Source organism: Granulicatella sp. WM01, assembly GCF_004570605.1.
Classification (GTDB): domain Bacteria; phylum Bacillota; class Bacilli; order Lactobacillales; family Aerococcaceae; genus WM01.
This window is the reverse complement of record NZ_SPPB01000001.1, coordinates 57,672-103,322: the sequence shown is the minus strand read 5'-3', so window position 1 is coordinate 103,322 and position 45,651 is coordinate 57,672. Positions and strand designations below refer to the sequence as shown.

The window sequence follows — 45,651 nt, the reverse complement described above, 5'->3', positions numbered from 1 at the left end:
TTCTACAATAAAAGTTTTAGTAGATTCAGGTAGACTATGCTTTGGAGAGCGTTTTTTATTTTTATGAGAAAAAGCTGACTTACCCAATTGAACATAATTGTGAAGTAGTCGGTTAATTTGTCTTAATGATAATGTTAATTCAACACAGGCACGTTGTTTTGTTTTTTTGCCATGATGAACGGCTTTGATGACGTTATATTTTTTTATTTCATTCACTGTTAATTCTATCCTTTTCATATCTCTAGTTTATCATTTTGGGACATTTTGTCATTCGATTACTTTAAGACATTATCACATTCGATTGATATTCGCTAATGTTTTTCAAAAAATAGCATTGTTTTTTTGCTAAATGTATTGTATAATGAACGTGCTAGAAAATTTATTCCAGTACTTTTGTGAATATGGAAGTTTGGTGAAATTCCAACACGGTCCCGCCACTGTGAAAAGCATTGCTTTAAGTCAGGTCTTTATTCTCAAATTTAGTAGATTTCATGCCTCGATGTAAGGTTATGACGTCATTTTGGACTACTCTTAATAAGTAGTAGCTACCATTATTGGCTCTACAATTTTTTCGGTATGTGCTGAATTATTTTTTCTAAAGGCAATAGTACATTGTCTTTCTGCAATGACGCGGAGCCAATAAAACGGAAAGCTACTACTAATCGACGATGCTTAGTTCTCTTTGTACAGGTACAAAGGTGTATCTAGCTTTCTTTTAATAATTGACCACCCAAACATTGTTTGGGTGTTTTTTTATTTTTATCAAACTATGTCGGATAAAAAAATTTACTTCTTCCAATTATATACACTCAATCGTATTGATGAACGAGAAAATTTCACTAATCTATTTGTACACTCTTTCTATATCTAGTTGAAATTAAACTTTTCTCTTTACTGCGACGTCAAATTTTTTATGCTTTTTTTTAGAATATTTTAATCTTCAGTTCATACAGATAAAGGTTCACATTGGCACACTTTTCACGCTAAGGGAAAATAGGGAAATCTAGTTAAGCTATTCTCCTGTTCCTACAAGAGATTTATAATAATTTAGAATTGATGTTGATGATCATCAATTTAACGGAAACAACAAAACTATCTTACTTTTTATGTTCTTTTGGTAAAAAATGCAGAGTCATTATCAACTTTTCTATCAAGTTGATAATGACTCTATGTTTAGATTTTTCCCAATTTTTATTTGTTTGAGATATTTAAACAGTGCATTTTTTCTCCAAGTTTGCTAGTTATATCTTAGTAACGGTTAGATTTTTTTTGATTTATTAGTATTATGCCCAAAGAAACGATACATAACCCAATACCTATTATCAATAGATTGCTATTTATTCCCTCATTTGTAAATGGTAACACCGCATTTCCTTTGTTTTTGTTTTGCATGCTACTTTGAGAGTTTTGATGCGAACTATGACTTGACGCTTGAGTAGTTCCTGTCATATTTTCTGATTTTCTTGTCGTTTCTTTCTGCAAGGTGCTAGACGTTTCTGTTGTGTCATGTGAAGTTGTTGATGTGTCATCTTTTTTATCGTCTACATTATTTGTTGTTCCTGAATCTTCATCAGACGGTTTTGATGTTTGTATATCTTCAACACTTTCTTTGTACACAATACTATATTCTCCTAGCTCTCTATCTTCCGTTTTTATCCTTACAGCAACATTATTTTCATCATAAATGATGTCATGTTTGTACTCTATCCATTCTCCATTTATACGTTTCATAAATTGTTTAAACGTTAGTTTTGGATTAAGTGGAAATTCCATTTGCACTACCTGATTTAGTTGTATAGGATGATTTTTGGATACTAGTGTCAATAGATAAGCCTCGTAGCGTGTTTTTAAGTCTGGCAATGTTAACGGATTAACACGTAATGTAGCCTCTGCTAACTCTGGAGTATCTACTGTTTTTACATGAATATGCTGCTCATCAAATCGTTTATACGGTACTAATGCACGGCGTTTTTCAAGGATTTGGTTAATTGCCTTATCTCTATCCTCTACTGTTAATGCATCAGCAGTCAATAGTTCCTCGGCAGTATCTAGGATTTTTTTCAACTCATCAAATCCGTGTGCATAGTCAGTTTCTACTAATGCTTTAGCTTGTTGAATAGCTTCTTGTAGTGGATAGCGATTAATTCCCGCTTGAGCATACATGTCATAAATGACTGGTGCATTGTCTTGCGTCCATTCAACTTTAATACTCACAATATCTCGTAACAATTTTAAATCAAATGTTTTTAGACTTTGATCTAATAAACCAATTTCTTCCCATGTATTGTCTTGATGTTTCACACTAACTTTAGCGTTTGATGTGTTTTCGCTCTGTAAAATCGTAAATGTATTATAATAAGCAGTTTCTGATAGGTTGTAAATGAGTGATCCTCCCTCATTTGCCCCTCTAAATGCTGTGTTTAAATTACCGTCTATAGCAAGTTCTGCACGGTTTGCATTGCTGACACTCGGATTGACAATAAACGTTGGATTATGCTCACTTGGTAGCTCAGACAAATCATTCAACACGATTTCATTAAATCTCACCCATTTATCATCACCACTTTTATTTTTTGTGATTTCCACTTTAATGTAACGTGTTGGAATATGATTAACTTGAGCAGACTTACTAAGTAATTGAACATTACGATCTGGATATACTCCAGAAATTTCCAAATCTTGAGTGTCATCGCCTAAAGTCAGTACATCTATATAGTCACGGTCATTTTCAGATACCGAAATTTTTCCGTGTCTAATGTAATCATGTTCTGAGTCTGCTACAATTTGCGAAATCTTATCAAGTGTTATTGTTTGCCCTAAATCATATACAATATATTTTCCAGCATGTTGGCTATTTTTCAACCATGCTTGAGAAGTCGTATTCCCGTCAAAAGCAGCTAATGGATTTTCTACACTTGAATAATTGGTGTGTGCCACACGTAATGGCAAAATATCGTGCGTTTGAATATCAAATTGAGAAATATCAACTGTCTGTTCTTGATTACTTGTATTTTTTAAAACAATATAGCGTGCTGTAGCTGGGATTGTTCCTGTAACTTCCGTTAAAAAGTCTTGGTTATCTCCTGCAAATAAGGTTAGCTTGTCATTTTGTTGAATGCCAATCTCTTTAATTGAACGAATACGCTGTAAATCTAGCCCAATATATTGTTGAGGTTTTACACTAACTTGATGTAAAGAATTCAAGTGGAATGTATTGTCTTGTCGACTTGTTGGTGTTTCTTTTAATTCTTCTATATTCGTGTATAAATATGGTGTTTTTTCAATAGTTTGCACACTAATTTCACGCATTGCTGCCCATTTATTTGTTGCACGTCCATTTCTTAGACGAATATAACGAGCAGATATATTGTCCTGTGTAGCATTGTATATAACATCTTTTGTATTAAAGACAGATGATGTGACTGGCATATATGTTATGCCATCAAGTGAATACTCCAAAACGGCATCTTCAAAAATGTCTGAAACGCTTGGTGTCCCTTGTAAGAAGGAAATCTCACCAATTTTAAATACATTTCCTAAATCTAGTCCTATATATGCATTTGGCTGCAATGAATTGCCTGCAATATTATACCAAACATAAGTATCCGAATTTCCATCCACTAAACTATCTTCTTGACCTTGATACAAACTGCTAAAATCATTTGATTTAATTAAACGTTTTAATGGAATAGGTTGTTCATTTTCTTTTTGTGGCAATATTAAACGTGTTATTTTTTCAGATATTTTTTCTTTCAGCTGTTCTGTAAATGGAATAATGTGTTTAGCCCCTGCCTCAACAAGTGCTGTATTGTTTAAATTTTGTACACGATGTGTTTTAGAGGATTCATAATAAGCTAGTGCTTTAGAATAATTTACCCAAGCAGCATCTTTATCTTCCAATTCTAAATGACGTGCAGCATGGATAAAGTATTCATTAGCTTTTGACAAGTCAGCTAATTGCTTACGCCAAGGGTTTATTTCTGATTTTAATAATGCATTAGAACCTTTTTCTTCATAATCTTGTGTTGCCTGGTATAATATCTGAAATTCTTTACTCATTTCTTCAGCAACATTCAAAATTGTTTCTTCATTATTCAGTTTTTCTATAAATTGTTGTAGTTTTGGTGCCAATTCCACAGATTCCGGTACATTTAACCCATGCCCATTTGGTGAAGCATCTTGTAAATGTTTTGCCAGTTCTTTTAGACTGCTTGCACCAGTCTCATCAATATAGGAAAATGCTCTTTCCCAATTTTGTTGTGCATTAAAATCTCTTGTGTTCCACGCATAATCTATTGTGGCAAAAATACCTACTTTACTTGCTTGTGCTTGCTGCATAGGATTGGTCACAATTCCGGAAACATGCTCTACTCCAGGTTGTAATAATACTCCAGGTCCCATTAATAAGCGACTTCCTTTATAATCATTAACGGGCCAGTTAAACCAAAAATACGGTTTACGTGTGTTATTTGTTGCAATGGCACTACCTTGTCTGAAACGATCTACTGCACCTTGAGAAATTCCACTCACAACTGTATCTCCTGTCCAGAAGAATTGCACATTGTCAGGTGCTTCATTCAATTTTTTCATTTCAGCATAATTGCCTTGCCAAGCATGATTATATCCTGCTGGACAAAATAGAATATCTTCAACATCACCTTTTTGTTTTGCCCATGCACTAATGTCATTTAATAAACGGAGTAAATGTTCACGATTAATGCTCCCAACATCATCAGCCAAAATACCAAATTGACGCACACCCTCAGCATAAAGTTGTTCAAACTTATTCACTAAAGAGGCATAATTTTCGGCATAATTATTAAAATCAAATCTCGCACTACTCATAAAAGGATGAATAGTCCAAACGAAACGAATTTTATTTTCTTTCCCTTTTGCAATTAATTCTTTAATTTTTGTTAATTCTTCTTGTGGATATAATTCTTTCCAACGGCTGCTATGATAAGGATCGTCTTTTGGTGCAAAAATGTACGTATTTGCCTTAAATTTCCCACCAAAGTCCATTAAAGACATTCTGTTTTCATGCGACCAAGGAATTCCATAATATCCTTCAATAAATCCTCGATATTTTACATCAGCATAATCGGCAATCGTTAATTGATGAATTAATCCTTGGGAAGATTGTTCCATAATCTGTTCTAATGTTGCTAGAGCATAGAACAATGCATCTGTCTGTTTTCCTATCAGCTCAATTTTTTTCTCAGTAACACTTAATGTATATGCATCGTTGTGAGCAAAGTGTTCTTGTTGCGTATCTGTAGGTAAGAGCGTTCTCACAACGATAACTCGCTCTTCAGGTTGATATGCACTTGCTTCATCATAAGCTATGCCATAAGTGTTTAGTAATGCTTTTGCACGGTTTTTAGTAATATCATCAACTTCTCCGTCAAAAATCAGTTTTACTTTTTCATTATTCAGAGCAAACGTACCTGTTTGATAGGTTACCTGATGAATATTTGGACTGAATTGATACTCTGTCTCATTTGCATGTGTACGAGATGACACGCCCAATATACTTACTATCAGTAAAAATACATAAATCATTTTCTTCATTTAATTTTCCTCACTCATCTATTCATTCGTAAGCAATCTTAATTATATTTTCTTCTACTATACCTTACGATGTATCCTGCACAAAGGCATGCTAACAAACCGTATTCAAAATACTGTCTAAAACTTTCGCCCGTATAAGGAAGCGTACGTTTTTTAGTTAAAGAGGACTGTTCTGTTTGTGCATGACGATTTGTTGAAAGCACTGTGTCTGTTGTTTGAACTAGACTGGTTGTTTCATCTGACGTTTCTTCTACAATGTTACTGGTAGATGTATTAGATGATTGTGTTTCCTCTTTTGGTTGGATTGGACGTGACAAAATAAATGCATATTGTCCTAACTGTTCGGCACGCACAACCACTCCTAAATCTTGCTCTTTTTCATGAAGAAAGGCAAATTTAAGCGAGCTCATGCTTTTTTCGTCTTTAATAAATTCAACAGATTTTAATTCCTCTTTCTTAAAGGCATTGAACGGAACGGTAATAATAACCGGTTTATCGTATAATACCGAGTGAGCTTTTTCGTCGACTAAATAGATATGATATGTCACATGCGATTTTTCTTTTAAGGATGGGACATATTTAATCTCATCTACTTTCAAACGTGTACCAATTTGACGTTCTCCTTTTTTCAGCTTAACGGTAATATACGTTTTGGCATCAATCAAGATTTCTGCCTCTTCTAATTCTTTTTCTACCTTGATTAAACGATCCAACTGTTGATTTAATTCATCTTGTGCCACATCAGATTTTTGCAACAACATCTCTGTTTCAATAAGTTGTTCACGTAAAGTCTCAAAACCACTCCAATAATTTTCTGCTTCCAATTTAGATAATGCGTTAAATATATCAAGCAATGGTTTCTTGTCGATGTTTACTGGTCTAGTCACAATAGTAAACTCTTTTTCTACTCTTCCTGTATAATTGCCTTTTCCTTCTACAATTACTTTAGCTTTGCCCACATCTGTATTATGCTCATACGTAATCGTGTAATCCGTATCTTTTGTCAACGTTTTGCCATTTATGGTTACTACTGGCTCATTTTCTATTGCTTGTCCAGTATATTCTTTCAGCATTTCAGATATTTTGACATGCTCTGGGGTTAGTGTTTGAGCAGATATAGTAAACTCTTTTTCTACTCTTCCTGTATAATTGCCTCTTCCTTCTACAATTACTTTAGCTTTGCCCACATCTGTATTATGCTCGTACGTAATCGTGTAATCTGTATCTTTTGTCAACGTTTTGCCGTTTATGGCTACTACTGGCTCATTTTCTATTGCTTGTCCAGTATATTCTTTCAACATTTCAGATATTTTGACATGCTCTGGGGCTAGTGTTTGAGTAGATATAGTAAACTCTTTTTCTACTCTTCCTGTATAATTGCCTTTTCCTTCTACAATTACTTTAGCTTTGCCCACATCTGTATTATGCTCATACGTAATCGTGTAATCTGTATCTTTTATCAACGTCTTGCCATTTATGGTTACTACTGGCTCATTTTCTATTGCTTGTCCAGTATATTCTTTCAGCATTTCAGATATTTTGACATGCTCTGGGGTTAGTGTTTGAGCAGATATAGTAAACTCTTTTTCTACTCTTCCTGTATAATTGCCTTTTCCTTCTACAATTACTTTTGCTTTGCCCACATCTGTATTATGCTCATAAGTAACAGTATAATCTGTATCTTTTATCAACGTTTTGCCGTTTATGGTTACTGTCTGCTCATTTTCTATTGCTTGTCCAGTATATTCTTTCAGCATTTCAGATATTTTGACATGCTCTGGGGCTAGTGTTTGAGTAGATATAGTAAACTCTTTTTCTACTCTTCCTGTATAATTGCCTTTTCCTTCTACAATTACTTTGGCTTTGCCCACATCTGTATTATGCTCATACGTAATCGTGTAATCCGTATCTTTTGTCAACGTTTTGCCGTTTATGGTTACTACTGGCTCATTTTCTATTGCTTGTCCAGTATATTCTTTCAGCATTTCAGATACTTTGACATGCTCTGGAATTAGTGTTTGAGCAGATATAGTAAACTCTTTTTCTACTCTTCCTGTATAATTGCCTTTTCCTTCTACAATTACTTTAGCTTTGCCTACATCTGTATTATGCTCATACGTAACAGTATAATCTGTATCTTTTGTCAACGTTTTGCCATTTATGGTTACTACTGGCTCATTTTCTATTGCTTGTCCAGTATAAATAACCACGTCTTTTTCAAATGTCACATGGGTGTCTACTATTTGCTCAGTTGGTTGTTCTGGCAAAGCTCTTGCACGTCGGACACGAACTTCTGCAGCAGACATGAATGTATTTTCACGCCCACCATCTCCGACTGTTTGAACACCTTGTAAGCGAACATATCTAGCATGTACTGCTTTATCAAATTGTGCAATTTTCCATTCGGCATTATTGTCCCAATTCCCATGGGCTACTTCTTCCCATGTCTGTCCGTCTTGACTAACAACTACCCTATATTCTAATACTTTCCCATTGTCACCACCAGTTTGTCTAGGTAAGTAACGTAAGGCTTCTATAGCTTGAGTAGTTCCTAAATCAAGAGAAAGCCATAAATTTTCAAGTGTATCTCCACTCCATTTTGTATGCCAAATTGTATTAGGATTTTTATCTATTGCATTACCCGCTTTATCTGATTCTCCCGGTTGTACAGAACCTACATTAATGGTTGTCTGTTCTGCTGGAATATCCAATGAGTCATCATCACTTTCTAAAGTATTCAACAATACTTGATACGTTAATGTTTTTGTCTTATCTTCTGATTTCGTGAAAATATTTATAACATTATCTCTTGCTGGCAGCACGGTTACTGCAACATTTTCGGATTCATTATTGGCAACAATATCAGCAACCAAATCGGATATTTTTATTTGTCGATTATTCAATTGATATTGAGTTGCCTCTTTTCCATTAACACTCCAATTTGCTAAAGTGGCACTTGATTTTAGTGGGAATTCTTCCAAGGCAGTATGCAATTCAACTTCCGAAAATACAATACAAGCTTGTCGGTTCCCTAAATCTTCATCAGAATTTTCCACATGAATACTAAATACAACTGCCGGTACGGGTTTAGCTAAGCGATATACGGTTTTTGTAACACTCCCTATTTCTGTTGGGCTACCTACAATTTGAGCAGATATTGATTCTTCTTGACTTGTTGGACTAGCTTTCCATGTAAATTGAACAGATTTTGGTGCTCTAGCTGACCAACTATCTCGATTATGATATAGTGTCACTTGCGTAATGTTTTGTGCTGTATCATATTCAAAGTTTAAAGTTGATGTTTTAATCCCCGCTTGAGCAGCCTTATAATTAGACCATACGCTAGGATTATCTCCACCACCATCATTTGAAGACACCGTAATAGAACGATTGTTTATAGCAAGTAAATTATCTGAACGTAAATGTTCTGGTGTATCTTCTGTTAAACGGACAACAACAGGTGCAACATTTTGTGCTATAGTAATTGTTTTTTCTGCAACTCGTATTGTTGCTTGTATAGGTAATTTTTCTCCTAAAACATCTGCTTGACCTCTAATTATCACTACTCCTGTATCGTTGAACATCTCATTAGGCGTATTTTCCCATGTTACTGGGAATTGTGCATTGATTAATGTACCTTGTGCTGTATATGCTGAAGCAGTTTCTGGTAAAACAGGACGCACACCTCTCTCGGTAGCAGTACTATAATTTTCCATAGCTACAACTTCATCAATAACATTAACATACACACTTACTGGAACACCTGTCCCTTCAATAGTCCCCTCAATCATACTAGATTCTCCGTTAGAGAGCTTTTGTGTGACATCTGAACTCATATTCCAACTTACTGCCTTATCCTCTTCTTGTCCATCAGCATAACGAACACGTATTGTGTGTGGTAACTGCACATCATTTCCACGTTTCAAATAAATGATTTTAGACAACACATAACTTTCTATTGGATTGGACTGTTCACTACTTTCTTTTTCAGTAACTTGAATAGTAGACGTGCTACTTGCTAAGTGACTTGCAGACGCTGTCAAGCTCACTTGTCCACTTTCACCTGTCATTTTCACAATAGCCACAAGTTTTCCATTGAACGCTTTTCGGTTATTTTCTTGATAAGACTGATGATCTACAGCATTTCCATTATCTAGTCCTATCAACTTGGCTGGTCCGGTTACTTGAACAGTAATAGCCGTATCGGCATTTGCCACTAGGTTGCCTTCAGCATCCTGTACATCAATTTCAACATAGGCTAAACTTTGTTCATCTGCTTGAATCACATCTTTATTCACCTTAGTAACTAGCTTACTCGCTTGAGCAAACGTACTCACTTGGTTTGTTCCTTTTGTATCTGTTATTTCTTGATTGTTTTCATCGTATGCAATAGCTTTAATTGTGCCATCACGATAGGGAACTTTCCACGTTAAATATAAATTTTTATGTTCTTCTCTTTGTTTATCTGCACCTTGATATAATTGGTATGCAAATCCAGTTGGTGTAGTGTATTTTGTAAATGTTTTCTCCCCTAAATCACTTTGCGTTCCGTCTGGTGCAATATACACCAATTTCACTTTATGTGCATTAGAATAAACGACTACTTCAACTTGATTGTCATTATCTTTGGCTACGACTTCATGATGCCAAGCTGGTAGAACATGTAAAGTGGTTTGCTTAGTATTCCATTGACTTTGATAAAAATAGTAACTGTCTTTAGGCACACCTGACGTGTCAACAATTCCAAAATACGAACTTTTTGGCGACGGCCAGCTTCCTACAGCACCAGACCCTACACCATTCCAAGGAGTTGGTTCTCCTAAATAATCAAATCCTGTCCACACAAATTCTCCTGCCACAAAATCTCGTGTAACGGTATCATACCATGCTTGACTTGCCACATGTCCCCAACCTACAGTGCTTTGATCGTATGAGGTTAACTGCTTATCTGAACGTTGTGCATTTCCCTTAACATTATATACACCACGGCTATTAATTGCAGAAGCTGTTTCAGATCCGTAAATAATCCAATTTGGGTGTTGTTGATGTGCTGCATCATAGGCTCTTCCCCCGGCATAGTTGTATCCAACAACCCCTTGTAATCCTGATTTATTGGTCAAACTTTCCGCCATGCCGATAGCTTCTGTCCAATTGTCTTTCAATTTATTATCACCTAACGTGACTGGACGAGTTCCATCAAGAGCATCAATCCATGTTCCTATTTGTGCAATCACTTGAGGATAGGCAGACACATTTCCAGAAAAACCCTCCATTACCTCATTTCCAGTTGACCACATAATGATAGACGGATCGTTAATACCGTGTCTTACCATCTGTTTCGTATCATATTCAGCCCACGTTTGCTCACTAAGAGCATGCTCTAACAATTTACCATCTTCACCTAAGCTACGGGTAAACCACTTAGCATAATCATTTGTATTTCCATTTTTTGCATAGTGCCACGTGTCAAATGCTTCTTCAATTAAAAGCATACCTACCCTATTAGCAACATCTTTCATAGCACGTGCTGAAGGATTATGTGTCACACGAACGGCGTTTACTCCCATTTGTTTCAAAATGAGAAACTGGCGTTCAATGGCATCATAGTAAGCTGCTGATCCTAAAGCTCCTTGATCATGGTGCATACTCACACCTTTCAATTTAACTGGCGAACCATTTAATGAGAAACCTGTATTGGCATCAAATTGAATGTATCTAAATCCCATTTCTTGATTAACTTCTTGAATTTTTTCGCCCTGTTTAAATAATTCCGTGCGTAAAACATATAAATTGGGATGCTCTGGACTCCACAATTTAGGTTGTGTCACCACAAAATTAGAATTGACTGTTATATCTTGTTTGGCAGAAACCTCTTGTAACACATCTTGAGCACTAGCAACTTGCGCCCCTAGCATTCCATTGCTATCCCGTTCAAAAAGTGTCTGTTTCACAACGATTTGAGCGTCTGTTTCAGTTGTATTGACAACAGTTGTACTTACCTCAACCTTACTGTTGCCTTCTTGTCCGAATGTACGATTCAAATCCGGTGTTCTTATGACAATTCCATGTGTTTTTACATGAACATTTGGTTTCACAATTAAATTTACACTGCGATATAACCCACTCCCAGAATACCAACGTGAACTAGGAATTGGATTATCTGTTTTTATTGCCAATACATTCTGTTTTCCAAATCGAACGTAAGGGGTTATATCAAATGAAAAGCCTGTATACCCATAAGGATGCATGCCAAGTTTCTGTCCATTCACATACACTTCAGCATTCATGTAAGCTCCGTCAATATTTAAAATAAGTCGTTCCTGATCTAAATTCTCGCCAAGAGTAAATGTTTTACGATACCAGCCAATCCCTCCGGGTTTGTATCCACTTTCTGCTTCTCCACGAGATGTATAGTCTTGCGTTATACTATAATCATGTGGGATTTGAATAGTTTCCCACGATGAATCATCAAAATTAGCTTGTTCAGCATAACTTACTTGTCCCAACTTGAATTTCCAATCTGTATGTAGAGGAATAGTCACATTTTTTTGAGTATATTGACTGACTTTAATACGTGTCGGTTCAGATGATGATTGACTAACTTTTTGATTCGCCAATACGCTACTCTCCTTTCCTATTCCTAATCCTAAACATAAACCAACAATTGCTATATGGTATGTCCATTTTCTTATTTTCATAATACACCTCTTATTACTCCTATTTACGAGTTACTCTTTTCTTTTGTAGTATAGCTACCCCTATTCCAATACTGACTCCCCCTATTATAATCATTGGCATACTACTTCCAGTGAATGGTAAAAATTTATTTTTATGGCTTTGTGCAGAACTACTTTCTTGAGAACTGCCACTCACTTGTGATGAGTCTGAAACAGTCCTTTGTGTTATGCTACTATCTTGTGACGTGGATTTTTGTGTTGTGCTACTTTCATACAATGTGGACTTTTGCGTTATGCCACTTTCATGCAATGTGACTTTTTGCATTGTACTATTTTCATACGGCACATCTTGCTCCACACTACTTTCATGGGGTGCCTCTTCTTGTTTTGCACTAGTTTCTTTTGATGTTTCTTCTTGTGGTACAACATCTTCTTTCACAACTAATTGACGTAATGCTTGTTTTAATTGCGCAATCTTCTCAATAAATGGTTGTAGAGAATCGGACGGACTGTTCAATAACTCTTCTGCTTGAGAAACACTCTGTTTTAATTGTTCAACAGATTGTTCTGTGTAGGAAGATAATATATCTCTGTATCCTTTTGCTTCCACGACTAAATCTTTTAGTTGTTGTGTTAAATCCACTTCATAAATATCAAACTCAGCTGCTGAACCAAAACCATGTTTGCCTGAAACAACCACTAATTTCAAGTATTGTAGCAATTTTGGCTCGTCGAATGTTATATATTTTCTCTGTTTTCCTTCTGTAAATGTACCCTCTTTCAATAGAGTATACGAATCTTGTTCAGATAATTTCCCATATAGTTGGTACTCTAAAATATCTCCATTTTCATAATCGCCCCTTGGCAAATATGCCATTCCACTTATAAGGCGTGGATTTTGCATATCAATCAAAATGTTAGCAGGCAATTCTTGTTTATTTGGGAACCATTTTGTATGCCAAATAGTCGCAGGATTTTTATCAAATGCATTCGCTATACTTCCATTTTCTCCGTCTAGTTCCTCATTATCACTACTGACGACTAATTCATTTGATGGCACACTACCCAGTTGACTATTTTGATGGGAGGTAACTACTAAATCATCTAATAATCCTTTCATTGCTTTAGTCTGACTACCAATTCGTTCTGTTGGTAAAACAAATGTTGAAAGTTTATTTCCCGTTCTTCCCAAACCTAGAGTATCTACTAACTGATTATTCACATACAGCTCACTGTAATTCTGATGCCCTTTAATACTTAAATGCACCCATTCATTTTTAGGTAACGTATAGTTGAATGAATAATCATATCCCTCACGTGAAAATCCTACTTGCCCTGTTTCTTTTTGAACAGCTTTCAAACTTCCTTTTTGAGATTCCAAAATAATTTGCTCTCCAGTAGCATCATCATCTAGTTTAATCCAAAATGATACAGTATACTCTGGACCTATATTTTGAATAGGTAACTGAACAAAACTTTTCTCTCCTGCTAAATGTAATGCTTTCCCATTTTTTCCTTGAGAATAAATTACATTCTCCGCATGTATGCCATGATAATGATTACCAGATACATCACTAGGTGTACTTGTATCAAAATGATACTTCAAGACTGTGTCAGTAAGCGTTTTAGCTCTATCATACGGATTAATTATTGGAGGTAAATTGATTGTTGCAGAACGACTTATCAGATCATTGTAATGCTCAATATCAGAATTTCCCCACATTTTAGTAGATAGAGTAGGTAAAGCACGTTCAAATCGTTTATAAATATCATATTCTGAAATGCCATTGCCTTTTTTATCAATCATATCATTCCAAATGGCAAATGCTGAACCTAACATTTGTGTAGAGCCTGCTGGAATAGTCACATGATCGAATTTATTTGGTTCCCAAGATTGATATAAATAGGCATTATTCAAATAATCATTGTAATAATTTGCTCCTGGCACGATATATAAAGGTCCATCTACCGTGTTAATTAATTGGTATCCTTGTTTGTACATGTCACTCGGATTAGCCCAAGCTGTATTCCAAATATTCATTTGAACACCTTCGGACTGAACAGGCGTACTTCCCGGTTTCATAGATAAACTTCCCCATACACGTGGTGTTTTGTGATTTTCTTTAGCAAATGTCAACAGTTCATCTGTGAAACGTCTAAAGCCTTCATTATTTCCCTCAAATTCATCTGCTCCAATATGCATAACTGATGTATTAGCAAAAGGTGCACTTTCTCCGTTCAACTGTTCACTCCACACATCTTTAATAAATTGGATTGCTTGAGGATTGCCAACTTCTAGATGATCTACCCATCTTCTAACTTGTCTATTTGTCATTGTTAAATCTGGTCGTACTTTTGTAAAAGCAAGAGCATGCGCTGGAGCATCAATTTCAGGAACGACTTGAATTCCCATTTCCTTAGCCTCATCAATCAAGTCTTTAAATTCTTGTTTCGTATAATACAAATCTTTACTCGTCAGATCTGCTTTATTTAATCCGCCATTGCCCCCCTCTTTTATCTCCGATTCCAAACGAAAAGCGGAGTAAGCACCATAAGGGTTCTCACTTGTTTGGTATTCTTCTACCCAAATGTAATTATCATTTAAATGCAATTGAATATCATTATACTTATACCACGCTAATGTTCTAATCATTTCACGTAAAGTGCTTAATTTTACAGGTTTTCTGCCCACATCTAATACAAAGCCTCTAAGTGCATATTTAGGATAATCACGAGCTAAACCTTTTGGAAAGTGGTCTTTTTGTGCCACTAACATTTGTAACAATGTCTGTGTTGCCCAATAAGCACCTTTTTTGTGAGTTGCCTCTACTGCCACATGGTTATCTATTGCAATACGATACCCTTCATCTTTTAATCCTTTATCTGATGAATCTAAAGTGAAATAAATATCTGTATCCGTTGGTACGGTACCCTCAACAATATCAAGTGCCACTCCTGTTATTGCTTGATAATCTTTTCTAAAGGATGTCAACACATGCATTAACTCCTGCATGCTAGAAGGATTGACAACTATTCGTGTTAATTGACGGATTGGTAACTGCCCAGTATGTCCTTTCCACTCTGCAATAGATGGCAAAATAGCTGGCTTAACATTATCACTTGCTTCTATCGTATATTGACCTGGAACAATAATATCAAAAGCAGGAGTTTCAAATACTTCCTCTCCCCGTCTTAAACGATAATTCACAGAAACTTTAGTGTCTACTAAAGGACGATATATCGTTAAATCTCTATCAATAATTTGCTCAAAATCCGCTCCAATAAATTCTATCTCAACATCTTTTGGAACATCAGGTAATTGCCATTTTTGCATATCAGCTGAAATAGCTGGAATAGTTAATCCTTGAGCAATCTCTTGTAATGTTTGCGTGTTTGTATCTTCTTGATAATCCTTAGCATAAGCAGCAAGTTCATACAAAGATACAGTTTCCCACGTCACAGATTTTCCTTCTTTTGTTTCCCCAGAAGCATCAAAATGATTGATTTCTACTTTAATATAACGTGTTTGATAAGGTCTATCCAAAAGAATAATGTCTTTAAATTGAGCTGGTTTTTGAGTAAGATGCTTCATTTCAGTCCAATCTGTTCCGTTTTCAGAGATTAATATCCGATAATCTGTTACATTTTTTCTCTCCCAATCTAATACAACAGATTTTACAGTTTGTAAGGATCCTAAATCTACGCTTATCCATTTTTGATTAATTCCCACATCACTAGCCCATCTCGTGTTTTCATTTCCATCAGTAGCTAAACTAGCATTTAAAAATGATGCCTCATTTGCACTACTTCTTGCTGGCTTACGAAACGCTAAATTAATTGGTGCATCAATCGTTTCAGTATAAACACCAAATTCATATAGCGATACTGTCGCCCACGTTACAGAACGTCCGTCTTCTTTTTCTCCTGTTGGATTAAAATTATTCACTTCTAGTTTCACATAGCGAGCTTGATATGCAGTATCAAAATTAATAATGTCACGAAATGCATTCGGTTGTGTCGTTAAAACTTTTGCTTCAGTCCAATCTGTTCCATTTTCAGATACTAAAATTCGGTAATCCGTTACATTTTTTCTCTCCCAATCTAATACCACAGATCTTACACTTTGTATTGACCCTAAGTCTACACTTATCCATTTTTGATTAACCCCAACATCACTAGCCCACCTTGTATCTAAGCGTCCATCTGTGACTTGGCTAGCATTGAATACGTCTGCTTCATCTGCACTTGAACTAGCCTGTTTATGTAAGGCTAAATTAACATGATTTGTCTGTGCAAACACATTTGTAAACGTTGTCATTTTTGTTATACTTATTCCTGCTAAACACACTAGTACAGTTTTTACCCATTTTTTATTCATATTTTCCTCCTAAGTACATGTTTTACTCTATATATCATTTATATACCTATACAAATACGCCTCCTCACCCATGATAATCAAACAGAGATTATCTTTTCCTAACCCATATTGACACACTTTTTGTCAGCTCTATATACCTCCCTACTAGATTAAACACTCTCTAATAATCTTTTAATATATAAATTGTATAGGCTTACAAGTGTTTTGTCAAACGTTTTCTATTTGAAAAATAAATTTCATTATATAACACAGTATATGTATTTTTTTCACTCATCACATCAATTGAAAACAGATAAATATCTGCTACATGGGACAGTATTTCTCCTACGTATATTCCACCTTATCTCATGTGAACTAACAATTGATAAGCAGAATTAAATACAACTTTTACCCTTCCTAATCAAATTTTTTGTGACTATCCACAATTTAACCCCTACTTAGAAATATCTCACCTCCTATTATATACTCTTTTCAGAATCCGTATCGTTTGGATGTGCAATAAATCACATAAGTAAGCGTTTTTATTGTATGACACGATTGTTTTTATACCACTAAGAAAAGAGCATTCATCAACACCCTTTAATAAACACTTAAAAAAATTTTAGTAATATGTACTATATGCCCGATAGTTCATAATAAACTATTATAAATAAAAGGACTACCTAGACAATATGTCTAGGTAGTCCCTATTCTGTAAAATCTATTATTATTTATGTATTAACGAGCATCTCTTTCTTTTGCCCAACGTTCTACATCTGTTTTTGTAATATTGTTATGGAATACTTTTCCACTACGTTCATAGGGAATATCTTTAACCCCGTGTTGATAGTTTAAAACACGTGCTAAAGCAAAAAAGTAGTCTGATAAACGATTGACAAAAACAAGCACTTGATTATTAATTTCTGTTGTCCACATTGTGCCTACGATATGACGTTCTGCACGACGTGCAATCGTACGTGCCACATGAATCATACTTGCAATAGGATGACCACCTTGTAAAATAAATGATTCTAACGCTGGTGGAATTTCTGCGTACACATCAATCCGTTTCTCAATCCAATCTACTAAAGATTGATCTACTTTATATGGGTATACACCATGTGGTGTGGATAAATCCGAACCACAGTCAAATAAATAATGTTGTAATTGCAATAATTCATCAGCAATAGGATCTTGTTTGTCCATTTGACTAATTGTATACCCTACCCATGAATTTAATTCATCTAAAGTACCATAGGCACATACACGTTCAGAATCTTTAGCAACGCTTTGTCCACCTACTAATTTCGTTAACCCTTTATCCCCTGTCTTTGTGTATAATTGCATGTTTATTCCTCCAGTTTTTTGTTTCTTATGTCTACATAATCATCTTTATTTAAATGTGCCGTTTTAAAACTTGGCATAGTTTCCATAGTTTGCTTTGCCATATCCATTAAAAAGAACAATAATGGACACCCCGTTCCCTCACCTAGACGCATATCTAATTGCAACATTGGCGAAAGGTTCAAAAACTCACTAACCACTTGATACCCCGGTTCTGTTGAACAATGCGAAGCAAAGGCATAATCTAAAACACTCTCGTTTAAGGCGTGTGCAACCAACAAAGCAGCTATAGAGATGACTCCGTCAATAACAAAAGGCAATTGGTGTTTTGCACATGCTAGATAGGTACCAACCATTCCCAAAATATCAAGTCCACCTACTTTTCGTGCGACATCTAAAGCATCTTCGTATGGTGCATTATGCTCAATCATTCGTTTAATAATTTGCGCTTTGTGTGCTAACGTTTCTTGATTAATTCCTGCACCAAATCCTACAATTTCTTGAGCATCTTTACTTAGTAACTGACTAATCACAGCCACAGACGTTGTTGTGTTCCCTACACCCATTTCTCCTGTACCAAAAACGGTATAGCCTTGCTCAATCAATTGAAGCGTATGCTCATATCCAACTTGAATAGCTCGTAAGGCTTCTTTTTTAGTCAAGGCAGGTCTTTTTAAAGCATTTTCCGTTCCATAGCGTACTTTCTGATTTGAAAACGAGCTTAAATCTTGTAAACATCCAATATCTACTATTGAAACATCTGCACCAACTTGTTTAGTCATAATATTGATACCAGCATTTCCTTCCAGCATATTTTTGCCGACTTGGTATGTGGTCACTTGCGGATTCGCCGATATGCCCTCTTGACAAATGCCATTATCTGCAACATAGACAATAACAATTTTTTTGTCTATAATGATTTTACCACAAAACATGGCATACAATCTACAATAAATGTCTTCTAATTTCCCAAGAGCTCCCAACGGTTTAGCAAGATTATCACAATATTTTCTCGCTTGTTGTATATATACGTGATCAATTTTCTGTATATTCTCTAGCACATGATTTATTTCCATACATTTACTTCCATTCCTCGATATACAATTTGATATAATGCTCTTTTTTGATAATATTTTGCAAAAGATTGCCGTGCTATCTTGGCTTCCAATTCATCTACTCTACTGACATCTTTTTCTCTCAATAATAATCCTACTACCGTTCCACTATGTGCAATATTTAGCCCTAATAATTTCTCCAGATGTACAAAACGAATTAATTCAAACAAATATGCTTTAGGTAGTCGTACTTGGTTCAATAATGCACATTGTGTGCTTACATCACCTAAATAAGCTAAATCTTTTGTTTTTATTGCCTGTTGCAAATGCTGATACAATTGCTGGGAAGCGACTTTATCATAATAGGCACTTTCACTCATTCTTGGTAAAGTCAGCGTATCTATCGTATCAAGTGGCTCAAGCATGTATACATACAATCTCGGTTCCCAATCAAAATGTTCCTTTACTTCTCCATTTAGCGGATTAATAGCTGTCCATTGTGAAAAAGCAATAGAATCTGTTGGTTCAATTTTAGCACATAATCGTGTAGTATCTTCTGCTGAAAGGTGTGCTTGTTTTAACTGTGCCATAATTTGCAATGTTGAAATAATATCTGCTGTACTACTAGCACATCCTTTTCCAACTGGAAGGTTGCAAAAACGTTTTAAATTCAAAGGTTCATGGTTAGAAAAAAATTGCTTTGCCTCTATCATTTTGCTTAATGATTGATCAGTTGAGTTGTCAACTTGCCATATCACACTATTTTTTTGATTAATATGATAAGAAATGAGTAGTTCTTGACCGTCTACAATTCCTTGAAATAACTCTCCACAAGAGCCATAACAACTGCTAATAATTTTTTGCATATTAATCTCCTAGAAAAATACTTTTTAAGGCGTTAATGAGTAGTTCGTTATGCTCTCTTGACTTAACTGCTACTCGATAATGGTGTGCTGTTAAACTGGTATAATTTTGACACGAGCGAATGAGAATACCTTTTTGCAATAATGCCTGCACCAAATTAAGCGACGCTGCACATTCGAAAAATATATAATTCACACGAGGATAAAACACCCGACACTGCTTAAACTGACTTAATTGCTCATATAACCACTCTTTTTCTTGTGCTAACCATTGATGTGTTTGATGATGATAATGTGTATCTTCTAATAAAATAGGAATGGCTGCTGATGCCAATCCATTCACACTCCAAGGCACTCGTGTATTCATAATCGTTTGTAACAAGTGCGTATCTCCACTAAGTGCATATCCTAGACGTAAACCTGGAATAGCAAAAAATTTTGTCAACGATTTAAAAAGAATAACACGAGGATACTTATGTAAATACCCTACAAAAGAATGTGCTTGTCTTGGATAAACAAAATCAATAAATGCTTCATCAATTAAAAGACGAAAATGTTTTTGACTTGCATACTGTGCCAATTTTTCTAATTCGATTATGTCTACCAATTGTCCAGTTGGATTATTCGGATTACAAATTAAGACAACATCATCTTTTTCAAGAATATCCACACTTGGACAAATCTCCTCAAAAGTCCACATGTACTCATTATCTGCATGTAACACATACTCTATAATTTCCGTTCCCACTTGAGAAAATGCTTGTCTATATTCTGAAAATGTAGGAGCTAAAATCAGTAAACGTTTAGGGTTTAACGCTTGTGCTACTTCAAAAAAGGCTTGTGCCGCTCCATTTGATAATAATACATGCTCTAAAGATACCTGTTCATATCGTGCAATATATTCTCTAGGTACTGTATACTCAATATCTGGATAATGTTGAGTCAATGCCAATAATTCTCCAAATTTTTGTTTCAATGATTTAGGCATTCCTAAAGGATTAATATTGGCACTAAAATCTACTAATTGCGTTGCATCTATCCCTAATTGTCTAGCGATTTTGTCAACATTGCCACCATGCTCAATCATATCCACTTACTCCACGTCATCTGCACCCAAGTATTGACGTAATGCTTGAATACCTTGGTTTTCAACAGATGAAATTTTAAAAATTTCTTTTGCACCTGCGCTTCTTAACTGATTTTCTAACATGGCTAAACGTCTTTCGCCACCCTCTTCTAATAAATCCATTTTCGTAATAACACCAATAACTGGTTTATTGAATAGTGACACAAATCCAGCCGGAAAAATTTGTTGTTTTTCAGTTGCTGCTAACAATAGCCCCACTACATCTGCTTCTGCACTCGTAACCATTAAGGCTTGATAAAACTCTCGATGTTGTAAAAATTCTCCAGGGGTATCTATAATTTCTTGATGAAACTGAATGGCTTGAGTCTTATGGTAGCTAATATCTACACCTTTCAATCGTTGTGTCAAAGTGGTTTTTCCAACTCCAACAGCTCCAACAAACATCACTTTTTTCATATCATTCTCCTATTTCTAAACTACTGTTCTTCTCATTATAAGGAACGTTTTTTTTTATGTCAATGTTTAGTGTTTTAGCACATCTTTGTTTCTCTTATGGAATGTACGTATTAATATACTGTGAGTGAATAGGTAAAGTAAAATCTGTTATTTCTTCAACTATTTTCCCTTTATCCATAACTAACACACGGTGACACAAGGCATAACATAATGTAAAATCATGTGCAATAAATATATACGTTTGTTGATACTTTTGTTTCAAGCCATGCAATAAACGAATAATTTTTCCTTGAATGAGTGGATCTAACCCGCTCAATGCTTCATCAAATATAATAACTTTCGCCTTAGCTAATAATGCTCGTGCAATACATACACGTTGTAGTTGCCCTCCACTTAATTGATATGGATATTTTTTTAAGCATGTTTTATCCAACTCAACATCTTCTAATACACGTTGAATCACATCTTTGTTTTTTTCTTTACGCTGTGCTTCTTGTAAAATCTTCTCAATCGTCCACTTTGAATGCACCGCTTGATAGGCATCTTGGAATACTAATTGAATAGACGGGAGATTTTGATGAATGGAATAAGCTCTTCCATCATAAAACACTTGTCCACTTGTTGCCTGCTCTACGCCAGCAATAATTTTTGCCAACGTACTTTTTCCAGAACCACTTTTGCCCATAATGCCAATAATTTCACCAGATTGAATGGTGAGATGACAATCTTCTAAAACGCTTTGTTTTCCATAACGTTTGTAGATATGTTCTACTTGTAGCATAATTTTCTCCTTTTGTTTCTATTTACACAACCCTTTATACTATACCAATCTTTGATATGGATTTTGCGTTAATGACTGGATATAAGTGTCCTTAGAAGATAAAATGTTATCCACTGTATCGTGTGCAATATGTTTCCCTTTTTTCATCACAAGCATTGTATTGCCTACTTGTTTTGCAAATGTGTAATCATGCGTTGTTAAAATGACCGTTTTGCCTTCTGATTTTAATGTCTGTATCATGTGAACAATAAACTGACTAGTATAATAATCTAATGCACTAGTTGGCTCGTCTAAAATATACACTTGAGCATTTAAACTTAACGACATGGCAAACATAATTCTTTGGAGCATACCTCCACTTAATTCAAACGGATAATATTGGAGTACCTGCTCTTCCAAACTCACTTGAGCTAGGTTTTCTTTTGCCAATTGAAGTACTTCTTTTTTTGAGAGATGTTCATGGGATTGCACCATTTCAATAAAATGGCTCTCTATTTTTTGAAATGGATTAAACATACTCATTGGATTTTGAACCATATACGTGATTTTGCTTTTTGCAAGAGTATTGCCTGATAAGCTTTGCTCTTTATTATCATACAAAAGTTGCCCTGAAAATGATGTACTAGCAGGCAAATTTCCCATTAGAGCCCGTAACAACATGGTTTTACCTGCACCACTTTCTCCAATAATAACGACACATTGTGCCTTAGGAATAGTCAAATTGATATGATGTAATAATACTTTTTTCCCGTGTAGAACGTCTAATTGTTTTAGTTGTATACTCATCTACTCTCTCCCTTGCAATTCTTCGCCTAATACATTGAATGACACGACTGTACACAAAATCGCTAAACTTGGGTATGCCATAAGGAGCATATGTGTTCTAAAGAAATTCTTAGCATCGTGTAACATCATTCCCCATTCAGCTAGACTAGGCTGCACACCAATACCTAAAAACGAGAATCCTGAAATCATCAGTACAATACTTCCTACATTCATTAACACTAAGGTTAAAATTGGCTTATAAATAAATGGTAAAATATGATGCACCATAATATACGTTCTTGAATATCCAAGAGTTTTAGCAACAATAGCATGTGGAGCATGTTTATGTGTTTTCACTAAACTGACAACAATTTTAGCATAGTATATCCATTCAATAACCACAATAGATACAATCAAATTATTTGTTCCTTGTCCTAAAACACCGGCTATTGCAATGGCTAAAAGAAAACTAGGAAAAGCAGAAATAATATTTGTTATCCACAAAAATGAACGTTCTACTTTTTTCCCATACCAGCCCACAACAATACCAATGACACTACCAATAATAATTTCTAGTACACTAATAATAACCGCTAGTAAAATGGAAAATTGTGCACCATATATTAAACGTGAAAACACATCTCGTCCTAAATTATCTGTTCCTAACCAATGCGTTGCACTAGGTGGCATCATTTTTCGTGATACATCTACATAATAAGGATCATGTGGTGCTATTAGTGGAGCAAAGCAGACGCATAATAATAGCAATGCAATAAAACTAAGTGCTAAAATCACTCTGAATGGGATTTTTCTCTTTTTTGGACTAGCACATTTCCCCACAATAGTCACCTTCTTTCCTTAATAATGGATTGCTTTTTTTCATAGCGTATTGCATAAGTGCATTAATAGATAAAAATAGCACTCCGAACAGTAGCATACACGCTTGAATAACAGGTACATCTCCTGCTTGAACAGCACTGACAAATAAATGTCCAATCCCTCGCCATGAAAAGACTTCTTCTATAATTAATGATCCTGTAATTAAATAGGCAAATGTCATCATATAACTAGATACCATAACTGGCATCATGTTTTTTAACACATGATTTTTGATTAAATACATTGAGTTTACCCCTCGTAATATGGCATTTTTAGCATGATCGCTACTTAACTGTTCAATAGCATGACGTCTAATTAATGCAATATATTGTCCTAATAGTGGTATACTCATGGTTACACTTGGTAACACAATGCTTAATGGAGATTCTTTTCCTGAAACAGGTAAAATTTTCAAATAAACACCAAATACAATCATCAATAAGTACCCTAGCCAAAAAGTTGGCATAGATACACTAATATAGGTAAAAACTCGAATGAATTTATCTATCCACTTTCCACGATACCATGCACTCAATAATCCAAGTCCAAGTGAACCAATCAACACAAGACAGAATGTCACAATGCCTAGATGTAATGTTGACAGAAAACCAGTAACAACTAGCGTTAATACATCACTTTTATATAAATAGGATATACCAAAGTTACCTTGCATAATCTGTCCTAACCACATCACGTATTGTTCAGGCAAACTAAGGTTTAACCCCAAATCTTCTCTAGCTTTTGCAACGGCTTCAGGTGTAATCGGAATATGAGAAACACGTAGAAAATTTTCTGCTGGATCTGATGAAGAGGCTTTAATTAATAAAAATGTCATGAGGGACACTACACCTAAAGCAGCTAAAATAGATGCTATTTTTTTTATGCCTTTTATAAACATATCAATATCCTTTCTTTTTAAAACGCACTCACCCATCATCAACACATAAACGATTAGGTTTGTTTACACGTTATGTACACATAAACTGATACATAATTAGCTAATAACCTATCTCTATATAAAGTGCAAAACAAACGTAATCGTTTATTTTTAAATAAATGGCACATGAAAATCATCTCTTCATCTGATTATCATGTGCCTTTATTTTATATTAAAGTTATCCATTTATTGTGCAAGCCTTTATGTTGTTAGGCTGTTTATTGGGTTAACTTTTCCTACACAACATCTAAATGGCACTTGATGTGATGACGGCTGAATACTTGAGATTATTTCAATTTGTTAATATAGCGAAGTGGTAATTCGTTTTCTTGTGGCATAAATCTCACTCCGTCCAATTCACCTGTACGATAAACTGATATTAAAGATTGATATGTTAGAGGAATATAGATAGCTTCCTCATGTAAAATTTGCAATGCTTTTTTGTATCCTGCTGCTGTTTCTTCTTTTGTTTTAGCGACTAAAGTTTTCTTGATTAATTCATCTAGTTCTGGTTTTACCGCTAAAGATTCTAAACTCACATTTTCTGGGTGTCCATGTGCAGATTGCTCTGTTAAGGCAGTCATCCAAGCATGTGGGTCCCATGGTGCCCCCCATGAATAAGTTAACATCACATCAAAATTACCTGTCTTGGCATTTGACCAATAATCATCTTCTTCATAGGCTTGTAGCATCACGTCTAAACCTAATTTTTTCCATTCACCTTGTAAATATTCGCCAATTTCTTTATCTTGCACTTTTGTTGCAATATATGGCATATAAACAACTAGTTTTTGACCGTCTTTAACACGAATACCGTCTGAACCTTTTACCCAACCAGCTTCATCTAATAACTTTTCAGCTTTTGCTAGGTCGTATTGGTAAGGTTCTACTCCAGCATCAGAGTAAGGTGTTGATTTTGAAAAGATTGTTGAAGCTGGTGTTTCAGCACCTTTAAAAATACCGTTTGAAATTTCTTGTTTATTCATAGCATAGTTTAATGCTTTACGTACATTTTTATCTGAAAATTGGGTTTTAGATGCATTTAATAATAACAGACGTGATGACATTGGTTGAGATACAGCTGTTGTGTAAGCTGGATTATTTTTATATGTTTCAAATGTATCCAAGCTAATTAAGCCATTTCCATAAATCATATCTAATTTACCTGCTTCAAATTCCAATGCACGTGTTTGTCCGTCTGGAATAATACGGATTGTTACTTCTTTTAACTTAGGTTTTTCACCCCAATAATTTTCATTACGTATGAATGTTGCATATTCATTAGCTTTTTTCTCTTTTAAAACCCATGCTCCTGTTCCAATAGGCGCTTTAATTCCCTTGCTTGTGTCATCTCCTTCTGGGAAACCAGCATTTCCTAAAAAGCGAATTGGACGTATCATGGCTAAATCATATAAAGTCGCACTGTATGCTTTATCCAATGTAATTTCAAATGTATACTCATCTACCACACGATAAGATACCATACGGTTTGTAAAGTCAAACCACTTATGTTCTGCTTTTGTTTTCTCTGAAAAAATCACATCAAAATTACGCTTAACATTTTCTGCGTTAAATGGTGTACCGTCTGAAAAGTTTGTTTTACGTAATTTGAATGTATAAACTGTTCCATCTTCTGATAATGTCCAAGATTCTGCTAAAGCAGGCTCAATAACACCATTATCGCCATAACGAACAAGTCCTTCGTATACCATATCTTGTGTAATGAATTGATCTGGGTTATATAAATGTGGGTTGATTTCTGCTACATCTTCTCCCCAAGCCATAACTAAGCGTTCTTTGGCATCACTTTGACTTGTTGATTTTTCTGATGTGTTTTGTGGAGCTTGGCAACTTGCTAAAACAAACAATGCACTTAATGCTCCTAGTAATAATTTTTTCGTTTTCATGATAAATAACTCCTTCGTTAAACTGACATCTTTGTGTCTTTTCTATGCTTTTCTCATTATATTTTCTTCGCTGAAAATATGTGCTAAATGAGAATTAATAGTCCCCTTCTAAATACCCTCGTAAATCTTGAACAAAACGACTTGGTAAAGCTAAATGATGTTGCAATTCGTCACGGTATATTGTGATAATCTCATCTTGTCTATCATTTGCAATTTTAACAGGCCATTCTGGATCTAATAATAATGCTTTCCCTAAAGCAAATAATGGTATATTGGCATCCATTATGCGATTAACATCATCTTTTGTATGAATATCGCCTACGGCAATAAGTGGAACACGCTGATTGATTTTTTGCACTATTTTCTCAATAATCGGCTCGTTATTATCTGTATATCGAATTGAACTACGCCACACGTGAGATGAAGAGATATGTAAATAATCAATTCCATGAATAATGAGTTGCTCTAATAGCTGTAACGTGTCATGTAACGTAATTCCTGGCTCCTCAATTTCTTCCGGAGAAAAACGATACCCTAAAATAAACGGCTTAGTTGCTTCATCTGCAATTAGTTTTTTAGCTTTTTTCACTAATGTTTTGCTAAAACGCATGCGATTGTTTGCACTGCCTCCCCATTTATCTCGACGTCTATTAGAATGAGGCGAAACAAATTGTTGCAATAAATATGTATTTGCTCCATGTAATTCAACACCGTCAAATCCTGCTTGAATAGCGTAATGAATTGCATTTAAAAATTTCTGCATTAAATCATCTACTTCTTTTGCACTTAAAGCACGGGGCTGAGCAGTAAAATTTCTCGGAGCTTTTATTGCACTTGGTGCAACAGGAGTACTTTTAATCACATCAGGAAAAACCATTCTTCCACCGTGATAAATTTGTAAAATTGCTTTAGCACCTTTGTGTTGAATAGTTTGAGCAAGTTGGCTCAAGCCTGGAATACAGCTTTCATCAAATACACGGTAACTATTTTCAAAAGCCTCTCCTAATGGATCAATACATGCACACCCTGTAATAATCATGCCAACATGTTCAGCCCGTTTGGCATAATAAGAAATATCGTCTTGCGATACTTTTCCGTCCGCTTTGCATGCACCTATTGTCATAGGTGCCATAACAACACGATTTTTTAATGTTAATCCATTATCAAAAGTAAATGCGTCTGTTAATTTCATGTATTCACTCCTTTTTTATGTGCCATTGTTCCTCATACCAGCTAAATATCCTCACCTCCCCCTGAGGAAAATCAATGGACCAAAAATCTGCTTGTTTATCAATTAATTGTTGATATATAATCCGTAACACACCTAAGTGTGCCACAATAGCTATCCGTTTATCTTGCTGAGTTTGCTTTAAAATTGTATTCAAACCAGACAAGACACGTTGTTCAAATAGTTTAAACTGTTCAGCTTGTGGTGGGGTATACGCAAACGGATCATTTAACCATGCTTGCCACTCAATCGGAAAAGCCTCTTGAATAGCATTGGCATCTAATCCTTCCCACAATCCAAACCCTTTTTCATTTAATTGGGGTAGTGGGTGACTAAAAAAATTGGGAAAAACAATTTTTGCCGTTTGCTTTGCACGTAATAAGTCACTCGTATAAACTGTATCTATTTTAATTGAAGATAGTGCAATTTGTATTGTGCGAGCTTGTTGTATGCCTGTTTCATTAAGTGGAACATCGCTCGAACCGTAAAAAGCACGTTTCACATTATAATCTGTTTGCCCATGCCTAAATAAGTAAAGCTCTTTCATATTATATCATCAGCCCTAACATAAAGACAATATGTGCAATTTCTACAAATGCCCCTAGTGTATCCCCAGTATGTCCTTGTATTTTGCTATATACAAACTTCCGATAACCTAATGCACTGATACACACTAATCCATATGCTAATAATCCTTTCCACCCAAAACATGCTCCACTTACACAGATTGGAAGAATTTGTGCATACATAATGTCCTGTGTTTTCGTGCCACAAAATACATGACCCAACCCCGATTGACTTCTTGCATAAACCATATTAACTAATTGCAAAGCTAATGCACCTTTACCAATCATGCTTAATACTGCAACTAAAGCAATATATTGCCAGTCGCTTAACGCCACATAGTGAATACTCATCACATACACTACAATATACAAAATAAGTGCGATTACTCCATTACTTCCAACACGACTATCTTTCATAATCTCCAACATTTTCTCTTTGGTACGTGATGAAAATAAGCCGTCTGCCATATCCGCCAAGGCGTCTAAATGAAATCCAGAGGTTAACAAAATATCTGTTATCAAAGCTACCACCCATGCTATTGGCAGTGGAAAAAAGACACGCACTAACATAAAAACTCCAGCGGATATGCCCCCTAATAATAACCCAAATAAAGAAATCCAACGAATACCTTTTGATAAATAGTGATAGTCAACTTCTTTGTGAATAGGAATGCGACTGAAAAATTGCGTAAAAATTATTAATGAAGAAATCATTTTAAGCGTTGACTCAGTCCACAAATAACTAAGTAAACTTCGTCTGCCTCCTTTGCTATTAGTTGATTAATTTTGCCTTGCAAATCTCTATAAAAACGTCCTAGTCGTGTTTCTGGGACAATGCCCATTCCAACTTCATTTGTAACCATCCACACTGTTGCACTACTTGCCTTGATAGATCTAAGAATAGCCTGCCACTCCACTAAAAGTTGATCTATTAACCCACTTTGCTGCTCCCTAGTTAAAAAGTCGTCATCTGCCATAGCCATTTTATCAGGATACTGTGTTGCTACTTTGTCAAATAAAATATTAGTCGTCAACATCGTTACACAATCTAACAAATACGTTTTATGCTGCTGATGTGCAAAACACTGTGCTAGGTCATAATACTGCTCCAGAGTTGCCCAAGATGATGGTCGGCGTTCTTGGTGCTGTTTAATCCGTTCTGAAAATTCCTCATCTTTTTGATGCATGACTCCTGTTGCAATGTAACACACATCTTGTTCATGCCAAATTTGTTGTTCTGCAAAGTCAGACTTTCCACTGCGCACTCCACCTGTAACTAAACATATTTTTCCCATAACGCCTCCTCTTAAATTATTGCAAAGACTTCCTCAAACGCATTTAAGGTTTGTTGAATATCAGTAGAAGTATGTGCACTCGACATGAAGTTAGCTTCATACTGTGACGGTGCGACATAAACACCTCTTTCTAATAATAATTGATGTACTTTCGCAAAAAGTTCATGGTCAGCTTGAGTTGAATCCTCAAAATTTCTAACTGGCTTAGGGCTAAAGAAAAATCCAAACATCGTCCCAACAGAAACCACCTGCATTGGAACAGCATATTTTTTAGCCAATGTTTTAAGTCCGTTACATAGTGTTTCAACTTGTTGTTCAATAGTAGTAAAGACTTGAGGGGTTAAACGTATCAACGTTTCATAGCCTGCCGTCATAGCTACTGGATTACCAGACAATGTTCCTGCTTGATAGACAGATCCAAGAGGTGCCACACAATCCATATATTCAGCTTTCCCTCCAAACACCGCAACTGGAAAACCGCCTCCAACCACTTTTCCTAAACAGATTAAATCTGGCTCAATCTCATATACACCCATGCTCCCTGTATAACTGGCACGAAATCCTGCCATAACATCATCAACAATCATCAATGCTCCACTCTCTTTAGTTAAACATCGTATTGCCTGAATAAATTCTACGTCACCTTTAACTAACCCCATATTCCCAGCGACTGCTTCTACAATAACAGCTGCTATATGCTCTCCATGCTCTTCAAAATATGTGGTTAATGCTTGTGTATCATTATAAGGAAGTGTAACGGTATTCTGAACAACACTTTCTGGGACTCCTGGAGAGTTAGGCAATGATAATGTTGCAATCCCCGAACCTGCCTGAACAAGAAAACTGTCACTATGACCATGATAACACCCAATAAATTTAACGATTTTATCTCGTTTTGTATACCCACGTGCCACTCTGATAGCACTCATCGTTGCCTCTGTCCCAGAATTTACCATACGTAATTTCTCTAAATACGGAACACGTTCTTGGAGTAATGCTCCCAACATTGTTTCAGACACACTTGGAGCACCATAACTAGTTCCACGTGTGATAGCTTTTTGTACACTAGACACAACCTCATCATGTGCATGCCCTAAAATCATAGGCCCCCATGACAATACATAATCAATATATTTGTGTTGATCAACATCGTATAAATACGCTCCTTTTGCACAATCAATAAATAAAGGTGTGCCACCCACTGCTTTAAATGCTCTAACAGGACTATTTACACCCCCAGGGAAAATACGTTGTGCCTTTGCAAATTCCTCTTGTGAACGATTCATTTTTCTCCCTCCTCTGTCAAATATTTCGCCATATCTTTAGCAAAATACGTAATAATTAAATCTGCACCTGCTCGTTTCATACTCATTAACAATTCTTGTACAACCGATTTTTCATCAATCCAACCGTTTTGTGCTGCTGCCTTAACCATAGCATACTCGCCACTCACATTATAAGCTACAAGCGGTAATAAGCAGGTATTTTTCACCTCGCGAATAATATCTAAGAAAGCAAGGGCAGGCTTAACCATAACAAAATCAGCGCCTTCTTGTACATCACTCTCAATTTCACGCAGTGCCTCCAATCGATTAGCTGGATCCATTTGATAAGTTTTCCTATCTCCAAAAGCTGGAGCACTTTCTCCTGCATCTCTAAAAGGCCCATAAAAACTTGAGGCAAATTTCACCGCATAAGACATGATCGGAACATATTCAAATCCTGCTTTATTTAACCCTTGACGAATAGCATATACATAACCATCCATAGCATTAGACGGTGCTATAATATCTGCACCTGCTCTAGCTTGTGAAATAGCTACATCAACTAATCTCTCTAGGGAAGCATCATTACATACATGGTGTCCGTCTAATACTCCACAATGTCCATGATTGGTAAATTCACATAAGCATGTATCTGCAATGACAATTAACTCTGGAAAATGTGCCTTAATATGACGAATAGTGCGTTGCACAATGCCTTCTTGACTAGAGGCTTGGGTACCTACTTCATCTTTATCTTTTGGAATACCAAATACAATAATCGCTTTAATACCTAAATGTACAATATTTTTCACTTCGTCTAAAACATGTGCGTATGCCAACTGATAAACTCCCGGCATAGATGAAATAGGCTGATTGTCTGTTATCCCCTCTTTAACGAAAATAGGCTGAATAAAATCATTGATTGATAAGGTTGTTTCTCTGACAAGATGACGTAATGCAGCGTTTTGTCTTAGTCTACGATGTCTTTTAAAGCTCTCCATAATATTCCTCCTATTATAATATATAATCACTTAGTGTTTACTATCCTTTTGACGTATTCTTTTTCTAATGGACATAGTATACTTATAAGAAATACTCATATTAACCCCATTCTACTGACAATATGTACCGCTTATCTTGCTTGGAGTTATTTATCTATACATACCTAGTTATAGGCTAATACGTACTCCTAATTTAATCCATATCACTTATAGAAAGTTAAATTGCTCATTATCCAATTTAAACTAGCTATTCTGCCCATGTTCAAAAATCACTTGTACCATATCTTCAATTTGTGGTTCTAAAGGCATGTATGATGCCTGATGCCCATTTCTTTCGACACACCCTCGTGTTGTCGTACCAATTACTGCAATTTCATGACTAGCAGGTAGCTCTTTTTGTACATCATAAAAACTATCCCATGCTGAGCCACTAGCAAAAGCCCAGATTGTAGGCACATCATCTATATACTGTGCAATCTTTTTTTGTCCTTCAGGATGATAAATAGTTTCATACATCACCCACGCCAATACATCATGACCCAAATTGTTAAGAGAAATTTCTAAATGCTTAGCAGCTAAACTACTTTGCGGAATAAAAATACGTTTAGGCGTTGTATACACTTTACACCAATCACTAACTAAGTCTTTAGCGTAAAATTTATCGGATTCAAATGTTACAGAGTACCCCCATGCTTGTACTGTTTCTGATGTTTGTGGACCGATTGTTGCAATATGGAATGCACGATTATCAAATGCGCCTTGTGCTTTTTCAAAGAAAAAATTCGCCGCTACTTGACTTGTAAAAAACACCCAATCATCTTCTTGAAGTTCATCATATACTCTAGTTGGAATAGCATTAATTTGACATTTTATTAATGGAACATGCTCTACTTGATAGCCAACTTGTTGCAATTTATCTACCCACTCCATTTGTAGCGGATGTTCTCTTGTAAAAATAACACGTTTCATGCTTTTCTCCTTTTATTTGACTATTTTTTCATGCCAAAGCACCCTAATTGTTCTAAATCATGTTTAGCCAGATGTGCTAGTTTTTTATCATTTTGACCTATGTAACGAAGTTGATGACACGTTTCCATATCTTCAGTAGCGAGCATAACATCAAAATGAAAAACATTATTTTCAAGACGAGCATACGCTCCAATCGGAAACGTACAATCTCCGTTCATTAAACTTAAAAAATAACGTTCTAAGTCAACACATCTTGCCGTTTCCTCATCATGTACAGTCAATAGGATTTGACGTAATTCAGCATCTTCCTTCCGACACTCTAGACCTAAAGCACCTTGTGCAACTGCTGGAATACTAATATGAACAGGCAAAAGCTCATAGTTTAACTGTTCAAGAGATAATGTGTCAATTCTTGAAAGTCCTGCCATTGCTAGAACAATTGCATCATACTCACCTGCCATCACTTTTTGTACTCTAGTGTCAATATTGCCACGTAACGCTTCAATAATGACATCTTTTCGTTTATGCAGTAATTGCACTTGACGTCTTAAACTACTTGTTCCAATCCTTGCTCCAGTAGGCAAGCTATCAAAACTCATCTGTTTATCTTTAAAAAGCATACAATCTCTAACATCTTCTCGCTTAGGTATAGCGCCCAACACACACGCATCAGGCAACACAGACGGTACATCTTTTAGACTATGTACTGCTAAATCAATCGTTCCATTCAATAACTGTGCTTCAATTTCTTTCACAAAGACGCCTTTCCCACCAATTTCTTGTAAGCTCACATGTGTCAGGCGATCTCCTTTTGTCACAAATGGAACAATTTCAAAACTTACATGAGGATTTTTTTCCTGTAGCAGCTGTACAATTTGATTAGTTTGTGCCAAAGCTAGTTGACTTTGTCGTGTTCCTACTTTAACAACTCTCATCTTTTTCCTCCTTATCTTTATCTAATCCAAACAATTTCTTAACCAATGCAATATCATAAGCCGACGTTTGTCCTACCGACATTTCTTTTAATTGTAAAATAGGCTCTTTCAATATCTGATTAACAATACTTTTCATGTGCTTTTGCACATGTTTTTGCTCTTTTGGAGTAAGATGTGGAATTTTACGCAACAAACTGCTTAAGGCACTTTCTTGTGCATGCAATGCATGCTCTCGTAATTCTTTAATTAGAGGAACAATTCCTAACTGTTGTCGCCATTCATAAAATTTATCAATTTCTAAAGCAATATCTTGCTCGATAGATTGTGCAATATGTTGCCGTTCATCATTATACTGATCTAAAGTATTCGTCAAATGATCAATATCAAAAATGGTAGCATGCTCTACTGGATGGACAGTTCGTGGCACACCTAAATCAAAAATGATAGCACCTTTCTTAATCATTTTGGGCATAACGATAAAACTTTCTGTAGACAATGCCGAAAATACAATATCTGCTTGTTGAACAACTGCTGCAAGCTCACTTAGCGGATAGGCACAAATATGGTCTGCCACACAAAATTCATGTGCTTTTTCTAATGTACGATTGACAATCTTAATACTTTTAAACGGCTTATCCAATGCATATTTCGCCACCAATTTTCCCATTTTTCCCATACCTAGTATAGCAAGTGTTTGTTTCGTATAATCACTATTCATTTGCTCTAACTGCTGAACAGCAATCAAGCTAACAGATGACGGGCGTTCATTAATACGGTATTTTTCATGCATAGCCTTAGAAAACGTGATTGCCTGTCTAAACACATAATTTAAAATAATACCTATTGTTTTTTCTTGTTGAGCTACTTCAAAAGCCGATTTTAATTGACCTAAAATTTGTGTTTCTCCTATGACTTTAGACTCCAGCCCAACAGATACACGAAATAAATGCTCTAAGACAGCCTCACTTGTTTTAAACACTAAATATGGCTCTAATTCTGACAGATTCACATTAAAAAAATGTGCCAAAAACATCTTGGCATAATATCGCCCTGTATGTAACTGATCAACAACTAAATATAGCTCTGTACGATTACATGTTGAAACTATAATATCTTCCAATATACTTTTTTCCTGCTTTAATTGTTTCAATGCATCTTGCAACTGTTCGGAAGAAAAATGTAGTTTTTCCCTTACTTCAATGGGAGTTTGTTTATGCGTTAATCCAACATATAACAAATACATTTGGTTGACTCCTTATTATTATAAATTAGGTAAAATATTTTCCAATTTTTTACGGATTTCTTTAGATCTTTGTGGTGACAATCCATCAGTAGAAATGCTAATTGAAAAATCTTCTTGTCTTAATAATGCAACATTATAAAAATCAGAATGAAATTTATTGCCTGTATTATTGACTAATTGATGAACAGGAGCATCTTGCATCACTTGCTCGTTAACGTCCTGTTGATTAGTGCATGCAAATACTAAAAACGCATCTCCTAAATCTCCTTTTTGATAGCAACGCTTTATCCATGTGATAGCTTGGTTATCAATATCTTCATGCAAACTAGGACTAATCACCGTTACATTTGCTTTTTCTATTAATAAGCCTTTTATTTTACGAGCAGCAATTTTCCCTCCACCTACAACAACAACCGGCTTATTCTTTATGTTCAGCATCACTGGATACATCAGTTTTCTCCTCTTTTTTATGTCTAAAAATTTTAGCACTATTTTTATACACTGTGTCCTCAATGTGCAAACGATAATTCACTAATCGTGCTATCACAAAAAAGTAATCTGACAGGCGGTTAATATACTTCAAACCAACTTCATGAACATCTTCGCTTGCTTCAATAACTTCAACCATTCGTCTTTCCAAACATCTAGTCAATGTTCTTGCTATATGGAATTGTGCAGCTAGTGTGTGTCCCCCTGGAATAATAAATTTTTCCAATTTTGGTGGAATATTCATATACGCATCAATACGATCTTCCAACCAGTTCACATCTTCTTCTTTTTGCTTATAAGGTCTTAATTGTCTTGGAGTAGCTAAATCACTGCCACAGTCAAATAAATGTTGTTGGATTTGCTCACATTCCTCTCTCAAATCGTGTAATTCGACATATTTACGCATTTCTGCAACAAGATAGCCTACCAATGAACACACCTCGTCCATTGTGCCATACGCCTCAACTCTCACATGTGTTTTCGATACCCTATCTCCGCCATATAAGCGTGTAAAGCCTTTATCTCCATATTTTGTATAAATTCTCATATTCTACTCACTTTAACAATTCATAAATTTTTTGCATATCTAAACTTTGCCGCAAAACATCAGCTAACTTATCATACTCTTTACTCTTAAAACTTTCAACTGTTTCAAAAGTTTGTGCTAAAGGCTCTAGCCCCTTAGCCATACGTATATCATTCAAATAATCTCTTGTCCACTCTAAATTATCAAATATACCGTGTAAGTATGTTCCTTGTACTTGTCCATTTTCACTCATGGCTCCATCAATTCGACATGTTTCTACTCCGTTTGCTACGTTTATTTCTGAAAACGGAATAGCACCTTCACGTAGAAATGTTTCACCCATGTGAATTTCATACCCTTGCATAGTATACTTGCCATGGGTTGCACTTACTTGGGTTGTTTTCTTTTTCTCACGGAAAATCGTTTCCGTATTCAACAAGCCAATACCGTCAATTTCTGGAATAGAGGACTCTACGCCTAATGGATCTTTCAAATGTTTCCCTAACAATTGATACCCTCCACAAATTCCGAAAATACGCACACCACGCTCAAAACAACTTAATATGTCATCTTCTAAACCTGATTTTCTTAAATAATCCATATCCTCAATGGTATTTTTACTTCCAGGTAAAATAATTAAATCCGGATTACCAATAGCATCTCCTGGCATAATATATCGAACAGATACATCTGGCTGAATTTCTAAAGCATGAAAATCTGTAAAATTAGACATACGTCTTAAACTTACAACAGCAATATCTAAGTCTTTTCGTTCATCAAATCGTCGATTTTTTTGTACTAGAGCAACGCTATCTTCACTATCAATATTTAAAGACACATAAGGCACAACACCTAATACTGGTACTTGAGTCAATTCCTCAATCATATCAATACCAGACTGTAAAAGCGCAACATCTCCACGGAATTTATTAATAATCACCCCTTTAATACGGTGTCTATCTTCCTCAGGAATGAGCTTGATTGTGCCATAGATTGCAGCAAACACGCCACCTTTATCAATATCAGCAACTAAAATAACCGGTGCATCAACTAATCGAGCCATTCCCATATTAACAATATCACGACTATTCAAATTAATTTCAGCTGGACTACCTGCACCCTCTAATACAATCACATCATTTTCCTTAGATAATTCTTGATAAACCTCTTTAATTTTAGGCAATAGTGTTTGTTTAAATTCATGATATTCAACAGCGTCCATGTCCGTTAACACTTCACCCATAAATACTACTTGAGATTTTCTGTCTGATGTTGGTTTAAGTAAAACAGGATTCATGCGAACATCTGGTTCAACTTGTGCAGCCTCTGCTTGAAAAACTTGAGCCCGTCCCATTTCATCTCCTGTTTTTGTTATAAATGAATTTAATGCCATATTTTGCGACTTAAACGGCACAACTTTTAGCCCGTCTTGCTTAAATAATCGACACAATCCAGCCACAATAATACTTTTTCCAGCATCTGAAGCTGTTCCTTGAATCATTACTGATTTTGCCATGTTTTCTCACTTCCTATTGTTCTAAAAAATTCTATTTCATTTTCACATAGTGGTGTGCCTAAAGCAAGGTGTAATTTCACTATCCAAGGCAATGACAAGCCTATTTTTTCTAAAACATCTTTTTCTAAAAAAATGTCTTGCTTGTTCCCCTCTAGGACAATTTCTCCTTTATCCACTACGTATGCATAGTCACAACAATCATACATCAAATCCATATCATGACTTGTTAAAATAATTGTTGTTCCATTTTGTGCCAATTCTTTCATTAATTGCAACATTTGCACACGTCCTCTAGGATCTAAACCTGCCGTTGGTTCATCTAGCAGTAAATATTTAGGCTTCAATGCTAGCACACCGGCAATGGCTACTCGCTTTTTCTGACCAAAACTTAAATAATGGATAGGTTGCTTGCCTAAATGACTAATATGCATTGCCTCTAATGCATCATGGACACGTTGCTTAATCGTAGCCTCATCATAATGTAAATTTTTCAAGGCTAATGCTACATCATCTTCCACCAAAGCATAAAACAGTTGCTGGTCCGAATCTTGAAAAACAATACAAACATCTTGACGATAACGGTATAGTTCTTGTTTTTTCAAAGACAGTTTGTTGTAATTATATATCACATGCCCCTCATTTAAAGGGTGTAAGCCCATGATACCTTTCATAATAGTAGATTTTCCTGAACCATTTATTCCTAAAATTCCTATAATTTTACCACAATCAAAGTCCATTGTAATATGCTTAATAACATTGCCAAAAGAAACATCGTAAGCATACGTCATATTCTCAATTTTTAACATACATTTCCTCTATTCATCAAAACGTAATTCTAACATTTGACTAACGTGTTCATTTGCTTTCATTAGCCTAGTCAATAACTGTTTCGCCAAGAGTCCCATAGAATGATAGCTCTGTTTAAAATTCCCAAAGGAAAATTTTAAATCCAAAGTATCTCTCATTACAATAAATTCATGTAAAAACAGGAAGATAAAGCGATACATCAAAATAATGACCTCTAATAAAAATTTAGGCATTTTCATTTGTTTAAATAACACGATAAGTTGTTGAAATGGAACAGTTAACACAAAAAAATATGTTGCCACTAAGCTACTGTAAATACGCAATAATAAGCGTGAGGTATGTATAATAGCTTGCTGACTAATGCCCAAATATCCATCAAATAGTGCAATAGAACAAACTAATGTGTCCTTATTCTGTACAAATGTGACTATCATGCTCACTAGACTAAGCAAAACAAATGGTAAGGTCAATACTATCCATTTCATATAGGTCTGCCAATGCACATGTGCCACATAACATGTCAAAGGAACTATACAAAAGATAAATGCTAATTGTATGTTAGGAATTTCTGTAAAAGAAATTCCTAACAATACAAGATACACAATAAATTTTATCATAGGATGTACAGATACCAACCTATTGTTATAGGCATATTTATCAATGATTAGCATGCTGATTTTTTCCTCTTTGATATCCGATAATATACGCAATAATTCCTGCGCCTATACTGCCTTGTAAAGTAAACAATGCACTTTCAATTTCGCCACTAGCAGGTTTATATATTGGTTCAATCCATGGCTCATAATCTGGGCTAGCTTCTTTAATAATTTCCTCCGCTCTGCCATCAGCCCCACCATATTCAGCATCTTTAGGTGCCATAAAAAACGCCCCTATAGCAATACATATACTCAATAAAATTAATAGAATATTCTGTTTTTTCATTACTTAAACACCCCTTCTACCTCTTTATTATTTGCAATTAAATTATATAAAACAACTGATAATAATCCCTCAATAATTGCAATAGGAATTTGTGTTGCCATAAATACACCTAGAAATTTAATAGCTGCACCCATAATCCCATTTTCAACGTCTGGATAAGCCATAGCTAATTGAAGTGACGTTGTAAAATAAGTTGCAATATCTGCAATACATGCACATAGGAAAATAGACACTTGCATATTTACACCTAATTTTCTAGCTACTTTATATACAAAGTACCCTACAAATGGTCCTACAACTGCCATTGAAAAGGCATTTGCTCCCAAAGTCGTTAAGCCCCCATGTGCTAAAAATAACGCTTGGAAAAGCAAACATATTGTCCCTAAAACACTCATAACACTTGGTCCAAACATAGTTGTTCCCAAACCAACTCCTGTTGGATGTGAAGTAGATCCTGTTACAGAAGGGAGTTTTAATGCGGATAAAATAAACACAAACGCACCTGACAAAGCCAAAAATACTTTATTCTGCTTATTTTCTTGCACCACTTTTTTCATACGTAATAATCCTATCACAAAGAACGGTAAAAAAATCACAAACCACAATCCAGACAATTCTGGAGATAAATACCCCTCCATGATATGCATGGCAAATACTGATTTTGATGACAACATGACTAATAAAACAATTAAACCAATAAGTTGACTAACTTTTTTCATCATTATTCCTCCTAAATTAAAATCATAATTTTCTAATGTTCTGCACCATACTAGCTACTGCCAGTATGGCACATCATCTATTCAAACCACAACTGTTTTTTATTGTAATGATTTCTATACACTGCTCTTTTCATTGCAAAAATCAGCATACATATATGGATTGAAAATATATTGCATCAAAATCATTTTTTGACACTATACGTCCAAATGTCGCTCATGTTAATCCGTTCGCTATAAAGGATATATATTCTATAGTTTTTTTCCCAATCCCTATTTTTATCGCTTTTCATATACAATTTTCCAGTTTGTATTGATAGTCGAAATCTCATTCGCTCGAAAAAGATGACTTTCTCCCAATTGCTGACGAAACTTTGTTTCGTTTATCGCAATTGGTTTGTTCGTGCACTTTTTCGTCGCTCATATTCTTGAGATTTCTCTCATCCTTTTTAGTCGAGTTCGTTTTTACTCTCTCTTGAAAAAGATGTGTTCGCTCCTTAATGCTAGGTGTTTCCCACACCTCTCATTTTACCGTCGCTCCAGCACTTTTTCATCGCTCGTAGCTTGTAAAAACTCTCATCCTTTTTTGACAATCATAGTGGTGAAGTAAGTGAGTTTTTCATCAACGCTTAAATCCGAAATATCACGTCTGATTGTCTGTTTATCCATACTAGCATGACTTACTAATACGGTTGAGTGTAATAAGTTGTATTTTTCTAATAAAGGCAATACCATTGCTAAATGGTTTGCAACTTTCATAATAACTACTGTTTCATGAAGTTTCAATGCTTCTTCTAATTTTTCAGCACCTGATGTTGCTGGAACTATTGCAAAAGATTCTTCGTCCATTACTAAGGGAATATTAACTTGTGAAGCAATACTATTAAATGATGTTATTCCCGGAATAGTTTGTGTCTCAATACTATCACCAATAATTTCCAATAAGTAGCTATATGTACTATACACCATTGGATCACCTAAAGTGATAAACCCAACATTTTTCCCAGATTTTACATCTTGAACAATTTCATCTGCAATCTCTTTCCACTGTCCCTCTTTTAATGAGCGATCTCTAACCATTGGAAAATGCCGTTGTTTAATTTCTAAGTCTTCTTTAATGTATGGATCTGCTATTTTTAACGCCAAACTCTTTCCGCCCATTTTTGCTTCAGGAGTATATAAAATATCTAATTCGGATAACAGTCGACTTGCTTTTACCGTTACCAACTCACTATCGCCAGGTCCAATTCCAATACCATAAAATTTAGCCATAAGTTACTCCTTATCTACTTTACTCTTATAGATTTTTGTCTGCTCTACATAATAATGTTCATTAAGTGATTGATATACATTTTTTGAATGGCAGTATATTCACCTAAACCAACTAATTGTGTCGTCACTGTATACCCTTTTTGCGTTAAATAGGTGTACCATGAATCTTCATCATCAGATGCCATATCATTTGTCGCATGATCTCCTGCCACCAACATAAACGGTGCTAAATGAACACGTTTAATGCCTTTTTTAGCTAGTTTTTCCTCAATACTTTCAACACTTGGATAACTTTCTACCGCAGCAATATGAATATTTGTCCCGTCTAACATGTGATCCAAAGCAGCATAAGCCGTGAAAGCATAATGCTCACTTCCATGCCCCATTAAAATCGTTGCACATGTGTCATCATTTTTAGCATATATATCAACTAAAAATTCTTTCACAGCTTGATAATCTTCAAAAGTATGCAATAAAGGTGTACCAATACTCAAATGCTCAAATACTTGCTGATACTCTTGTGCTTGTGTCACAATTTTTTGATACTCTCCACCCAAAATAACATGTAGAGGTTGGATATACACTTCTTTTATACCGTCTTGCTTCATTTGTTCCAAGGCCTGAGCAACTGTTGGAATGTGTATTCCCTCTTTTTTAGCAACACTTTTAATGACCATGTTTGATGTAAATGCACGATAAACAACGTATTCTGGAAAGCGTTCTTGAATAGCACGTTCACAAGCCTCAATCGTTTTACGCCTTGTTTCTGGATAACTTGTTCCAAAACTAACTACTAAAATTCCTTTTGTCATGATTACTCTCCTTTAATCAATGCTATTGTCGCATCTACCATGCTCTTGATTGTTGCGTGCTCTGTTATAACCATATTGTTAAATCCCGCTCTTTGTAGAACATCTTGTGTGCTCTGACCCATAATCACTATCGGAACATGTTTAAGGTGCTCCATTTTATATTCTTGATAAACTCCAACAAACGTTTCTGCTGCTAGTGAATTTGGCAGACACACCACATCTACTCCACACTGTAAATTTTCCACGTCAATTCGCTTGCTCATTATTAATTTATGTGTTTCAATGAATAACTCTTTTGAAAAATGCTCACTATAATGAGCTAATCTTGTTTCTTCACAGAGGATAACCCACTTATTAGAGTGGTTCATCACCTCATTTAAGCGTCCTACTTCCCATTGCGCTAAAGTTTCAAATGGCTTAATTCCATTTTGACGCAATGCTTTTACTGTATGATGTCCAACTACCACACATTTAAGATGTGCCAAATCACGAATATCTTTTCCTGCATCAACCAATTTCTCCATTAAAAATTGCCATGCATGACTATCTGTTACAACGATGCCCTCTAATTGTGTGAAATCAGGTAATGCCCATGGTTTTTCAACACACTTATCTCTAGCTGGGAAAGTAACTAAATGCGCCCCGTTTTCTTTTAATAGTCGTGGTAATTTCCCTGTAGAAGAATCTTGCACACATATCCGTTTCCCAAACAGATGAGCATGCTCATGAAAATTCAGAACTTCTTTAAATTCTACAACTTTGCCCACTACAATAATACTTGGCGAACTAAATCGGTGCTCCTGCACCAACTCAACAATATTATCTAAACGACCAGCAATAGAGCGTTGTTTATCGTGAGTTCCCCACTCAACAAGTGCAATAGGCTCAGATGCTTCATGTCCATGTGCCATAAGTTCTTTTACAATAGTTGGTAAATTTTTCATGCCCATAAGGAAAATGAGTGTACCTTTTAATTGAGAAATTGCTTGCCAATTTAATTCCTCACTAGCATCTTGTAAATGCCCTGTAATCACATGAACACTTGTTGCAATATCTCGATAAGTTGCTGGTATCCCTGCATAAGTCAATCCTGCAATCGCAGACGTTACGCCTGGAACAACTTCAAAAGGGATATGTTGTGCATGCAAGGCAACGCCTTCTTCGCCTCCACGACCAAAGATATAAGGATCTCCACTCTTTAGACGAACGACTCGTTTTCCCTCTTTTGCCTTATCAATTAAAATGGTTTCAATATCATTTTGTGATACACATGCTTGTCCTGGGATTTTGCCAACATTGATTAATTCGCACTCTACTTTAGCAAAACGCAATAATGCTTGATTGACTAAGCGATCGTATACAATAACATCTGCTTCTTTTATTCTTTCCAGTCCTTTAAGTGTTAATAATTCCTCATCACCTGGACCAGCTCCTAGTAAAGTCACAAATCCTGTCATCATTAAGCTCTCCTTTTTGAACGTCATGTGAATAGGACTAATTTCCCCATGGATTGACATGACTCATTATTTTTAATATTCATCTGTTTGATTCCATTATGAAAATACAGTCCCAACACATCTTTTTTTATCATACATTATATGAATGATGTAACATATTATCTATGTTTATTTTATCAAAGTATGCACATTTAGTTTGTTTGCAATAAATAGTTTCTCAAGTCTTCTATGGTAGAAAACATGATAGGGTATTCGACTTTAGGGCGTGTAATAATGACGCAATCAATTCCTAGTTCTAAGCAGCCGTCAATTTTTTCACGGATGCCACTTACATCGCCACCTTCTTTTGACACAAATACATTTGCTTTAGCTTTTTGCATTAATGCGTTATTCATCTCTTTTGTAAACGGTGCTTGAATAGCATGTATTTGATTGGCTACTAAACCTAAATCTTCACACTGCTTAACCACATCAGAAACTGGTAATACTCTAACGACAATATGTTTATCTGGCAATCCTTCAACAAATAAAGGTAATGTTTTGCTGCCTGTTCCTAAGTAAACAACCTCACCTAACGGTTTTATTTTTTCTATAGCCTCTTGTGTCGAATGCACCACAATAGCTCCACTTAAATCAAGTGTTGATGCTCTCTCATATCGCACATACGGTACACCTGCTCGTTTTGCTGCTTGAATAGCTTCTTTTGACACAATGTCTGCAAAAGGATGTGAGGCATCAATCACTTCTGTAATGTGATTGTCTTGAATATACTGCACCATATCATCTTGAGTCATTCGTCCTTGTATAACAGGCTGCCCAAATTTTGAGGCTAAAAGACGTCCATAATCAGTCACCACAGATATGGTCACATCAAGATCTAAATCAAATAATAATTTTGCTACTTCTGTTCCATCTGATGTTCCGCTAAATAATAATCTCATTATAGTGAATACCCTCTAGGCGTTAACATATAGCCATTTTTAATATATGTTTCTTTGTTTCCAATAATAACAACAGTTGTCATATCTACCAATGTTTCATCTAAATCTTTAATTGTCGTTAAAATAATCTCTTCATCTTTACGACCAATATCTTTTCCAATCCCTACAATAGTCTCAACAGATTTATATTGGCTAACAATATCTAAAGCTGTTCTTAAATGTTCAGGTCTGCCTTTACTTCTTGGATTGTATAGACAAATAACAAAATCACCTTGTGCAGCAGCATGTAAACGTCTTTCAATAACTTCCCACGGTGTCATCAAATCGCTTAAACTAATATGACAGAAATCATTCATTAATGGTGCTCCCATCATAGCAGCTGCTCCAATACTTGCTGTAATTCCAGGAATTACTTTAATATCGATATCACTACCGTCCTCCATTAATTCTAAAATTAAACCTGCCATTGCATAAACACCAGCATCTCCACTAGAAATAACACCTACAGTTTTACCAGTTTTTGCAATATCAATAGCTTGTTGACAACGTTCAACTTCTCCACGCATACCATTTGTCACAATTTCTTTACCTTTAGTAAATTCTCTTACTAAACGCATATACGTTGAATAACCTACAATAACATCACATTTTTCAAGTGTTTCAATCGCTTCAAGTGACATCAAATCTTTTTTTCCTGGACCTAATCCAATAATATATAGCATATAACAATCTCCTTATCGTTTATTTGTATATTTAGCTAGAGCATACGTGCAGCCATCCTTTGCAAATCGCTCACTTATAACTTGTGCATTGCTGGCATAATCTGCTGATGCTAATGCCACGCTCCCCACACCAACGGTTTTCTTTACAAATTCAGATTGTGGGTATTTACCGTCTACTGTAGCTAATTCATCTTTTGTAAATGTAACAAAATCACAGTCTAACTCTTTTGCTAAATCTAAAATCGCTTGTTCTTCTTTTTTCACATCAAT

General features: G+C 35.4%; 35 protein-coding genes, 1 pseudogene and 1 riboswitch (1 of these 37 cut by a window edge). All 36 genes and pseudogenes read right to left on the bottom strand.

Annotated features, from left to right (window positions below; all coding sequences use genetic code 11):
- Positions 1–216 (bottom strand): annotated as a pseudogene (locus tag E4T68_RS00445) (ISNCY family transposase); the annotation flags it as partial.
- Positions 217–376: 160 nt separating this feature from the next.
- A riboswitch (adenosylcobalamin (AdoCbl) riboswitch) is annotated at positions 377–521 on the top strand.
- A 727-nt stretch (positions 522–1,248) separates the two neighbouring features.
- Positions 1,249–5,571: a beta-N-acetylglucosaminidase domain-containing protein gene (locus E4T68_RS00440; RefSeq protein WP_135123018.1), complete on the bottom strand. Its 4,323-nt coding sequence runs from the start codon at positions 5,569–5,571 to the stop codon at positions 1,249–1,251.
- Between the two features lie 38 nt (positions 5,572–5,609).
- A complete protein-coding gene (locus E4T68_RS00435) occupies positions 5,610–12,269 on the bottom strand; it encodes a glycoside hydrolase family 2 TIM barrel-domain containing protein (RefSeq protein ID WP_135123016.1) in 6,660 nt (2,219 codons plus the stop codon).
- A gap of 19 nt (positions 12,270–12,288) precedes the next feature.
- Entirely contained in the window at positions 12,289–16,626 is a 4,338-nt protein-coding gene (locus tag E4T68_RS00430; protein ID WP_135123014.1) for a discoidin domain-containing protein, read from the bottom strand.
- 717 nt (positions 16,627–17,343) lie between these two features.
- Positions 17,344–17,952, bottom strand: coding sequence for a cob(I)yrinic acid a,c-diamide adenosyltransferase (locus tag E4T68_RS00425; protein ID WP_135123012.1), 609 nt, complete (start codon positions 17,950–17,952; stop codon positions 17,344–17,346).
- A 2-nt stretch (positions 17,953–17,954) separates the two neighbouring features.
- Positions 17,955–19,025, bottom strand: coding sequence for a nicotinate-nucleotide--dimethylbenzimidazole phosphoribosyltransferase (gene cobT, locus E4T68_RS00420; protein ID WP_135123010.1), 1,071 nt, complete (start codon positions 19,023–19,025; stop codon positions 17,955–17,957).
- Complete coding sequence (locus tag E4T68_RS00415) at positions 19,016–19,870, bottom strand: kinase (protein ID WP_135123008.1); 855 nt, start codon at positions 19,868–19,870, stop codon at positions 19,016–19,018. The genes cobT and E4T68_RS00415 overlap by 10 nt, the downstream gene beginning before the upstream one ends.
- A 1-nt stretch (position 19,871) precedes the next feature.
- Entirely contained in the window at positions 19,872–20,954 is a 1,083-nt protein-coding gene (gene cobD / locus E4T68_RS00410) for a threonine-phosphate decarboxylase CobD (RefSeq protein ID WP_135123006.1), read from the bottom strand.
- A 6-nt stretch (positions 20,955–20,960) separates the two neighbouring features.
- Complete coding sequence (locus E4T68_RS00405) at positions 20,961–21,410, bottom strand: EutP/PduV family microcompartment system protein (protein ID WP_135123004.1); 450 nt, start codon at positions 21,408–21,410, stop codon at positions 20,961–20,963.
- A gap of 94 nt (positions 21,411–21,504) precedes the next feature.
- Positions 21,505–22,191: an ABC transporter ATP-binding protein gene (locus E4T68_RS00400; RefSeq protein WP_135123002.1), complete on the bottom strand. Its 687-nt coding sequence runs from the start codon at positions 22,189–22,191 to the stop codon at positions 21,505–21,507.
- Between the two features lie 39 nt (positions 22,192–22,230).
- Complete coding sequence (locus E4T68_RS00395) at positions 22,231–22,977, bottom strand: ATP-binding cassette domain-containing protein (protein ID WP_135123000.1); 747 nt, start codon at positions 22,975–22,977, stop codon at positions 22,231–22,233.
- The gene (locus E4T68_RS00390) at positions 22,978–23,763 is read right to left on the bottom strand and encodes an ABC transporter permease (protein WP_135123028.1); all 786 of its coding nucleotides are present in this window, start codon (positions 23,761–23,763) and stop codon (positions 22,978–22,980) included.
- 16 nt (positions 23,764–23,779) lie between these two features.
- Positions 23,780–24,733 carry an ABC transporter permease gene (locus E4T68_RS00385; RefSeq protein WP_135122998.1) on the bottom strand — a complete coding sequence of 318 codons (954 nt, stop codon included), beginning with the start codon at positions 24,731–24,733 and terminating at the stop codon, positions 23,780–23,782.
- A gap of 326 nt (positions 24,734–25,059) precedes the next feature.
- The gene (gene nikA, locus E4T68_RS00380; protein WP_135122996.1) at positions 25,060–26,679 is read right to left on the bottom strand and encodes a nickel ABC transporter substrate-binding protein; all 1,620 of its coding nucleotides are present in this window, start codon (positions 26,677–26,679) and stop codon (positions 25,060–25,062) included.
- 94 nt (positions 26,680–26,773) lie between these two features.
- Entirely contained in the window at positions 26,774–27,871 is a 1,098-nt protein-coding gene (locus tag E4T68_RS00375) for an NADH-dependent flavin oxidoreductase (RefSeq protein WP_135122994.1), read from the bottom strand.
- Between the two features lie 4 nt (positions 27,872–27,875).
- The gene (locus E4T68_RS00370; RefSeq protein WP_135122992.1) at positions 27,876–28,454 is read right to left on the bottom strand and encodes a histidine phosphatase family protein; all 579 of its coding nucleotides are present in this window, start codon (positions 28,452–28,454) and stop codon (positions 27,876–27,878) included.
- Between the two features lies 1 nt (position 28,455).
- Positions 28,456–29,187, bottom strand: coding sequence for an adenosylcobinamide-GDP ribazoletransferase (gene cobS, locus E4T68_RS00365; RefSeq protein ID WP_135122990.1), 732 nt, complete (start codon positions 29,185–29,187; stop codon positions 28,456–28,458).
- Entirely contained in the window at positions 29,184–29,768 is a 585-nt protein-coding gene (gene cobU, locus E4T68_RS00360; protein WP_135122988.1) for a bifunctional adenosylcobinamide kinase/adenosylcobinamide-phosphate guanylyltransferase, read from the bottom strand. Before cobU ends, cobS begins: the two co-directional genes overlap by 4 nt.
- Positions 29,769–29,779: 11 nt before the next feature.
- A complete protein-coding gene (hemL, locus tag E4T68_RS00355; protein ID WP_135122986.1) occupies positions 29,780–31,054 on the bottom strand; it encodes a glutamate-1-semialdehyde 2,1-aminomutase in 1,275 nt (424 codons plus the stop codon).
- Entirely contained in the window at positions 31,051–32,034 is a 984-nt protein-coding gene (hemB, locus tag E4T68_RS00350) for a porphobilinogen synthase (RefSeq protein ID WP_135122984.1), read from the bottom strand. Before hemB ends, hemL begins: the two co-directional genes overlap by 4 nt.
- Positions 32,035–32,277: 243 nt before the next feature.
- Positions 32,278–33,003: a uroporphyrinogen-III synthase gene (locus E4T68_RS00345; protein ID WP_135122982.1), complete on the bottom strand. Its 726-nt coding sequence runs from the start codon at positions 33,001–33,003 to the stop codon at positions 32,278–32,280.
- 20 nt (positions 33,004–33,023) lie between these two features.
- Positions 33,024–33,938 carry a hydroxymethylbilane synthase gene (gene hemC, locus E4T68_RS00340; RefSeq protein WP_135122980.1) on the bottom strand — a complete coding sequence of 305 codons (915 nt, stop codon included), beginning with the start codon at positions 33,936–33,938 and terminating at the stop codon, positions 33,024–33,026.
- Entirely contained in the window at positions 33,925–35,181 is a 1,257-nt protein-coding gene (gene hemA / locus E4T68_RS00335) for a glutamyl-tRNA reductase (protein ID WP_135122978.1), read from the bottom strand. Before hemA ends, hemC begins: the two co-directional genes overlap by 14 nt.
- An 18-nt stretch (positions 35,182–35,199) precedes the next feature.
- Positions 35,200–35,631, bottom strand: a complete 432-nt coding sequence (locus E4T68_RS00330) for a bifunctional precorrin-2 dehydrogenase/sirohydrochlorin ferrochelatase (RefSeq protein ID WP_135122977.1) — start codon at positions 35,629–35,631, stop codon at positions 35,200–35,202.
- Positions 35,600–36,217: a cob(I)yrinic acid a,c-diamide adenosyltransferase gene (locus tag E4T68_RS00325; RefSeq protein ID WP_135122975.1), complete on the bottom strand. Its 618-nt coding sequence runs from the start codon at positions 36,215–36,217 to the stop codon at positions 35,600–35,602. Before E4T68_RS00325 ends, E4T68_RS00330 begins: the two co-directional genes overlap by 32 nt.
- A 7-nt stretch (positions 36,218–36,224) precedes the next feature.
- Positions 36,225–37,712, bottom strand: a complete 1,488-nt coding sequence (locus E4T68_RS00320) for a cobyric acid synthase (RefSeq protein ID WP_135122973.1) — start codon at positions 37,710–37,712, stop codon at positions 36,225–36,227.
- Entirely contained in the window at positions 37,697–38,518 is an 822-nt protein-coding gene (locus tag E4T68_RS00315; RefSeq protein WP_135122971.1) for an energy-coupling factor ABC transporter ATP-binding protein, read from the bottom strand. The genes E4T68_RS00320 and E4T68_RS00315 overlap by 16 nt, the downstream gene beginning before the upstream one ends.
- Positions 38,519–38,527: 9 nt before the next feature.
- A complete protein-coding gene (locus E4T68_RS00310) occupies positions 38,528–39,136 on the bottom strand; it encodes a CbiQ family ECF transporter T component (RefSeq protein ID WP_228099196.1) in 609 nt (202 codons plus the stop codon).
- A gap of 40 nt (positions 39,137–39,176) precedes the next feature.
- Positions 39,177–39,461 (bottom strand): energy-coupling factor ABC transporter substrate-binding protein, encoded by a 285-nt coding sequence (locus tag E4T68_RS00305; RefSeq protein WP_135122967.1) that lies wholly within the window; start codon positions 39,459–39,461, stop codon positions 39,177–39,179.
- A complete protein-coding gene (locus E4T68_RS00300; protein WP_370543835.1) occupies positions 39,461–40,183 on the bottom strand; it encodes an energy-coupling factor ABC transporter permease in 723 nt (240 codons plus the stop codon). The genes E4T68_RS00305 and E4T68_RS00300 overlap by 1 nt, the downstream gene beginning before the upstream one ends.
- 570 nt (positions 40,184–40,753) lie before the next feature.
- Positions 40,754–41,449, bottom strand: a complete 696-nt coding sequence (locus tag E4T68_RS00295; RefSeq protein WP_135122963.1) for a cobalt-factor II C(20)-methyltransferase — start codon at positions 41,447–41,449, stop codon at positions 40,754–40,756.
- 44 nt (positions 41,450–41,493) lie between these two features.
- Positions 41,494–42,261: a sirohydrochlorin cobaltochelatase gene (locus E4T68_RS00290; protein WP_135122961.1), complete on the bottom strand. Its 768-nt coding sequence runs from the start codon at positions 42,259–42,261 to the stop codon at positions 41,494–41,496.
- A gap of 2 nt (positions 42,262–42,263) precedes the next feature.
- Positions 42,264–43,778: a uroporphyrinogen-III C-methyltransferase gene (gene cobA / locus E4T68_RS00285; RefSeq protein WP_228099194.1), complete on the bottom strand. Its 1,515-nt coding sequence runs from the start codon at positions 43,776–43,778 to the stop codon at positions 42,264–42,266.
- A gap of 131 nt (positions 43,779–43,909) precedes the next feature.
- The gene (cobK, locus tag E4T68_RS00280; protein ID WP_135122959.1) at positions 43,910–44,662 is read right to left on the bottom strand and encodes a precorrin-6A reductase; all 753 of its coding nucleotides are present in this window, start codon (positions 44,660–44,662) and stop codon (positions 43,910–43,912) included.
- A complete protein-coding gene (gene cobJ, locus E4T68_RS00275; protein ID WP_135122957.1) occupies positions 44,659–45,381 on the bottom strand; it encodes a precorrin-3B C(17)-methyltransferase in 723 nt (240 codons plus the stop codon). Before cobJ ends, cobK begins: the two co-directional genes overlap by 4 nt.
- Before the next feature lie 12 nt (positions 45,382–45,393).
- Positions 45,394–45,651: the end of a cobalt-precorrin 5A hydrolase gene (locus tag E4T68_RS00270; RefSeq protein ID WP_228099192.1), read on the bottom strand. It continues 801 nt past the right edge of the window; only the last 258 of its 1,059 coding nucleotides appear in the window; its start codon lies off the right edge, out of view — the gene reads right to left on this strand; its stop codon occupies positions 45,394–45,396.

Coding starts and splice junctions, on each gene's coding strand:
- E4T68_RS00440 (WP_135123018.1), bottom strand. CDS start 5,571: ATGAAGAAAATGATTTATGTATTTTTACTGATAGTAAGTATATTGGGC.
- E4T68_RS00435 (WP_135123016.1), bottom strand. CDS start 12,269: ATGAAAATAAGAAAATGGACATACCATATAGCAATTGTTGGTTTATGT.
- E4T68_RS00430 (WP_135123014.1), bottom strand. CDS start 16,626: ATGAATAAAAAATGGGTAAAAACTGTACTAGTGTGTTTAGCAGGAATA.
- E4T68_RS00425 (WP_135123012.1), bottom strand. CDS start 17,952: ATGCAATTATACACAAAGACAGGGGATAAAGGGTTAACGAAATTAGTA.
- cobT (WP_135123010.1), bottom strand. CDS start 19,025: ATGGAAATAAATCATGTGCTAGAGAATATACAGAAAATTGATCACGTA.
- E4T68_RS00415 (WP_135123008.1), bottom strand. CDS start 19,870: ATGCAAAAAATTATTAGCAGTTGTTATGGCTCTTGTGGAGAGTTATTT.
- cobD (WP_135123006.1), bottom strand. CDS start 20,954: ATGATTGAGCATGGTGGCAATGTTGACAAAATCGCTAGACAATTAGGG.
- E4T68_RS00405 (WP_135123004.1), bottom strand. CDS start 21,410: ATGAAAAAAGTGATGTTTGTTGGAGCTGTTGGAGTTGGAAAAACCACT.
- E4T68_RS00400 (WP_135123002.1), bottom strand. CDS start 22,191: ATGCTACAAGTAGAACATATCTACAAACGTTATGGAAAACAAAGCGTT.
- E4T68_RS00395 (WP_135123000.1), bottom strand. CDS start 22,977: ATGAGTATACAACTAAAACAATTAGACGTTCTACACGGGAAAAAAGTA.
- E4T68_RS00385 (WP_135122998.1), bottom strand. CDS start 24,733: ATGTTTATAAAAGGCATAAAAAAAATAGCATCTATTTTAGCTGCTTTA.
- nikA (WP_135122996.1), bottom strand. CDS start 26,679: ATGAAAACGAAAAAATTATTACTAGGAGCATTAAGTGCATTGTTTGTT.
- E4T68_RS00375 (WP_135122994.1), bottom strand. CDS start 27,871: ATGAAATTAACAGACGCATTTACTTTTGATAATGGATTAACATTAAAA.
- E4T68_RS00370 (WP_135122992.1), bottom strand. CDS start 28,454: ATGAAAGAGCTTTACTTATTTAGGCATGGGCAAACAGATTATAATGTG.
- cobS (WP_135122990.1), bottom strand. CDS start 29,187: ATGATTTCTTCATTAATAATTTTTACGCAATTTTTCAGTCGCATTCCT.
- cobU (WP_135122988.1), bottom strand. CDS start 29,768: ATGGGAAAAATATGTTTAGTTACAGGTGGAGTGCGCAGTGGAAAGTCT.
- hemL (WP_135122986.1), bottom strand. CDS start 31,054: ATGAATCGTTCACAAGAGGAATTTGCAAAGGCACAACGTATTTTCCCT.
- hemB (WP_135122984.1), bottom strand. CDS start 32,034: ATGGAGAGCTTTAAAAGACATCGTAGACTAAGACAAAACGCTGCATTA.
- E4T68_RS00345 (WP_135122982.1), bottom strand. CDS start 33,003: ATGAAACGTGTTATTTTTACAAGAGAACATCCGCTACAAATGGAGTGG.
- hemC (WP_135122980.1), bottom strand. CDS start 33,938: ATGAGAGTTGTTAAAGTAGGAACACGACAAAGTCAACTAGCTTTGGCA.
- hemA (WP_135122978.1), bottom strand. CDS start 35,181: ATGTATTTGTTATATGTTGGATTAACGCATAAACAAACTCCCATTGAA.
- E4T68_RS00330 (WP_135122977.1), bottom strand. CDS start 35,631: ATGTATCCAGTGATGCTGAACATAAAGAATAAGCCGGTTGTTGTTGTA.
- E4T68_RS00325 (WP_135122975.1), bottom strand. CDS start 36,217: ATGAGAATTTATACAAAATATGGAGATAAAGGCTTTACACGCTTATAT.
- E4T68_RS00320 (WP_135122973.1), bottom strand. CDS start 37,712: ATGGCAAAATCAGTAATGATTCAAGGAACAGCTTCAGATGCTGGAAAA.
- E4T68_RS00315 (WP_135122971.1), bottom strand. CDS start 38,518: ATGTTAAAAATTGAGAATATGACGTATGCTTACGATGTTTCTTTTGGC.
- E4T68_RS00310 (WP_228099196.1), bottom strand. CDS start 39,136: ATGATAAAATTTATTGTGTATCTTGTATTGTTAGGAATTTCTTTTACA.
- E4T68_RS00305 (WP_135122967.1), bottom strand. CDS start 39,461: ATGAAAAAACAGAATATTCTATTAATTTTATTGAGTATATGTATTGCT.
- E4T68_RS00300 (WP_370543835.1), bottom strand. CDS start 40,183: ATGATGAAAAAAGTTAGTCAACTTATTGGTTTAATTGTTTTATTAGTC.
- E4T68_RS00295 (WP_135122963.1), bottom strand. CDS start 41,449: ATGGCTAAATTTTATGGTATTGGAATTGGACCTGGCGATAGTGAGTTG.
- E4T68_RS00290 (WP_135122961.1), bottom strand. CDS start 42,261: ATGACAAAAGGAATTTTAGTAGTTAGTTTTGGAACAAGTTATCCAGAA.
- cobA (WP_228099194.1), bottom strand. CDS start 43,778: ATGTCAATCCATGGGGAAATTAGTCCTATTCACATGACGTTCAAAAAG.
- cobJ (WP_135122957.1), bottom strand. CDS start 45,381: ATGCTATATATTATTGGATTAGGTCCAGGAAAAAAAGATTTGATGTCA.